Origin of the sequence: Saccharicrinis aurantiacus, from assembly GCF_947489045.1 — a bacterium.
Lineage (GTDB): Bacteria > Bacteroidota > Bacteroidia > Bacteroidales > Marinilabiliaceae > Saccharicrinis > Saccharicrinis aurantiacus.
In genome coordinates this window covers 1-57,671 of the sequence record NZ_CANLCN010000024.1, presented here as the reverse complement: position 1 = coordinate 57,671, position 57,671 = coordinate 1, and the positions used below count along the sequence as shown (strand labels likewise).

Sequence of the window (57,671 nt, the reverse complement as noted above, 5' to 3'; positions counted from 1 at the left end):
TCAATACATCGGCAGGGCCATAACCTTCTCCCCAACCAACTATACCACACTCAGTAGTTAACTTCACCAAGCATATTTTACGCTCGCTGTACGACCATTGCGAAAAATAAAATGGCTTATCTAACTTGTCTGATAAAACGAATGTTTCTATTGACTTAATCTTCATTTCTTATCTGGAATATTGAAGGAAGTGCAAGGATAAACCTCACACCGCCCTTCTTAATTTTATTATATACTTACGAAACTGTGTTTGAATAGCCAATTACTATCATACCTACACAGATTACAGCTACACCAAACATTAACCATGCAAATGGTTTTTTAGCACCTGCCCACTCTTTGTTTAGATAAGCCCAAACGTTACTTACTATAAGTCCGCCTCCCATTAATATTGGCCAACCAACTACAGAACCCATGTTACCCATTAAAGTAGCTCCCTGTCCGTATACACCCAAGGCGCCAAACCAACAAATAGCTGCAATGATAGACCACATATAAGCTTTACCTGAATTAGGTGCTTTAAACGAGTTCCATGATTTATTTTTAAATAAAAGGAATATTGAATATGCTGCATTTAAGATGAAAGCACCCCAAAGTACAACTACCCAAATGGCTAAACTACTATTGCGTGGAATGGCACCTGCCTCTTGAGCAAATTTTCCAATACCTTCGCCCTCGGCATAACCTATATCGAAACCAACACCTAATAGTGCTGATAAAAATCCACTGATAACTGCGATGATGATACCTACTTTTAAATTCACTTTTGAATCACCATCCTCTGTGGCTCTATCGCGAAGGATTCCTGCATAGGCTGCCAATGCAACACCTAGCACCATAATAAATACACCACCTACCACATAAGGTAAAGCGGCCATATTTGGATTATCTTTAATGAAGAATGGAATTAAGCTTCCTGCTGCGGCACATAAACCCAGTACAATACCATAGGTGAGCGACATACCAATATAAGGAACACTTTTACCAAACATGATTCCACCTATTCCCCATAATGCACCAAATAACATAGCCAATATCTTAATGTCCATTGGCGCTTGAGCAATGGCCCCAAATAAATCAGGCACAACAGCACTGGCCCAAATAGTTGGTAAAATTATCATTGCAAATAACGAATGAACCAACCACCAAGCTTCCCACTTTAGTGGAGCCATAAACTTCATCCCTAATCCGAATGAACCTTGAAAGAGAGTGGCAAATAATATTAGTGCTAATGGCAAAAATGCAAATTCCATATTTCTTTAGTTTTATAATTAACTATACAAAGTAATGGAATTGGATACACTAATAATTGGCGGAAATTACCTAAGACTAACACTATTTTACCCGATTTAGGATATGATAAAAATAACAATTGCCTAAATAGCTAAAGGGCGCATCGATAATATGATTACCAATGCGCCCTACCCCAACACTTATAGACAGAATACTCTAATACTTCCAGCTAAATTTATTCACAATCAATCTGCTTTTAATGTATTAATCCACCTAATCTTTTAACGAATACGAAAGGGATCCGCTTTTTTACATCTCCCCTTCGATCCGTCATGAAATATTTAAGACTGATGCTTACTTACAGGGAATTCATCGAATACCTTGCCTATAACCTCAGTTATCTTTTCTTCAACTTTTTTACTTTTACCTTTAAAATCATCTTCTGCTGTACCAATCCACACTACCTCTTCTGTGCGTGTGTCAATAACTGCAATTTGTAATTTCCCAGTACTTGTATCGTATTCTTGTGTATCACTTTGGCTGCTAGCCATTCCATAGCCACCATAACGACCTCTAAATCCGGCACCTCCATGTCGGTAATAATTTGTATTTGTAGAGTAGCTCTTTTGAACATCCACTCCAAACCCCCAAACAATTTGCATACTAGGGTCGTCAGATACAACAAGATCGCGGTCTGCTAATTCATTCTGAATAGCTTTATCAACACGCTGCATATTTATTGGGTTAATGGTTTCACCATTTTTATTAGGCACGTGGCTTATTTTATAGGTTTGATAATCTTTAAACTCAACATTACTCACTTGGTCGCTTGTAACTTTAGTTGAAGAACAACTCGACAATACTAAGATTGCTATTAAAAAATACATTAATTTCTTCATCACTTCAGTTTTTAAAATTAAACAAAGCCTCAGCACTAATAAAAAATAACACTGAGGCTATAAAACACTTAATCTATACAGGTTGAATTCCTTCTGGAATAATAGGATGAGCAGGATTACCTGGCTCTGGAGCAATAGGGTTTGTTGGTTGCTCTGGATTAATAGGTTCTGGAGCATCATCATCTTTGCTACATGATGTGAAACCTAAACCAAATAAAACTAATCCAATAAATAATACTTCTTTTAAACTCTTCATGACTTGAAAATTTTAATGTTTGACTTTGTAATTTTAACTGTTACAAATATGCTAGGTTTTACATCCTTAGAATATCCCATGAAGACATAGCATCATCCCTTTAGGACAACCGCTTTAAATGAGATTATAAAATCAACAACTTATTTAATACAATGCCCGTTAATTAAAATCTGAACATTTTTTTAATTATTTACTTACTTTAGATACCTAGAATAAACATTCAATTACCTAGTTTATAACCTATGAATACTGACGACAAAATAAAAATTCAAATACCTGAGGGAGTAGCAAGAAACTACATTACTGGATTTAAGCAAGCTTTAGGAGGAGAGGAAACTGATAACGGTTTAGAAATAAAAACAGGTCCTGTTAAAATGACCATTCGCTTCTTTTCAATTGAGGGAGTTGAATTTACCTATGCTTCAATATGCTCAAGAAAACCGCTTATTATATCTAGAACTCCAGATAATAATCCTGACCTTTTGCACATTAACATTATTAAAGAAGGGTTATTTGCTCATTTATATGAAGGTATCCAAACCAACATGGAAGGCGGACTTGATGGAAATGTATTTTTATACAACGGACTATTTCCTGTTGAAGGAGAATTCCCTGCTAATACCAATATTAAATGGTTAGGTTTCAAATTCAACATAACTAAATTAGGGCCAATTTACGAAGGCTTACCGGCAGTATTCAAAGAACTATTTAATACTAATGAAGGGCTTGGTTATCACTCAAACCTATCTGTTGAAAATGATAAATTAATAAGTGATTTATTTTCCTTTGATGCTTTAGAGAACGGAAAAGTACCACTAATGTCGGCTCGAGCTCTTGAGGTATTTACCAATATTGCCCTACATTTTAAACATGAAGTTGATAAAGAAGAGTTATCAGGGTTACATATAGATGACTACAAAATGCTAAATGCCATAAAAGCAAAAATAGTTGAGAACCTTGAAACCTCCTTTACTATTGATGAATTGTCGAAAGAATTTGGCATTAGCCCCACTAAACTCAAACAGGATTTTAAGCATTTATTTGGCAAATCTATTTATCAATTTTACACACACGCTAGAATAGAAGAAGCCTATCGTAGATTAAAAACAGGTAACTATTCTGTTTCAGAAATCGGTTATGATTTGGGCTACTCTAACCTATCTAAATTTAGTAGTATGTTTAAGAAAATTAAAGGACTACTGCCTACCGAAGTAGTTAAGGCAAAGTAATCAATTGAATTAATGCTTTGCCCATATCTGACCCCAAACGCTTCTGTCCTTCGCAATTATAATGTACATTATCTTCATGCTTTGGATAATCGCTCCATGTGGTATCCATTGAGGTAGGTATCATGTGGATAAAATCACTAGAATTGGCCACATTAGTCATTGCACTTCTTACAACTTGAACACCTTTCTGATAATCTTTCGTACGTGATGGATTATTGATTTGTCCGAAAACAAAAGGCATATTTTCTATTTTAAATTCAATTTCATAGGCTTGTATTAAACGCTTTAAATTGGATTCATATTCACTAGCAGACAACTCTAAACGAGTATCCTTTTCGCCTTGCATCCATGCCATTCCTATAATATCATATGATTTACCTTCTTGCTCTAACTGAGTTAAGTTAGCATGGATACTTTTAATATGGTCGTGATAAAGCTTCATCTTCTGACGGGCTTCACCTCGCTCTGAAGCAATGGCTTTCTCTTGTGTCCAATCAGGACTCCAAGCCCCATGCAGTGATGTGCCTCCAACTGCAGTCTTGATAAATAAAAAAGTATCATTCGGAAATTGTTCAGCTAGAGTAACGCCAATAAATAACTCTGGACCAAATTCTTTTTTACGTTTATCTGCTTTAGAATAGGATAAAGGAGTTGCCTCTTTGGATTGCGATACCACCAACACTCTACTTTTAACTTGTTCTATGCGTTGTTTATCTTCATTTGATAATTTAGAATATACACCCCTACCTGCCATATTGGATTGACCTCCGAGTAAAACAACCTTTATATTTGATTGTGCTGATATATTTAATAGTTGGAATGTTATTAATATCGATAATAGTACTAGGTTCTTGTTCTTGAGGAAAATCATATTCTAAATGGTTTCAGGATAAAAAACGTTATTAATTTATTGATGCCAAATTTGATAAACCAACGCCGTTAATATGGTTTTACAGGTATATGCAATGTTCTCTGTAATAATTTTGAACTTGTTTCTCCCAAGAATCCCATTTTGATGGAACTAATAGGTACAAAAAAAGGGGCCTATGCCCCTTTTGTATAGTACTATTTATTCATATTATATCATGGCTGTTTTAAAAAAATCAATATAACTCTCTGGATTTTCAACAACTCCTCTTTGAGAAACTAACTTAATATTGATTGATCTTTCTCGGGCTTTTAAACCAAAATCTTCTAATATTTCAATAATATCATTATCTAAATATTTGGTTTTACACACATCTAATTCTAAGAACGAATTTTCTGGAATACTATCTAACTCAACAAGAATAGCACCCTTATTGATAAAGGTTACTTCCTCGGCAAGTGTCATCTTCAGCTTATTATGATTAGGGCCTTTTTCTTCAATATGTAGAAAGTGTGAATTTTGGTAACTTTTTATCAGAATAACAATAATGCCTACTCCTAAGCCAAATCCAATTCCTTTTAATAAATCAACAAACACAATTCCTATAATAGTTATTAAAAAAGGAACAAACTGAATCCAACCCATTTTAAACATTTTAACAAACAATGCTGGTTTAGCCAGTTTATATCCCACTATTAATAATATTGCTGCCAAAACAGATAGAGGAATCATATTTAATAAGCCAGGAATTGCCATTACCGACAATAAAAGAAAGATTCCATGTATTATAGCTGAAGCTTTACTTCGTCCCCCTGACTGAATATTTGCAGAACTTCTTACAATTACTTGTGTAATTGGCAAACCACCAACCATTCCTGAAACAATATTACCAACTCCTTGAGCCAATAGCTCTCTATTTGTAGGAGTAACATTTTTGTGTGGATCTAACCTGTCCGTAGCTTCAACACAAAGTAAAGTCTCTAAACTAGCCACAAGAGCTATTGAAAAAGCAACAATCCATATATCCAGCTGGAATATTGCATTAAAATTAGGGAAGCTAAATTGTCCTAAAAATGAATCTACACTATCTGGGATAGGTACAGAAACCATTTGACTACTCGAAATCTGCAAGTTTAGAATAGAATCTGTATTTAAGTAAAACAATATTCCTACAGCAACAGCCACTAATGGCCCTTGAATAATACGAAATATTTTGGCTTTCTTGGTTAAAACAGTTTCCCACAAAATTAGTATAGCCAAACTAACTAAACCTATAACTAAGGAACCAATATTAATATAATCAAAAGTCTTAAAAATTTCGGAAAAGGTATTTTCTCCATCTAATTGAAAGAAAGCAAAATCTCCTTCAGGATCACCATGATACCCAAAGAAATGAGGAATTTGTTTTAATATTATTATTATACCTATACCCGTTAGCATACCTTTAATTACGGATGATGGGAAGTAATAACCTATAATACCAGCCTTTAAAACACCGAATAACATTTGGATAAGTCCACCCAAAACAACTGCCAACAAAAAATTCTCATAACTACCAAGGGTCCCAATAGCAGTTAATACAATGGCTGCTAAACCTGCCGCAGGCCCACTTACTCCAATTTTAGAGCCACTTAGGCTACCAACAACTATACCACCAACAATACCAGCAATAAGTCCAGAAAAAAGAGGCGCTCCACTTGCTAATGCTATCCCTAAACAAAGAGGCAATGCAACAAAGAAAACTACTATACTTGCAGGTAAATCATTCTTAAAGGTTGAAAAGAAATTATTCTTCATATGATTTAAAAATTAAGGTTTATACAAATCTGTTATATCCAGAATTAAAACAATAACAACAGAGATCACAGATATGTTTATTGTAAAGTAACATTGATGTACACTTGATTAATTAAGAGTATTGACATTTATAAGAATTTGCTACTTGCAAAACACAAATTAGCCCCTCATAGACTCAGGCACGATACATTAATCCCATATTTCATTGCGTTAATCAAACGTAACCATAAGTTAAAACGATACAACATTAATTTTGCATACATTTATATATTTTCGCGTTTTTAATGGCTAATTTATCAACCGAGAGAGTAAATTTCAGCTTAGTATTTTTATTTATTATTAGAACAAATGACTACAAAGATTGCAGCATTAGCACTAAGTATGTGGGCACTTACGATTATTGCAAATGCACAAACAAAAGTATCCAAGTACAACGGACCTCTTAATGAAAAAAATTATTCAATTAACATCCTAAAAAGAAGCAGTGAGGAACGCTCACTTTGTATTTCCTTACCATCAAAAGATATTCATAAAAAGAATGGGGGTATCATTGTTGAAGTTAAGAACTTAGAACAATTTAGGAGCGCTTTAAATAAAGCAAAAAACCAGTATGTAAAACTAAATAATACGTACAACCAAAAACAAATTAAGACTCTAGAAAAAGATCTTAAAATTAAATGTAAGGTAAAAGGTTACTTTATGTATGGGAGTCTTTGGCAATTCCAATCAAAGCTTAACCCTAATTTCCATTACAGCTTTAAGCAAACTGATGAAAGCATTGAATCAACTCTAATTATGAATACAGGTGTATTATCGTCTTCGGATAATTGGTTTGTTAGATCAGAAGGATATAATATCAGCTTTAATTCTCCTGAGGAGTTGGATAATTTCATTGCATTATTCTCGAATGACGAGATTAATAAATTACTACAAGAGAGCTAATTAAACACCAAACCTTAACCCTTCACCTTCTTTTGAGAAATAACCCTAAACCCTTTACTCAATTTGATTTATGGTAAAACTATTACCATTAAACATCAGGATATCTCCACATTTTTTTCCAAACATAGCTTTACCTATTGGTGATGCTAACGAAATAGCATAAAATGATTTTCCGTCCAAATCTATTTTCCCCTGCGCCACAGCAATAAAATAATTACCATTACTTGTGTAAACCACTGAACCAAACTCAACAGTTTCAGATATTCTTAGTGGGTTTATTTTATTAATTTCATTGCCCAACTGTTTAGTAGCATTCAACTGCCGCTCATGTTTATCTATTTCAATATGAGCCATAGCTCGAGACGTTTCATATTTATCTCCCACACTACTCTTCGAATCACTATCTCTTGATTCTTTCAATGAGATAATTTCAGCACTTAATGAAATTACTTTATCATCTAGAGTTTTACCAATTATTGCCTTTAATTCGGCTTTTATATTTTGCATTACTTCTTTAAATCAAATTCAACCAAAGCACAAAACTAATTACTTAAGTATATCTTCCAAAATAGAATTTACACTTGGAAACTGATATGAAAAACCTAGTTTTATTAGTCGATTAGGTTTTACTTTTTGCCCGTTAGTTAGTACAACAGCTCCATCCCCTAATCCAAGTTTTAAAAGACTCTGAGGTATTTTTAATAATACAGGTCGGTGAAGTACCTCGCCTAATTTCTTACTAAAATATTTATTTGAAACAATATCTGGTGCAACCATATTAAATATACCACTTGATTCCTCATTCTGATAAAGAAACCAGATGGCTGATAAAAAATCGCTAATATGAATACATGGAAAAGCTTGCTCTCCACTGCCTATAACAGCACCCATTCCCATTTTAAACGAAGGCAACATCTTAGCAAGAGCACCCCCGCCACTATCTAATACAACGCCAATTCTGAGAATAGCCAACCGAGTAGTTTCTGTTGCTATACTGGCAATAGACGCCTCCCATTGTTTACAAACATCTGCCAAAAAACCTGTTCCAAAATGATCTGAAAATTCATCATGAATTTCATACTCATCATATATACCAACAGCAGACGCGGATAAAACTAGGGAAGGTTTATTTTCGATTTGCTTAAAAGCCTCTAATAATTTAAGCGTAGTTTCAATTCTACTATTTAGTATTTCTTTCTTATATGCAGGTGTCCAGCGCTTATATATAGGAGCACCAGCTAAGTTGATTAACATTTCTGCTCCATCCAGTTTATGCTTCCAACTCTCAACTGAACTCTTTATGTCAGCTCGTGTCACATTTTCAACTATAAAACCCTTATGTTCAAAAAAAGATTTCACCCTTGAACCAATAAACCCAGTACCTCCTGTTAAGCAAATTTTCATAAAAATAGCATTACTAAATATTACCCTTCCAAAATAATTAGAATTACCTAAAATCTATGAAAACAATGAGACTATATTACTTTTATTCTCTAAACTTTATAATTGCTTGTTTTGTTTAAACTAGTAAACATCAGCTTTATTGTCTTATTTTTCCATTTGAGTAGATATTTAAAAATTGAATAATGTTTCATTTCTATTTTTGCATTAATACTCTGTAAGAAGGTTAGCCTAATGAATGTAGAAAAAGAATTTATATGCAATTATAAAGAGATCCCTTTTAAGGTTTCTCTAAGTCTTATTCCTCTCATTGAAGAATTGAGAGAAATAAGCACCAACAAAAATCACCCTTATTGTTTGAATGCTAGCGATGTACTCGAAAGAGTAAATAACATTCCGGAATTATTGGCAGATAGCATTAAACCAGAGCTATTACGAAAGCACGCGCAAATTATTCAACAACTAATGTCGTTTGTAATAATACCTAATAGCGATGACTTTGGACCAGAAGCTATTTATACGCCGTTTGAAAATAATCCTATTTTCGCAAACAGTAGTTATCACGAAAAAATTTCAAACGATAATCTGGAACTCGAGTTTGCCACAAAATTCACTAAAGATCAAGAAAAGCTTGCAATTATATTTCAGGCATTTCTTGTGGTACTAAAAACCTATTATAATTTCGATTTTAGTACCGATGTACCCTTCACATTTAAAGTGTACAACAAAAATACAGGTGAAGAAAGATTTTATATTAAGCATTTTAATTTAAAACATCTTAAAGTAAAAACGAAGAATAAAATTCAGCCTCTAAGCAAAGATGATATTCATGAACTTTTTGATAATGCAACTGACTTCACTGTTTGGAATGAGAAAATCCCTTTAAAGGATTTCGAGTTTTCTGGATTTATCCATTCCAGATATATAAATGTAACGCATGATTATGTGATGTCTGAGCTGAAATCGGATTTAATTGATAAAGACACAATTCTTTCTAACAAAGGGTTTGATAAAATAACGGATAAAGTAAGAGTGCTAATTGATAACCCTCAACTGTTTTTTGGCATTTCAGCCCGTCCGAATTTACAGGCAAACAGTAAGAAAAATAACCTTTGGCGAAACACTATTCTCAAAGCTGATTTTGACAAGCATAAACTTCAAGGAAGTATATATGATAAAGCCATTAAAACTGAAAAAATACAGCTTGTAAGTGATTACAAAAACATTCAAGACGAACACCCTGTAAATAAGCAATTTGTTGAACTAGGAATAAGAACGCATGCCGTTGTACCCTTACTGTTAGATGATGAAGTAATTGGTATGATGGAGTTTGCTTGCCAATCACCGAAAACATTAAGCATGTTTCAAATAATGCGTTTACACGAAGTATTTCCAATATTTGCCTTGGCCTTAAAGCGATCACGCGAAGAATGGGATGATACCTTACAAGCTATAATTCAAAATAATTTTACAGCAATTCACCCAACTGTACTATGGCGCTTCAGAGAAGTTGCAGCTCAAATGCTAAGAGCGAAACAAGCTGATGGCGCAGCAACTAGCGAGCCTATTATTTTCCAAGATGTACTTCCTCTGTATGGAGCATCTGATATTAAAGGCTCATCTTTAGAGCGAAACAAAGCCATTCAGAGTGATTTACAAGAACAACTACAAATGGCTGAGAGCGTGTTAGTTCAGTTTGGAAAATACAAGACTATACCTATTGTTAACGACCTAATTTTCAAAATTGAGCAAAACATAAAACTAGTAGAGTCAGGTTTAAATTCAGGAGATGAAGTAAGTATTGTAGAATTTATGAAGACTGAGATTTCTCCTATTCTTGATATTCTTAAGGTACGCATTAAAGATATGCAGGAACCCATAAAAGCTTATACTGATATTTTAGATCCTGAACTTGGTATACTTTATAAAAAACGAAAAGACTTTGAAGATAGTGTTACTTTAATTAATGATACTGTAAGTGAGATTATTGATACAGAGCAAGCAAAATCGCAGGAAGTTTTCCCTCATTATTTTGAAAAATACCGAACCGACGGCATAGAATACAATGCGTATATTGGTCAATCGCTAGTGCAAGATATTGATTATAACAACATCTATTTATCTAACCTACGATTATGGCAGCTTTTGGTAAAAGTAAAGGTAGCACGCAGCATTAGACAATTGCAACCTAAACTAAAAACAAAACTAGATATTACCCAACTTATTTTATTGCACTCAAACCCATTGAGTATTGAATTTCGCCAAGACGAAAAGAAATTTGATGTGGCAGGCACATATAATATCAGGTATGAGATAACTAAAAAGCGTATAGACAAAGCACTAATTAAAGGCTCTAATGAAAGAATTACCCAAGTTGGTAAAATAGCCATTATTTATTCTCACTCGAGCGAAATTAATGAGTACCAGAAATTCATAGATTACCTAATATCACAAGGCTTTATAACCGATAATATTGAATATTTAGATTTGGAAGATTTAAAAGGAGCAGCTGGTTTACATGCCCTGCGTATTGAAGTAAATTTCAACTGTTCAAAATCTGCTGAGATAGAAGGGTTCGATTTATTACAAACGGGTATCTAACTTCACTTTCATCCCCGACTAATAGACACTAGAACAAACAAACACTTTATACCGTTTCTATATAGAACATGGCATAAGGTGTTTTGAATTATTGAAAAACACCATTCTATATAGAATTCTAACAACTAATTTACAATGAAACTGTATAAAGTAATTTCTATAAATATTGTTTTATCATTTGCTTTAATCGCGTGTTATGCTCAGAATTCTGTTTATAATCTAAACAAACCTGATCAGGTTTTTACACTTGATTCAGAGCTTAACGAAATATCGGGTTTACACTCCAAATCAGAATCAGAACTTATTGCAGTTCAAGATGAAGAAGGAATAATTTATTACATCAACAAAGTTGATGGTGAGATTCTTAAAACAGAAAAATTTGGTAAAAACGGAGATTATGAAGGTATTACCTTATGCAAACAGAAAATATACGTGCTAGAAAGCAATGGAAACATACATATTTATAAAAATAACAAATCAACATCATATCACTTTAAAAAGGAAGGGAAATTCGATTTTGAAGGCTTGTGCCACGACAGTAAAAACAATCAATTATTAGTGGCATGTAAAACTCATGGCAACAAGGATAAAAAAGACCATATTTATATTTATGGTTTTGATATTTCTGAAAACAAATATCACAAATCACCTATCTTCAAAATTAAAAAAGAAAAGAGTTATAAAAAGTTTTGGCCTTCGGGCATAGCCATTCATCCCAATGGTGAAATTTTCGTATTAAGCTCACGCTCAAAAATGCTAATGATTCTATCCCCTAAAGGAGATGTGATAAAAACACAAAACCTAGCGCCTTCCCTTTTTCACCAACCGGAAGGCATCGCATTTAGCAATAATAGCGATCTATATATCAGCAACGAAAAAAGAAAAACAAAACCTACCCTACTAAAATTTAAAGTAGAGTAAAACACTTGTTTTAAATCTGAAATTACATATGCATTACAAAACGCTCACATATATTCTGCTCTTTACTTTGAGCATGGTTGTTAAGGCACAAATTAACGAATTACCCGCTGAAGAACCTATATATACTTTATTTATGATAGGCGATGCAGGCGAAGATACCACGCAATCAATGCCAGTTTTAAACCTTGTGAAAAAGGATTTGCTAAACTATGATGCGCAAAAAAGCGGGGTTATTTTTTTAGGAGATAACATTTATCCCGAAGGATTAAGGAAAAAGAAAAGTAAACATAGAGCTGAAGATGAAAGTAGGTTAAACGCACAACTTAATGTAGTTACTAATTTCGACGGAGATGCTATATTCATACCAGGTAATCACGATTGGGATAGGTATGGCGAAAAGGGCTTAAAAGCAATTAAGCGCCAAGAAAAATATGTAACAGAATATTTAGGTTCTAAAAAGTCATTTCTGCCAAAAAATGGCTGTCCCGGCCCTGAGGTTGTTAAGCTAGCGCCTGGCTTGGTAATGATTGTAATTGATACCCAATGGTGGGTACATCGCTTTGAACGCTCTACTGGATTAGAAGATAATTGCGATTGCCGGAACGAAGAAGAACTTATGGTTCTTTTAAAAGATAAACTCAAAAAATACCGAAATCATCACATTATTGTAGCTGCGCACCATCCTTTATATAGCAATGGAGAACATGGCGGGCACTTTACTGCAAAAGATCATTTATTCCCTTTAACACATGCGGCTCCCAATGCCTATATTCCATTGCCTGTTATTGGTAGTATTTATCCTTATTATCGTAAATATATTGGGCACTCCCAAGATATACCCAACCCTGTTTATCAGGATATGGTGAACCAACTAACAAAAGCCCTGTACGAATATGATAATGTGGTATACATAGCTGGGCACGAGCACAACTTACAATACCATCAGCAACGAACAGTACATCATATTATAAGCGGATCTGGTAGTAAAACATCACATGTAACAAATAACAGCAAGTGTAAATTTGCCTTAGCTGAAAAAGGATATGCCAAACTTCTTTACTACGCAGATGGTAATGTTTGGCTTCAATTTTTAACGGTAAACGATAGCATCAACCCTAGTTATCAAACAATGCTGTATAAAGATGAGGTGAAAATTAATTTGGAACCCATATCTAACAATACTACATCTTATAAAGATGAGTTTAAAACCGTAACACCAAATATTCAATACGATGCATCGGCTTTTAAAAGAATTTGGTTTGGTAATCTAAACAGAGATGTATGGACTACTCCCGTTACGATTCCTTATTTAGATATTAACTATGATAAAGGAGGATTAACTCCAATAAAAAAAGGAGGCGGGCAACAGACTATATCGCTCAGAATGCAAGGTGCAGATGGTTATCAGTACGCCTTAAGAGGAGTAAAAAAGAACTCTATATTTCTTATAGAACGCAATCTTAGAGGCACCATCGCACAAGATGTACTTTATGATGGAATGGCAGGATCGCATCCATATGCAGCAGTTACCATTCCAACCTTATCAGAGGCTGCCAATATATATTACACAAAGCCAAAGCTGGTGTATGTGCCCAAAGACTCGGTTTTAGGAACCTACATGGAGGAGTTTGGTGATATGTTCTGTTTGTTTGAAGAAAGACCCGACAAAGACATGTCGGCATGGGATAATTTTGGCAATTCGGATCATGTGATTAGCTATTCCGATGCAATAGAGGCATTAGAAGGAAAGTACTCTCACGTGGTGGATAAAGAATATATGGTAAGGGCTCGCCTATTTGATATATTAATAGGTGATTGGGATAGGCATGATGACCAGTGGCGATGGGCTACTTTTAAAGAAGGAGATAAAACTATATACAGAGCTATCCCTAGAGACAGAGATCAAGCCTATTTCCAGTACGATGGCGCTCTTTTATCCATCTCAAACAGAAAGTGGTTATTGCGCAAGTTTCAACCCTTCAGAGATGATATACGAGATATAGCAGGTTTAGGGTTTAATGCACGCTACTTCGATAGGGCTTTTTTAACAGAAGCCTCTAAAGAGGATTGGATTAACCAAGCCAAATATATACAAGAGCATGTTAGTGATGAAGTTATTGAAAATGCCATTCGTGAACTCCCTCCTGAGGGCTTTAATGTAAATGGCCAACAAATTATAAATACCCTAAAAGCACGACGTGCAAAACTGAATGAGTTTGCCACCGAGTATTATAATGTACTGGCAAAAACAGTAAGTGTTCACGGCACCTTTAAAGATGATTACATCAGCGTAAATAGAAATAAAGATGGTAGCGTCACCTTAAAAATGTACCCACGAAAAAAAGGGAAGCCCGTGAAAAATAAACTTTACTACAACAGAACTTTCCACTTGAAAGAAACTGATGAAATCAGAATTTACGGACTGGAAGGGAATGACGAGTATCGCATTGAAGGGAGCTGTAAAAAAAGTATAAAAGTTAGAATTATTGCAGGAACAGATAAAGACAAAATTGTTGATAATTCAAAAGTATCTGGCCTAAAAAAGCATACACTCGTTTATGATGACACAGGAAAAAACACCATCACAAAAAGTAAAGAAACAAAGGTAAAGCTTTTGGGCTCCAACAAAGAATACGACTATGATCGTAAAGATTTTAAGTACAATAAAGCAGTGCCTCTTTTATCTACTGGATACAATAAAGACGATGGCTTTTTTATAGGCCCTGGGTTTAAGTATACCCATCAAGGGTTTAAAAAAGAACCTTATAAATATTACCATAGAATACTAGCCAATAGAGCTTTTAGTATTAATGGATACAATATTTATTACGATTTTGATTACAAAGAATTATTAGGCCCATTTGATCTTTATGGATCTGCAGAAATTAACTTACCGGATATTTTTATGAATTTCGATAATGTAAATGAAACTGATATCGATTTTGATGATAAAAAATACAGCGCACTGATGAATAACTATAATTATAACCTAAGCTTAAAACTTGCATCGGATAACGAAGCGCATCGTTTTAAATTCGGACTTAGTTACCAGTATGTTGATTTTGAGAAAATACCTACTAACATTTCGCCAAGTTGGGAAACTGAACAGCAAAATTACATAGCTCCGAAAATCAGTTATGAGTTTACCAATATGGATAATCTTAAAATGCCCCATAGAGGTTTTGGTTTTAACTGTGCTGCTGAATGGAAACAAAGCATCGATAACAATCACGTAAACTTTGTAAACTTAAATTCACAAATTAGTATTTTTAAACCCTTATACATCACTCCAAAACAAACTACATTAGCCCTACGCACAGGTTACCAAGCTAACTTCGGCGATTATGCTTTTTATCAATCAAACTATATTAATCCTTCTGAAAATTTTAGAGGAGTACAGCGAAATCGCTTTACTGCAGAGTCTTTTTTATTCCAGAATGTAGAAATAAGACAAAGTTTGTTTAAAGTACCCAACTATATATCTCCTTTTGACTTTGGTATAATTCTCCATGGCGATTTTATTAAATTGTGGAAACCAGTAATACTTGAAGAAAAATGGAATAGCTCGTATGGTTTTGGTGGCTTCATCAGTATATTAGATTCGTTTATCCTAAATGGAACCTATTCTATTTCAGGGCAAAATAGTTTATTTACTTTTGGTACAAGCTTTTTATTTTAACCTTGATATCGACACATATGAAATACGCACCATTAATAGAAGATTGTCTTAAAATAGTAGCACAAAAACAATTAAGCAATTGTACCGAGCACTTGCAGTACCATAATATTGGGCATACCAATTATGTGTTAGAAATGGCTACCACTATAGCATCTCAAACTGAAGGAGTTGATGATATACATACTGAGGCAATTCAACTAGCTGCCGTTTTTCATGATGCCGTTTATGTATGTGGCGAGCATCAGAACGAAGAGCACAGTGCACAATTTGCTGAGGCAGAACTTAAAAAAGCCAACTATCCTAGCCATCAAATACCATTAATTAAAAAGCTTATACTGGCTACTCGATGGGGATCAGAACCTAATTCTATTTACGAAAAAATAATTATTGATGCTGATTTGGCACACCTTCATAAAGAGACTTATATAGACGAAGAGTTTGAAAATTTATTTAATGAAATTAACCTTCACAAAAAAATATCAAAAAAGAAGTGGATAAAAGAATGTATTAAATTTCTTAATACGCATAAATATCACACACCTTTTGCCCAAGAATCCTTTAGCGAAGGAAAAAACAAAAATTTGAAGAAACTTGAAGAAATGACCATAGAAAATGAAGAGCTTAATGAAGCTAAAAAAATAGCATCAACAAGCAAAAAGAAGAAAAAGAAAAGCAATGGAAAAGCTGCTGATAGAGGGATAGAAACACTTTTTAGAGTAACGCTACGCAACCACACCAACTTAAGTCAGATTGCAGATAATAAAGCCAATACACTCATTAGTGTAAATGCAATTATTGTTTCAATTATATTATCTACATTATTTCCAAAATTCAGTACCAATCCATCGCTCATTATACCCGGAATTGTATTGTTAACACTTTGCATACTAACCGTTGTATTAGCGATGGTAGCTACAGTTCCCAGAACAACCGAAGGTGTAATTACTAGAGAGGATATCTTAAATAAAAAAGGAAACCTAGCATTCTTTGGTAACTTTCATCGCATGCCTATTGAAGATTATGAATGGGGTGTTGGAGAGTTAATGAAAGACAAATCTTATTTATACAAAAGTTTAACCCGCGACTTATACCACCTTGGTAAGGTCCTCAAAAAAAAGTACTTCTACCTGCGAATTGCTTATTTTAGCTTTGGGGCAAACCTCATCACTTCATCTCTAATATTTATACTAAGCATGCATTTAAATGGATAATATTAAATTAAATCACAAAAAAATAAGCGTTGCCATATTATGCATCCTATTAATTGGCACACCATTAGCTGCGCAAAAGAAGGACTCATTGCGTCACGAAAGTGTTTATAAGGTCCATCATAAAATTGAGATAGGAATCTCTGTGGTGGGTCTACTCACCCTGCCTCGACTGTATAGTATTTCCGATAAAAATGCCTCTCTCAACGAGAGTGATGTTTTAAAGCTAAATCAAGGTGATGTGAATGCATTCGACCGCAAAGTATTTAAATATTCTGAAACTGGATATGAGAAAGCACAAAAAATATCTGATAATCTAATGACAGGAACAATACTCGCTACTGCCCTACTGTTTTTAGATAAAGATATTAGGCGCGATTGGTTAGATATACTTGGCATGTTTGGAGAAGCACACTTGGCTGGTACAATGTTACATCAAATATCGGTATTTAGCGTTCGAAGGCCTCGCCCCTTAACCTACAATACCAATTTACCAATGGATATGAGAACAGGCGGCAACATGAGTAATTCGTTTTACAGCGGGCATACTTCATCTACTGCCATTTCTACTTTTTTTATGGCCAAGGTATATTCCGATTACCACAATTTAAATACTTGGCAAAAAGCAGGTATTTACACGCTGGCAACTATACCTCCTGCTGCCATGGGCCATTATCGCATAAAAGCGGGTAAGCACTTTAGAACGGATGTAATTATGGGACTAATAATGGGTGCTGCAACAGGTATATTGGTTCCTGAGTTTCACAAAAGAGATGTACAAAAATTCACGCTTCTACCCGTATATAATGACGGCATAATGGGTGCAAGTTTTGCGCTGAAGTTATAACAACTGATTTCTATCTCTGGTTAGCTAGTAAATCACTCAAGTCATCCGGAGATAGATCATGGTTAATGTTACCACCATAGAAGTAAGATATCTTACCCGTTTCCTCTGATACAACAATAGCAGCCGCATCTGCCGATTCTGTAACTCCTAGAGCCGCTCTGTGACGCAGTCCAAATTTCTTAGGCAAATCCATACTTTGAGAAACAGGCAATATGCAACCTGCCGCCTTAATCTGATTACGAGCAATAATAACTGCACCATCATGTAACGGACTGTTTTTAAAGAATATATTCTCTAATATTCGTGTGGAGATTACTGCATTAACCAACTCTCCTGTTTGCACATAATCTAAAAGTTCGGCCTTTTTAGATACAACAATTAATGCACCTGTTTTAGTTTTAGATAAGGCCTGGCAGGCACGCACGATGGGCTTGTTATAAATATTCATCACACCTGTAGTGTTGGTGCTAAAAAGTTTATCAAAAGAAAAAGTATTGGCCAAATTATAACGCGTTCCTAAAAGCAAAAAGAAACGTCTAATTTCTTGCTGAAACACAACAATTAAAGCTATAACCCCAACATTTACAATATTATCAAGGATAGACCCCGACAGGTGCATGTTTAAAGATTTTATAACTATCCAAACAATAATAAAGGCAAATAATCCGAAAAAAATATTCTGAGCTACAGTTCCCCGTATCAGCTTATAAATTCGATACATAAGATAAGCCACAGCGGCTATATCTATTACATCAATAAATCGGATATCTAAAAACGTCATTATTTATAATTATTTTAATTAATAGTTTGTTAGCTTTTAATCTGAAGTCTGAAGTGACTCTAACACACTGACCATATTTATTTTTACTTAAACATCATTAAGCTAATTACTGATAACTTGTTGCCAAATCCACTACCAACCAATAGCTAAAAACTAGCCCACTAAGTTCATTATCTTAACACATTCAACCGCTTCTTTCACATCATGTACCCTTAATATATTTGCCCCTTTTTGTAAGGCAATGGTATTTAAAATACTTGTTCCATTCAAGGCTTGTTCAGCGGTAATTTGCAAAGGTTTGTATATCATCGATTTTCGCGAAACACCAACTAATAGGGGCAGCTCAAAAATAGCAAACTCCTGCAATCTACTAATTATCTCGTAATTGTGTTCAATAGTTTTCCCAAAACCAAATCCTGGATCAATTATAACATCATGTAAGCCCTTTTCTTTTAGCACAGATACTTTCTCTGCAAAATATTGAATCACTTCTGTTACCACATCATCATACTGCGCCATTTGTTGCATAATCTGAGGATTCCCCTTCATATGCATCATTATGTATGGCACTTGTAACTGAGCCATTACATCAAACATATCCTTATCCAAATCGCCTGCGGCAATATCATTAATGATATCTACATGATAATTTTCAACAACATACTGTGCTATTTCTGCCCTAAATGTATCCACAGAAAGAATAGCGTCAGGATATTTAGAACGTACTATATCCAAGGCCTTATTTAAACGTTCCTTCTCTTCTTTAACAGAAACTTCAGCAGCTCCTGGTCTTGATGAGTAGGCTCCAATATCTATAATATCAGCTCCATCACTAAGCATCTGTGCGGTATGCTTAAGTATTTGATCAGCATGTTTACCGCCATCATAAAATGAATCGGGTGTAACATTAAGAATGCCCATCACTTTAGGTGTGGATAAATCTAATAGCTGACCATTACAGTTTATTAGGTTCTTTTTATTTAATATTTTGCTCATTTATTTTAGCCTTTATGGGGATAAATATTACTCTCCTACTAACCAATCTCCAAATTTACTTAAAGCATCTTGATTTTGGTTTAACCAATGTCTGGCATTTTCATTTTCGCATTGACTTATATAATAACAATAAGCTGCATTATGCTCCGACTCCCCAATTTGATAGAAAAAAGAAACATAAAAATACCAATAGAAACCATCGTTCTCCTCCTTATTTAATTCTCCCAAAACAGAAAAAAACGAGGCTGTATTTTTCACAAACTGCTCTTCTTCGCTGATAAGAGTATCTGATTGTATTGCACTTCCTGTTGCTTCAAGCAAAGATAGCATCATATCTGCCGGAGCAAAGGTACTATCTTCTTGATTTGAATCCACATAAATTGTAACGTGCTTCTTTTTCTTGACCTGCTCCTCTTTTATATTTCCCTTATACTGATCTTTAAGTTTATAATAAGCCGTTTTAGATCTTTCCGTATTGGGCTCAAGCAACAAAAAATAATAAAGCGATAACATACTTTGCACCCTTTGTCCTTTTTCTTCCATGGTGTAGCCCAAATATAAATGACTACTTGCATGATCAGGATTTTGATCAATACCTTTTATAAAAGTCTGCTCGGCATTATCGTAATCTTTAATATTATAATAATTAACTCCCAAATTAAAATATAATAAGTAGTGTTCGCCAAACCGATCGAGTGCTTCATTAAATAAAACAATAGACTCTTCTGTTTTACCTAAATAATCTAAACAAGAACCCTTACTTAAATAGGCATGAAGCTTATAATCTGTACTATCGGCTTCTAGCACAATATCACTATGTTTAATCGACTTTTTATATTCTTTGGAATACATATAGCTCATAGCTAATTCGGCATGAACAGCATAAGCCAAAGAATTAATCTTTAGAGCCTTTTTATAGGCTGCTATAGCCTCATCATATTTAAAACTATCGTGGTATTTAATGCCTACTCGCATTAAACTATCTACTTTAGCTTGTGATAATAATGATAGATTAATCATCATTAAGGCAAAAGGAATAAACAGGTATTTCATAGAAAAGAGAATTATTATTATATAAACTGCAATTTAACAAAAGAACAATAAAAAACCGTACCCTCAATTGAGAGCACGGTTTAATATCTTAGAAAAGTATTTGTACTTCTTCTATTTCATATCTGCAAAGAAATCATTCCCCTTATCATCCACAATAATGAATGCTGGGAAATTCTCTACTTTAATCTTACGAACAGCTTCCATTCCTAGCTCTTCAAAGTCAACTACCTCTACAGATTTAATGCTTGTTTTTGCTAAAATAGCAGCTGGCCCGCCTATTGAACCCACATAAAAACCACCATGCTCTTTACAAGCATCAGTAACTTGTTGCGAACGGTTTCCTTTGGCTACCATAATCATTGACCCACCTTTACTTTGGAAAGCACCTACATAAGGATCCATTCTTCCAGCAGTTGTTGGCCCAAAACTACCTGAAGCCATACCTTTAGGAGTTTTAGCTGGTCCTGCATAATATACTGGGTGATTCTTTAAATACTCAGGCATCTCAGCACCAGAATCTATCATTTCTTTAATTTTAGCATGTGCCATATCGCGTGCTACAATTAAAGTACCTGAAAGATTTAAGCGTGTTTTAATAGGATATTTTGTTAATTCCTTTAATACATCTTCCATTGGTTGATCTAAATCAATATCAACTGCAGGGGCTAATTCAGGAGCTCTTTCTGGAACAAATTTAGAAGGTGTTTTTTCCAGTTGCTCTAAGAAAATACCATCCTCAGTAATTTTAGCCTTTACGTTTCGATCGGCACTACAGCTCACACCTAATCCAACCGGACAAGAAGCAGCGTGGCGTGGCATACGAATTACGCGTACATCATGCACAAAATACTTTCCACCAAACTGAGCACCTATTTCGCTCTCTTGACAAATTTTAAGTACTTTCTCTTCCCAAACTAAATCACGATAAGCTTGTCCGCCATCGTTTCCTTCAGTTGGTAAGTTATCTAAATAACCTGCCGACGCTTTTTTAACAGTTGCTAAAGTTGCCTCCGCTGATGTACCACCAATTACTAATGCTAAATGGTAAGGAGGACATGCTGATGTTCCTAAATCTTTTATCTTAGCTTCAACAAACTTAGTTAAGTTCTCTTCTGTTAAAAGACTTTTGGTTTGTTGGTATAAAAAGGTTTTATTACCAGAACCACCACCTTTAGTCATAAATAAAAACTCATACTTATTACCTTGCTCTGCATAAATATCAATTTGAGCCGGTAGGTTATTTCCTGTATTTTTCTCTTCAAACATTGAGAAAGGAACCACCTGCGAGTAACGTAAGTTACGCTCGTTATAAGTTGTAAAAATTCCTTTTGAAAGAAACTCAGGATCATTTGCTCCTGTATAAACATTCTCTCCTTTTTTACCCACAACAATAGCCGTACCTGTATCCTGACAAGTTGGTAATTCGCCTTCGGCAGAAACCACTTGATTCATTAACATAGTATGTGCTACAAACTTATCATTATCCGATGCCTCTTTATCAGCTAAAATATTAGATAATTTTTGTAAGTGAGCCGGACGAAGGTAAAATGAAACATCAGCCATAGCTTCTTTAGCTAATAACTCAAGCCCCTTAGGATCTACTTTTAGAATTTTTCTACCATCAATTTCAATAGTAGAAACATAATCTTTGCTAATTAATCTGTACTCTGTGTTATCCTCACTTAGAGGAAATGGTTTTTGATAAATAAATTGAGACATCTTATCTAATATATTTAGTTTGTTATACGATATGTTTAGATTTGTACCGACTTTTTAATAAAGTCGCCCAAAGATAAGAAAGAATATAGATAATTATTTTAATCTGAGCCTTTATTTATAGTGTCATACAACAGATTATTAAGCCTCTTTAAAAAGAAAAGAACAAGGCATACCAGAATTAGAATATTTAAAAAATTAGTAGCTTGCAGTTAATGACAAAAAACAAACGCAACACTTTAAAAAGCCACGAAAAACAATGGATATTGGATGTAATTTCGCACCGAAGTCCAGAATACGCAAGCAAACTTGAGATTAATAAAGTTGTTTCTGAAGCTTTTAAAAATGGTTTAGGTTCGTTATGCTATCAATATATCATCGACGATAAAATTGATTGCCCCAATGATTTGCTCAGTGCTCTAAAAAACGGAAGCTTTAATACACTCATTCAGAACACCCGAATTAAACATATTTGGGATGAATTGAGCCAACTTTGTGTTAGCAACAACTTCGCATTTCTGCCACTTAAGGGAATATTTTTATCGCAATATATATACAAAGATATGGCTTTGCGCCCCATGAGTGACATTGATATTTTACTTCACCCCAATGATGCTGAGGATTTATACCTACAATTGATAGAACTCGGTGCCAGCTCTTCTGAACCTGATTATGTGCGAGAATCTGAAACTACCGATCACCACCTGCCTGGATTAACTTATAAAGGTGTTTATATTGAATTACACCGGAGTTTAATGAGCCTGGATGCTACTTATAAAATTAGCCTACAAACCATATGGAATAACACAACAACATTTAATAACACACAAACTATTGCGCCAAATATTAACCTCATCTATTTTTGCTTACACTTGTATTATACTACTCTAAGGGGAGGTATGCGCTTGAGTTGGCTCAATGATATTATTGTATTTTCGAAGCATGAACACTTTTGTAATACAGAAAAGGATTTCATGAATACCTTACAAAGGTTAAACCTTGAAACACCCATTATTGGAATACTTAAAGCAACAGAAGATATCTTTGATTATACCTTTACTTTTATTGAATCACATAAACTGAGTAAAAAGAATAAGAGTATTTATAAACGAATCCTATTCCTGGTAAATAATGAGGACGAAGTTAGCGGAACAAATTACAGTTACGAGGTTGCTTTAGAAAGACTGAAGAATACTGATGGCATTGCAAACAAGTGGCGTTTTATCCAAAAACGTGTTTTTAATAGCGACAGTGGTCTGGATACTTCAAAACGAATACTACTTGTTTCTTCGCGCATGCTGGGCATGATAAAACAAAAAATAAGCAATCTGTTTAGGTTTTAGTTGCAGGTAATACCTGTATTTCATACTATTCACTTATACCATGTAATACACCTATAAGTATAAACTCAACCCCACCTGACCACCAATATTTATAGTTTTAGTCCTTATTATCGGCACATATTCCGACTGAACTCCTGCATTAATAAACAACCTTTTACTCAACTCATAACTTAACATCAGCCCTAGATCTCCAGATAAACTATAAGGCGTATTTTTTCTCAAATCAGTTGTATAACTATTCTCAAAATACTTACCCTCCAAAATACTTAAATGCTTTAATTTATAGGAGCATCCCCAGTGGGTGCTAACAAAAACATTCCATCTAGTAGAGTGATAAAATCGATACTTCGCTCCTAACCTTAAACTTGCAAGACTTACCTCATTAGACATTGAACCATCAATTGAATCGTTCGAATAGTACTTATTCATCATGTTGATTTCTTGATAGCCTAGTGATAAACCTAGATGAAGACTATTAGAAACTTTATAACTACCCATTATTCCAGCTCCCCAAAAAGTCCCACTACTTTCTTCTGTTAAACCTGCGCCTATTTCATTATTCTTTAGTATTAAAGATGCACCTCCATTCACATACGGTGACAATGAAAATCGATAATCTTTATCCGTAAAACGATTTCTTGAAGTATTTGAATTAAATACATCTAGGTTATGATACCTGCTATTGGTTCGTTTCATCGAACTACTAAATTTAATAATCGGTAACGAAAACCAAGCTTTTGACTTTTTACTTGTTGGCAGCTCTTTATCAGCAGTTGAAAGACTGCCCACGAGGTCACCGTCAGGATGTTCAAGTTGTAGCTCTGGTATAACTGACTCTACTGGCAAGTAACTATCTTTAGGCTTTAATTCCTCATTACCTTTATGCGCTAGTGATGCTATTTTAGACACGTCCTTTTTGTTTGTAGGATGACTTATTTCAACTCTTAGTGGATTAGAAGTAACTTCAGATCCTGGGCTTAAAAACGAAGCTTCAATCCCATCTGGCTCCTCAGATAAAGGTTTAGCACTCGCATATTCTTCTGTAGAATTCTCTTCTTTATGAGTAATATTAATTCCCTTCGCATTCGTATTAATAGAAGATAGTTTGTTGCTATTTTGATGGCTATGAGCAAGTGCCTTCTCACTATATATAGTTGTATTCTGAAGTATCAAACTATCTGTTTCACCTAACCTAGCAATGGTATTTATGTGTTCTTTATTATTCTCTATCTCAGAAACTTCACTTACCGTAAAACTTTCTTCAAAAGTACTTGTACCTTTATTGAAATCCGCGTCCGACCCTTCATATAATACGTATCCAATACCGGTAACAAAAAGTACACTTACCATACTCTTAATCAATACTGAACTATAAACCTTCCCCAAAAATGCTTTGACTGCTCCCCCAATTCCACCAGCATTACTCGCCGCAGTTGATGCTTTTATAGCAACAAGCAGATCTGAAGGAACGCCTGGTTTATATGCGGCGGCCTTTTTTCTCAATATGTTTTCAAACTGCGAATTTGTCATATCCTTTTTTTGTTGCTTTTTCTAATAAAATATGCTGAAATGCCTTTTTAGCTTTAAAGTATTGCGATCGTGAACTAGCTTCCTTAATTTGAAGCATTTCACTAATTTCCTTATGAGAATAACCTTCCACTGCGTATAAGTTTAGGATTGTTCTATAGCCATCTGGAAGATCTTGCATTAAAACAATGAGCTCACTAATATCCAATTCAGCCATACTTGACATGACTATTTGCTCCTCTTCATCACTCACATCAAAGTTTATCTGATCAATACTTACCTCTTGCAGTTTCTTAGTATCTCTAATTTGCTTCAACGCCGTATTGATAACGATTCTTTTTCCCCAAGCCTCGAACGAAGAAATATCTTTAAGTTGGTTTAAGTTATGGTATATCTTTATATAAGCCTCTTGCAAAATATCATCCGCTTCAGAAAATGATTGTGCATACCTACGACATACACCTCTAAACACAGATGCGTGCCTATGATACAGTTCATCAAAAAGCTCCTCTCGTGATTTTCTTTTATTACGCCAGGTTTTAAATATCATTCTAAATAAAGTACTTTACCATTATGCTACAATAAGGAGTACATCTTGTTAAATTCGTTGCCCAAAGTTTTAGATTATTTTATTATTTAACAAAATTAACCCAGACTATAAGTTGCATTTATTAATGAAGAGGTCGAAAATTAACGAACAACACCTTTATTTTTTATTCTTAACTATGGATTTTTTCACTGATAATCAATTCGCTTATCTAGAGCTTTCAATAAAAACATAATCACCCTCAATCAAAATTCAAAAAATGAGGCAACGAAAAATAGTAGTTTGGCTCATTACAATAGCAGGTAGATAAATAGGTTTGTCTAACAACTCATTTACCTACCCTATAACTAAAAACGATATGGATAATCACAATGGTACTATCCGTATTATTTAATAACTCTAAAAAAACAATTATGAATTTCTTTAACAGAGCAATAATATTAGTAGGCATTTTATTTTTGTGGGCCTGTCAAAATGATGATGCCATATCACCTATTCTTGATTTAAGCAATAAAGTATCTGAATTAACAGGTACAAGCCTAAGCGATGCGTCTAAAGATGAAGTGAAAGAAATTGAATGGAAATGTACCAATTGGGACACTAAGTTCTATAAGGGAACTGAAGAGGTAGGAACATGGGATGGATACAGCAAAACCATAAGTGATAGCGAAAAAAACCAAGTTTACAGAATCACAGACGATACCTTTAGTGTTGCTAATGCTGAACCACTAAAAACAAGTGGCGACACTATTAATTATCATTGCCAATGGGATGAAGATGGTACAATAACGATTGATAAAGTTGTTTTTCTATTAAAAAAAGAACAAGAACATTTAGTATTATTTTTTGATACCAAAGATGCAATATCGGTTGCTAAAATATTTAATGTATCCATAGACAATACCTTTGGAGGCGATTTGAATAAGCATGAATTGGAGGGCTTGGGCATCATCAAATTTAAAAAGCACGCTTTTATAAATAAACAAATAGAGGAAATTGAAGCCAATTTATTAATTCAAAGTTTCCACGATAAAGATTTACTATTTGAAACAGTATACAAAACGATTAGTATTAATACCAACAGTTCTATTTTCACCCTCGATGATGCTGAAAACAATAGCACTACATTGGTGAGCCTTAGCAACGAGGAAATAAACTTATCATCAGTAAATCCTCAACGAGCGCAAACATTATTTACACACTTTCTAAAAGCATCACCATTTAACTTCGAAGATATTTCAATTAAAATAGATACCATATCGCATAAGGAAAATACAAGCAATGGGTTTATTGTAAAAGGCGCTAGCATAGAGTCAAACGAAAGGCTTAGCTTTTATATGAACACAGCAAGTGAGGAAGAATATTGGATTAACGAGCCAATTAATACAACCCATACAATAAGTGCCCTTGATTTGGTTCAGGGTTTTATAGATAGAACTCCTTTATTAGGATACACCTTTAATTTTTTAAATAATACAGGTACGGCTTTCAAATATAGATTAGAAGGCTCTGAAGAAGATTTAGCCATTAGGGAAGTGAATATTCTTAACGAAAACGTGGATCTATCGCAACTCAGCAACAAAAATGCAATAGCATTATTTAGCGCATTCCTTAAAGCAGAATCATATACATTTAATTCTTACAACTTATCATTGAGCAATATAAGTCATGATGACGACAAGGATGGTGGTTTTATTGTTAATGGTAATATTACTGAAACGTATGAATCCATCTCTTTCTATTATAATATAAACACCCAAGAAGAAAGTTGGATTTTACCTCCGCGTGCTTTCAAAGAAGAAATAAGCGCAAACGATTTATTTAATAACTTCAACAAGCGATTAAGCATTTCTGGTGGTGTATTTGATAATATGGGTTGGAGCGAAAGCAATACCACTTTTACTATAAATAGCAATACAATTACCCAAAGCAGAAGAATTACCGTATCTGATGATGTAATAAATTTATCCAACTTATCGCCAGAACGTGCTAAAACACTCTTTACAGCCTTTGCCAATAGAAGCCACTTTACTTTTGACAACACTTCTATTATTACTGATAGTATTTCGCACAAAGATGAAACTGGCGGGAGTTTAATTGTTTATGGCACCACTCTTACTGAAAACCAAGTGAGTTTTTACTACAACACCAACGATGAAGAGGAATATTGGATAGTTGCTCCTAATTAAAGATATACTTAACCAAAGTAACAATCCTCATTCAACAGAATGATTGATCAAATAAAAAGAGCCATTCAATACTGAATGGCTCTCTTTAAATATTTTAATACAGAAGCTAATTATACATCAATATTTGCATAGGTAGCATTCTCTTCAATAAACTCTCTTCGTGGTGGTACATCATCACCCATAAGCATAGAGAAAACTCTATCTGCTTCAGCAGCACTTTCAATGGTAATCTGACGTAATGTACGCTCCTCTGGATTCATAGTTGTTTCCCAAAGTTGCTCAGCATTCATCTCACCTAAACCTTTATAGCGCTGTATGTGTACCGAATCTTCTTTACCGCCACCATACTCATCAATAAAGGCTCTACGTTGTTGCTCGTTCCAACAATATTGCTCTGTTTTACCCTTCTTCACCAAATACAAAGGAGGTGTTGCAATATATAAGTAACCGTTCTCTACCAACTCACGCATAAAACGGAAGAAGAAAGTCATAATAAGTGTGGTAATGTGACTACCATCTACATCAGCATCCGTCATAATCACAACCTTATGGTAACGTAATTTAGTAAGATTTAATGCCTTACTATCCTCTTCAGTTCCAATTGTAACACCGAGGGCTGTAAATATATTCTTAATCTCATCGTTATCAAAAACCTTATGCTGTAGGGCTTTTTCTACGTTCAATATTTTACCACGTAAAGGTAAAATAGCTTGTGTAAAACGATCACGACCTTGTTTGGCAGTTCCACCCGCCGAGTCACCCTCGACTAGGAATACCTCACACAAAGCAGGATCTTTCTCAGAACAATCGGCCAATTTACCTGGTAAACCACCACCCGACATCACTGTTTTACGTTGCACCATTTCACGTGCTTTACGTGCTGCATGACGTGCTGTTGCTGCCAATATTACTTTACCAACAATGCTCTTTGCATCCTTCGGATTTTCCTCTAAGTAATGACCTAAAGCAGCACTTACTGCCTGATCAACCGATAAGCTCACCTCTGAGTTACCCAACTTCGTTTTAGTTTGACCCTCAAACTGAGGCTCCTGCACCTTAACAGAAATCACAGCCGTTAAACCTTCACGGAAGTCATCACCACTAATATCAAACTTTAACTTGGCCAACATACCCGATTTCTCAGCGTAGTTTTTTAAAGTACGTGTTAATCCTCTACGGAAACCAGTAAGGTGCGTACCACCTTCAATGGTATTGATATTATTTACATACGAATATACATTCTCGCTAAAAGAAGTATTGTACTGAATGGCTAGTTCTACAGGAACTTCACCTTTATCCGTTTCTATGTGAATTACTTTATCAATTAAGTTTTCACGAGTCTCATCAATAAAAGAAACAAATTCTTCTAAGCCTCTTTCTGAAAAATACTTCTCAGTATGAAATTCACCTTCTTCGTTCTTATCGCGCTCATCAGTTAATGTAATTGTAATTCCTGCATTTAGGAATGACAACTCGCGCATACGATTCTGAAGAATTGAAAACTTATACTCTGTAGTAGTAAAAATAGAAGCATCAGGCGTAAAAGTAACAATGGTACCAGTAATATCTGTAGTCCCTAGTTCTTTTAATTCACCTTGCGGGATACCTATTGAATACTCTTGCTCATAACATTTTCCACCACGGTGTACTTCTGCTTTTAAGTGAGTTGACAATGCATTCACACAAGATACACCTACCCCGTGTAATCCACCAGATACTTTATAGGAATCCTTATCAAATTTACCACCAGCGTGCAATACAGTCATTACAACCTCTAGGGCCGACTTGCCTTCTTTCTCGTGATGATCTACAGGAATACCCCTACCATTATCTTTTACAGAGATAGAATTATCCTCATGAATAATTACATCAATGGTATCACAATGACCCGCTAAGGCCTCATCAATAGAGTTATCTACCACCTCATAAACCAGGTGATGCAAACCCTTAACACCAACATCACCAATATACATGGCAGGGCGCTTACGTACCGCTTCTAATCCTTCTAATACGGTAATACTACTGGCTGAATAGCCTTCTTGTTCTTTATTTTCTTCGCTCATCTAAAAAAACAGCTAAAGTGAAAAATATCTTAATAAAAATAAACCTATTTAAAACTTCTGAGACAAGTGGATTATTGGAGCCTGAGCCTCACATCACACCTATAAAAAAAGCCATACAAATATAACAAAAACAGACTATCCTCAATGGTCAAACAGCCCCTTTTTAAAAGTATTTAAAGGGCCTAAATTGGCTAAAAACGGCTTATAAAAGCATATAATTAACAACACTACCAAATAATCCGTATTTCTACGAGGCCACTTTCTAATATAGGCTAAAAAGCACCTTAAAAGCAATATGCCTTTATGGCAATATTCGAAAGCCTTTACTTAAAATAAGGAAAAACAAAGTAATACTGACTTAAAACAGCAAACAAACCCAAATGATTTTCTTTATTTGCAACAAATAAACTATTTTCGCATTTCCATCAAAAGATGGTAACCAATAAGGTTAAAATCCGTACGCTTGTTGGGTTCTGTTTGGTAAATGCTTGGCATACTAGATGCACATTTCAATCACAAACAGAAGCAACCTACAAACCAATCACTTAGACACACACAATGTGACTGAGCGTGGCGAAGCTGTATTTAACTGCTAGCTCTTAGCGCATATCTAAAACATCAAACTCTAGAGCCTAATAGCTAAAAGCAACAACTAAATACCAAGCTGCAAAACAAGAACTAAGACCTAACTACTAAAATCAAATACATGAATAATAAAATTGCAATAATTGGCCTTGGTTATGTAGGTCTTCCTTTGGCTGTTGAATTTGGAAAAAAGAATCAGACCATTGGCTTCGATATTAATCAAGAACGTGTAAACGAATTACAAAAAGGACACGATCATACCCTAGAGGTAGAAGACAAAGACCTGAAATCGGTTTTAAATACCAAAAACGAGAATAGTGGCTTGTCATTTACTTGCAATATTGATGATCTGAAAGGATACAATATATATATAGTAACTGTTCCTACACCCACCGATAAAAACCACCGCCCCATATTAACGCCGCTCATTAAAGCTAGTGAGACTATTGCAAAGGTAATTACTAAGGGTGCCATTGTTATATACGAATCAACAGTATACCCTGGAGTAACTGAAGACGAATGTATCCCTGTTATTGAGAAGTACTCAGGACTAAAGTTTAACGAAGATTTCTTTGCAGGATATTCCCCTGAACGTATCAACCCAGGTGATAAAGTACGCACCCTAACCAAAATATTAAAAATTACCTCAGGCTCTACACCCGAAGTTGCAGATAAAGTAGACGCATTATACAATACAATTATTACCGCAGGTACACATAAAGCACCCAGTATACGTGTGGCTGAGGCTGCTAAAGTAATTGAAAATAGCCAACGCGATGTGAACATAGCCTTTGTAAATGAGCTATCGCAAATATTTAACCGATTAGGGATTGATACACAAGAGGTATTAGAAGCGGCAGGCACAAAATGGAATTTCCTTAAATTCCAACCGGGTTTAGTGGGAGGACACTGTATAGGTGTTGACCCCTATTACTTAGCTCAAAAAGCACAAGAGATGGGTTATACGCCTGACATGATTATGTCGGCACGTAAACTTAATGATGGCATGGGCAATTGGGTAGCTTCTGAAATCATTAAACTGATGATTAAAAAAGGAGCCACAATAAAAGATAGCCGTATACTAAATCTAGGGATTACCTTTAAAGAAAACTGTCCGGATATACGCAACACTAAAGCAATCGATCTCATTGATGAACTTAAGGAGTATGGTTGCCAAGTGGATGTTTACGACCCTTGGGCAGGTAAAGAAGAAGTACAAAAAGAATATGGTATCAACTTAATTGACACCTATAAAAATCAGAAATACGATGCCATCGTACTCACAGTAGCGCACGACGAATTCAAAAAACTGGATATAGAAAGCCTAAAAGCATCAAACATCACAGTAGTATACGATGTAAAAGCCATATGGGATAAAGCAGTTATTGATGGCCGTCTTTAGTTAGGGATTAGGGGTTAGGACGCTGCGCTTTAGGTGGTAGTGGTTAGGTGCTAGGACGCTGCGCTTTAGGGGTTAGCAATTGAGACTTAGTTCTATAGTTACTAGGTGAACTGTAAAATCCGACAACTCATGCAAGCTGCAAAGCCTAACAACTAAGAGCTAAAAACCGACTAACAAAGCTGCAAAGCCTAACAACTAGCAACTAAGAGCTAAAAACCAACTAACCAAGCCGTAGACCCTAATAACTAACACCTAAGAGCTGAATACTAAGAGCTAAAAACTACGAAGTAAAATGAACTCCTCTTTTAAAGACCTACTTGTTTGGCAAAAGTCCTTACAATTTGCAGATAAGGTAATAGCGAGAACTGAAACTTTAGATACTAGCGCGAAACATTATAGGTTAATTGAACAAATTGAAGCTGCCTCGGCCTCTGTACCGCAAAATATTGCAGAAGGCAAGGGACGTTTCCACCCTAAAGAATTTCGTCAATTCTTATTCTATGCAAGAGGTTCATTGTACGAAACCATTACGCTACTCCACTTATTTGCAATGCGCAAGTGGATAACAAACTCTGAATTAGAAACCTTTGAACAAGAAGCAAACGAAATTGGAAAGATGCTAAACGGATTAATCAATTCAATTAAATATTAGATATTAGGACGCTGCGCTTTAGGTGGTAGGGATTAGGTGCTAGGGCGTTACGCTGTAGCTACTAGGCGAACTGTAAAACCTAGGAACTAACTAACCAAGCTGCAAAGCCTAGCAACTAAAAGCTAATAACTAAGAGCTCACCAACAAGAGCTAAAAACCAACACCTAAAAACTAATAGCTAAATCCTAACAACTATTTCAACAAAAAAAAATGACAGAAGAATACCAATATACAGAACCTTTAAAGGAACGCCATGCCGATATTGAAGCACTAAAACAACTGGCGCTAATTGAAGAGCCCTCTGAAGAAAGCAAGCAAGACTTATTGGAGCTCAGTAATCGACTATTCTTAAATGATTATGAAAGTCAAGATATTGAAGTGGCACGCACACAGTTCTTTGATTTCTGGGATATTGAAATGGATAACTCTGGTATAATACCCATTGAATTAAGTGGTACATCAGATAAGACACATCTAGATCGTATAGATGAAATTATTGATGCCCTGGAGTTTGGCGAAGACTTAAAGTCATTCAATCTAAATAAGTTAGCGGATCAACACCCCGAAATACCATTCTACACTTTGATGAATATTGTAGCTATGGAACTTCAGGGTAAAGAGCCTAATAAAATACTCAAGAAGGTTAAAGAGGCGTGTTCGGTATATCCACAGAACATATTATTAGCGCTACTGCAAGACCAATATCTGATTATTCAAGATAAAGAAGCGGTATTGCTTAACGAAGCAACATTAGAGCAAGGCAGCATGAGCAAGCTAATGAACGGACGCCAACATATGCATCCACTAGAGTTATACATAGCACACGCCGCCCTCTTTGAATTTGTAGCCTCAAAGGAGGACCTACTTTCAACAGATACCTTCCTATTTACAAGCATGGAAGTATATCCCGAGGCAGAAGAGGTATTCAAACAAAAAAGTATGCTGTTAGACTTACACAAGCTAAACTACTGCATTGAGAAATATGCGCCTGAATTGGTGTAATTAATGGTTACTGTGAGAGCTTTAGGGGTTAGGACGCTGCGCTTTAGGGGTTAGGGAGTAGCTATTAGGTACTAGGACACTTCGCTTTAGCCACTAGGCAAACTATAAAACATACCTAAGCCCTAATAACTAGAAGCTAATAACTAAGATGAGAATAAGTGTTGAATATAGTAAGCCCCAAAGTCAATTTAGCGAATTAAGGATTAATTCAGCAAAGTATTTAGCAGACTATGTTATTCGAATAAGTTTTAACGATGGCACAAGAAGAGTTGTTGATTTCAAACCTTTTCTAATCAAGGCACTGCACCCATCTATGAAAAAATATTTAGATGAGAGTAACTTTGCTCAGTTTTCAATCTTAGATGGTAATCTAAACTGGAACGATTACGATTTAATATTCCCAATTTCCGATTTATATAATGGAGAAATAATATCGTGAGTAAGCAAAATAGCCAGTATATGAAGACTGATGGCAGTAGTGTTTTCAAATAGTTTATAATTATACATCTATACCACGATATTGCGTCACTGCGACGAAGGAAGCAGTCTAAAGACGACTAATAATTATTAATGAGCTTTACAGCATTTAAGCTACTAAAGCATCAATCTTAAACGATTCCCCCTTGGCGAAGGGGGTTTATATAAAACTTATTCAAGATCAAGGTAAAAATAGGGGGATTGGTTTTTTTAGCCAGAAGAATGAAGGCAGCAGCAATTTACAGCTCGCCTTGAGATTCCTTCGTTCCTACCAATGACAGAAAATTATATTTACCTGTTTAATAGTGCTTTATGAAATTATCATTAACATCTATTAACAAGTGGCTTGATCCCTGTCATCAACTCATTATGGCTAATTTTTATTGGTTGGCGGCTTGGAATGACGAACAGCATTTAAGCTTATAAATAATCAATTGTAAACAATTCCCCCTTGGTGAAGGGGGCTTATATAAAACTTATCCTAGATCAAGGTAAAAATAGGGGGATTGATTTTATTTAGCCAGAAGTGTGAAGAATGAAGGCAGCAGTGTTTTACAGCTCGCCTTGAGATTCCTTCGTTCCTACCAATGACAGAAAATTATATTTACCTGTTTAATAGTGCTTTATGAAATTATCATTAACATCTATTAACAAGTGGCTTGATCCCTGTCATCAACTCATTATGGCTAATTTTTATTGGTTGGCGGCTCGGAATGACGAACAGCATTTAAGCTTATAAATGGTCTATTTTAAACGATTCCCCCTTGGCGAAGGGGGCTTATATAAAACTTATCCTAGATCAAGGTAAATTATAGGGGGATTGGAATTCAATCCTTAATGTAATTACTACCAAATAATAATCAAAAACAAACAATTTCAGCGCCTCCGTGTTCATCAAGTTACTACAAACGAATCACTATAAACCAATCTAACATCTCTTAACCAAACACAAATAACAACACTTGGAGAATTTAAAAAAGAAAACCACCACTGCCTTTATATGGGACTTTATTGGTCGCATAGGTAACCAAGGAGTCGGTTTTATAGTTTCTATATTTTTAGCACGCCTATTGGAGCCAGAAGAATACGGCTTAATGGCGATGATAAACGTTATTATAGGTATGTCGGCTGTATTTGCCGATATGGGACTAGGCGGCAGCTTAATACAACGTAAGCGACTGCATGCCGTACATTACAACAGTGTATTTTGGTTTAACACCTGCATTGCTGCTACCCTAAGCATTAGTCTTTACCTAGCAGCACCATTTGTAGCACGCTTTTACGAGCGTCCCGAGTTACTCAATATAACCAGGGTAATGTCCTTGTCCTTTATTATTAACGGACTAGCCACCATACAAAACACTTATCTCAAAAAACAACTTATATTTAAGTACTTTGTGCAATTCCGCATTATAGGTGCGGTGGCAAGTGGAATATTGGGTATATATTTAGCCTACAGCGGTTATGGTGTATGGGCGCTTGTTGCACAAACCCTCACGGCCAATAGCATTTACCTTATACTAATATGGATAGTAGCCAAATGGAAACCCAACTTTACCTTCTCATTTAAAGCACTTAAGCAACTTTGGTCCTTTGGGTTTAGAATGTTTTTATCTACAGTAATTCATACTTTGTTTTTACAAATAGATGTTTTAATAATCGGTAAAGCCTACTCTCCTAACCAATTAGGATTCTTTCAACGTGCTAAGGGTTTAAATAATATGATCACAAATTATACCTCAGGAAGCTTAATTTCTGTGTTATTCCCAATGCTTTCACTATTACAAAACAATGATAAAGAATATATTAAAACAGTAAAGAATATACATCACATGTTGGTATTCACAACCTTTGCTATTTCGGGTATATTCTTTCTAACTGCTAAAGATATTATTGTTATACTTTTTACTGAAAAATGGTTACCATCTGTTATTTTTTTCAAAATCCTTATTGTAGGCAGAGGCTTTATTAGTCCTATAAACAGTTTACTTTCAAACATTTTAAGTAGCCGTGGAAATTCCAAAGACTATTTAAGAGTGGATATACTAAAAAAAATAATCTTATTATGCGCATTCCCCTTTCTTTTTTATTATAGTCTAAAAGAATACTTATATGTATTTGTGCTTTGCCTATATATTGGTATGATAATTAACTATTATTATGCCGTAAAAGAATTAAAAATATCCATCCATATTTTTCTTAAACCGCTACTAATAACCGCATCTACGAGTTTCTGTTTAATATTCTCACTAAGCAATATATTAGTCTTTACCAATAACTATTTAAACATAGTGGCTAATATAATAGTTTACACCCTATCTTTTATAGGTATTAATTACCTATTAAAAACTGAGGGTTTATTCTTAATAATTGAAAAAGCAAGAAAAACTATGAAATTATGAATGTTATAAAAATTCACAATATTTAATTGTACTTCACCCATCTCTGTGACTTATAGAATAAATTTTCATAAACAATAGAGTCCAATATTACTAGACTATATTGATAGAGTATATGTTGAAATCAATAATTAATAACATCTATGTCAAAAATGGCTTTAGCACTATCACGTTGAATATAGTTATGAAATTAAAATAGTTACATTTCAAAAAGCAAACAAATCATATTATCACATGAATATAACAAGAAAATACTTAGCCCCCCTTATTAAGTATATATTTCACAAACACAAACCCGTTGTTGGCTATGTTACAGGCCCTAACTTTGGTGATGCCTTAAACATACCTCTATTTAAATTATGTTTTGGATGGAATGCAGAAAGCAATCCTTTTTTAAAACGATACTTTTCAAACTATATTTTCATTGGTAGCATTATTGAAAGAGGGAACAATAAAAGCATTATACTAGGAGCTGGAATTATTAAGGAAGATGAAATATTAAATTATAAACCGAAAAAAGTCATATCTGTAAGAGGAAAACTTTCTCGAAATATCTTACTGAAAAATAAAATAGAGTGCCCTGAAGTTTATGGTGATCCCGCTCTATTACTTCCTTTATTCTACTCTACTCCGCGAATTTCTAAATATAAAATAGGTATAATACCACACTTTAAAGATGCTAATCTGCCTTTAATAAAGGAACTATCTATGGTTAGTGATATAAAAATAATTGACATTTTATGCGGTAAAAATTACAAGAAGTTCATAAATGACATTCATGAATGCGACATAATTGTTTCTAGTTCTTTGCATGGAATAATTGTTTCCGATGCCTATAACACACCTAATGTATGGTGCGAATTTTCTGATAATGTAGAAGGTAATGGATTTAAATTTCATGACTACTTTAGTTCTGTCAATATTAAACGTCCTTTACTTAATGCTAAAGATTTAAGCATACATAACTTCTTCAAATCAGTGGATAAGATTACTTCTACTTACGAGCCAATTCAGTTTGATAGTGAGAAATATTTAAACTATCTAATAGAAAACATAAAATAATCCCATAAATGCATATCCTCCTCATAGTTTCCTGGTACAAAACCAAAGAAAACCCTATTTCAGGTACTTTTTTTGAAGAACAAGCACGAGCCTTAGCTAGAATTGGAAATACAGTTACCATATATTGCCCAAGTTTTATACCATATACATCAAAAGAAAAAGAAGTTTTAACCGATTATAACGATAATGGTATACGTACAATAAGCCAAAGTATCAAGGCTTTGATACCACGTTCAAGAAAGTTTAACTATAAGCACTTAGCAAAAAATGCCTATAAAACGCTTCAACATTTGGGTATATTATCCCAAATAGATATTGTACACGCCCATACATTTAGATTTGCAGGTATAGTAGCTTTAAAAATTAAACAGGAAGTAAAGATAAATTATGTAATAACTGAGCACTTCACACAACTCACTGTTGATGATGGCATTACTCATAAAGTTGATTTAAACTATGCAAAGACTGTATATGTTAACGCATTAAAATGCTTTGTTGTATCAAACTACTACAAAAAGCAAATTGTTGCGAAATTACAACTAGCAGAAGATTTATTTGAAGTCCTTTATAATATGGTTAATAAGATTTTTCTTAATGAAAAATTACATTCAAAAAAAAAACTTATAATATTTTCAACTGGATTTTTAATAAAACGCAAAAATCATACCTTACAATTAAACTCATTTAAATTACTACTTAGAAGCAATCCTGCTGCAATATTAAAGATCGCAGGAGACGGACCTGAAATCGAAAGTATTAAAATTAAAATAAAAGAATTGGGCCTTAATGATAATGTTGTACTATTGGGTTCTTTAAATAGAGTTCAATTATTAAAAGAGCTAAAAAAAGCGAGCTTATTCATACACACTAGCTTATACGAAACTTTTGGTGTAGTACTAATCGAAGCTTTGGCAATGGGTATACCTATTGTTGTTCTGGATTCAGGTGGACCAAGAGATATAGTTAATATCAATAATGGAGTATTAGTAAAGGAAAATAATGCTACTTCTTTTTGTAAAGCGATGATAGATGTTATAAACAATATTGATGACTTCAATCCTGAGGAATTACGAAAAGATTGTAAGCAGAATTATTCTGAAGAAGTAATAATATCACAATTAGAGAATACCTACAGTACAACTAAAATTTTTAAAAAAACACACTAGAAGTGATTTACAATTTATACTTAACATATAACGATGAAAAATATTGTTATAAACTAAATAGGGGTAAGGATATAAAAAGCTCTTTGGATGCTAAACAACCCATGTAATGTTTCATATTCTTTCAGTCTCTTTTATTTAACTATTTGTCAAAACATGAAATTATTGTATTCTCAAAGAAAGCTAATATTATTCTGCTATGATACTTATAAAGTAAAAATACTAATAAATACTACGAATATATTAAATATATAAACGCATATGATACCCGTTACAAAGCCCTTTTTACCACCCAAGCACGAATACGATGCACTAATAGAACAAGTGTGGCAACGCAATTGGCTCACCAACAATGGGCCATTGGTAAACGACTTGGAGCTAAAGCTAAAACAACATTTGGGCTTAGAGCATTTATTATTTACCACAAACGGAACTGTGGCGCTACAAATAGCCATTAAGGCATTAAACCTTACAGGGGAAATAATCACCACACCCTTCTCCTATGTGGCAACCAGTAGTTCCATTGTTTGGGAAAATTGCACACCCATATATGCCGATATTGATGCCCACAGACTAACCATTGACCCTTATAAAATTGAAGCTTTAATTACAGATAAAACCACAGCAATATTGGCTACCCATGTTTATGGTATACCTTGCCATATTGAGGAAATTGAAGCCATTGCACAAAAACACCAACTAAAAGTAATATACGATGCTGCACATGCCTTTGGGGTTAATTACAAAGGAAAATCCTTGTTAGCCTATGGCGATATCTGCACACTAAGTACCCATTCTACCAAATTATTCCATACTATTGAAGGTGGAGCAGTAATCACCAAGAGCCCTGAACTTTTAAAACGCTTGGCTTACATGCGAAACTTTGGCCACGATGGTACCGATAAGTTTAATGGTGTGGGTATTAATGGTAAAAACTCCGAATTCCATGCTGCCATGGGATTGGCTAACTTACCACATATCAATACAATTATCGAAAAGAGAAAAGCCGATAGCTTATTATACGATTCTTGGCTACTCGATAAGGGCATAACTAGGCCTAGCATACCAAACGATACAGATTATAACTACAGCTACTACCCTATTGTATTCCAAAACGAGGACGATTGTATAAAAGTATTCAATAAACTAAGTGCAAACGAAATATTTGCCCGCCGTTACTTCTACCCTTCTTTAACTGAATTGGATTACGTGGATAAACAAAGCACCCCAGTTTGTGATAACATAGCACCTAGGGTATTGTGCCTACCTTTGTATTACAGACTATCACAAGCTGAAATTGATATGATTTGTAGGTTAATTATAAGAACCTTGAAGTACTAATTTTTTATTCTTACACCTTACAGGTTTTAAAAACCTGTAAGGTGTAAGAAATAAAAACCAACTAACAACTATGGACAATCTTCAAGCAAATTATTACTATCACATATACAACAGAGGTATAAACAGTTGTAATCTTTTTGAGGATGAAAATAACTACACCTATTTTCTGAAACTATACGAAAAATATATTAATAATATTGCGGATACTTACGCTTGGGTGTTAATGCCAAACCACTTTCATCTTTTGGTGCGCATTAAACACCCGACAGGTTTTCGAAACCTGTCGGGTGTAGAAGAGAAACTAACAAAACCGCCACACCAATATTTTTCAAACTTATTTAACGCTTATACCAAAGCTTTTAATAAATATCATAACAGACATGGAGCACTATTTGAACGTCCGTTTAGGCGCAAGTTAATTGATTCAGAAGATTATTTAAGGCAGCTCATTTTATACATCCATAATAATCCTGTACACCACGGCTTTACCAATCATCCCATCGAATATGGATGGAGCAGCTATCAAACATGTGTATCAGAAAAGGAAACTAAATTAAAACGAAACAAGGTAATAAGCTGTTTTAACGATATAAATAACTTTGAATATTGCCATAATAATTCAATTGATATTGAAGAAATAAATAATTATTTAGGAATATAATACAGGATACAATACACGACACCTGACAGGTTTTAAAAACCTGTCAGGTGTATAAATAATAATTACTTATGCCCTTTTTAACAGAAAAACAATTGTCGCAAATTGGCTTTAAATGCTATGGGGAAAATGTTCTCATCTCCGATAAAGCTTCCATATACAGCCCTGAAACAATTAGCATAGGTAACCATGTGCGTATCGATGACTTTTGCATACTCTCGGGTAATATTACATTAGGTAACTACATCCATATTTCTGCTTACTCTGCACTATATGGTAAAATGGGTATTATAATGGAAGACTATACAGGCCTATCGCCACGTTGTACTATTTTTAGTGCTAGCGACGATTTCTCTGGTGAATACATGATTAGTCCAATGGTACCTACCCAGTATACTAATGTACAAGGCGGAACTATTACCTTACAACAATTTGCGCAAGCAGGTGCAAATACAGTTATATTACCCAATGTTACTTTACATCAGGGGGCCGTTACTGGAGCCTTGAGTCTAGTAAAAAGCAATATACCCGAATGGGAAATACATGGTGGAACACCTTGTAAATTTATAAAAACAAGAAAAAAAGACTTGTTAAAACACCTGACAGGTTATTAAAACCTGTCAGGTGTAATAAAGAATAATATGAACAACACTACAAATACACCTATGGTATCGGTATGTATGATTACCTATAACCACGAAGCCTATATTGGCGAAGCCATTGAAGGAGTGTTAATGCAAAAAGCAAACTTCCCCTTTAAACTAATAATAGGGGAAGATCATAGTACCGATAATACCAGGGCTATTTGCGAAAAATATGCTGCTAAACACCCCGATGTAATAGAATTATTACCAAAAGAAGAAATCAACTTAGGTATGATGCCTAATTTTATAAAAACACTTAAAGTCTGCAAAGGCAAATACATTGCCCTTTGCGAAGGCGATGATTATTGGATAGATGAAAATAAACTGCAAATGCAAGTTGATTTTTTGGAAGAGAATGAAGAATATAGCCTAGTATTCACTAATAGACACATTCTCAATCCTTCTGGGATATTGTCAAACAGCATTGGTACAATAGATACGTATACAAAGGATGATATACTTAAGGGATTTATACCTTGGACGCAAACAATACTCTTACGAAATAATAAGATTATACCCTCATTCTTAAGGAAACATAATCAATGTCCATCAGGAGATAGACTTATTAGTTATATTTGCTCTACCTTAGGGCCTCTAAAAAGATTAGATAACATTACAGCTGTTTATAGAGATAGCGGCTATGGGGTTTGGAGTAGTATTCCTGTAAAGGATAAATTAAAAACTTCAACTGAAAGATATATTGATTTCATCAATATGGTTAAACCAAACAATTCAACCGAACTAATAAATCTTAAAATTAATAAGGCTAAACTAGAGTTTTTACGTAAAAAACCTATATCATATATCATAAATATGATATATGATAATATTTTTACAAAAAGAACGTCATTCACTTTATTTTTATTCAACTCATTTACAAAAAAGTATTTGAAATCATAATAGTAATTAATTTAGACAACGTATTCTTTTCGAAAAAAATAAAGCAACCTTCCCTACCAATGTTCTTAGGCAAGAGTGCAAAAACAAAATTACCGAAGACATAATTGCAAAGGCATAGTCATTAGTGCATCTGCATAGACAAGTATCGTAATGTGTGACGATAAGTTTTACCCTAAAAATAAAGAAACTGACAAATTGAATCCAACTAAAAATAAAGGCATCTACCTCATACAAGAACCAGCCTGCTTAAATCCCACATCAGGTGCTTTTCAGCACATAAAAATGGGTTTAAAACACCTTGGTACAGCATATAACCTAGTACCCTATTTAGGAACAAACACCTTGGATATAGCTGCTATAAAAGCACAAAAATGCACTACTAATAAACAGAGTACCTATGTTACAAAAAAAAGCCATTGGTTAAAAGGAAGTGTAAAAGACCTACTTGCCCTATGTAAAGGCATTTATGCCATAATACCATTAATAAAAGCGCTAAGAAAAAAACAAGCACAATTTATTTACGAGCGCACTTCGTATTTAAATATTGCTGGTTTAGTGGCAGCTAAAGCCCTTGGCATACCCCATTTTTACGAGGCAAATGGTTTGCAGTTTCAAAGTAAAAAAAAGTATTACAACTCCTTGTTCACACATATAGCCCGATATATTGAGAAACTACAATATAAATACAGCACACACACATTCTTTATTGGGAGTTATGGTAATTATTGGCAATTAAAAGCCAATAATTGGACTAATAGCGAAAATGGTATTGAAAAGGATTTAATAAGTGATACTATACCCTCAAAATTAAACGATGGTAAAATACACCTAGTATTTGTAGGTAGCTTAATGCAACACCACAGACCCGATATACTTAAAGCTGCCCTACTCCTTTTAAACCCCAGTAAATACCATTTACACCTTGTTGGAAGCAAGTTAGATAACTTGCATGCGGAGCTTTTAGCCAATAATGTACCTGTAACTCACCACGGTTTTATAAAGCGCACAGAACTAAAAAAGGTAATAGAAAAGTTTCACATTGGCATAATTGCAGGTAGTCCTGAATACCAATCGTGTATGAAGTTATTCGATTACGCATTGGCAAACTGTGCCATTGTTGCACCGAATGTGGATGTACTAAAAACAAGCTTCGATAAAGAACTTTGTTTTTTTAATGGAAGTGCAACCTATATGGCCAATAAAATTGAACTATTAATGGACAATAAAACCCTAATGCAACAGTATGCGAAAGCTATTAACGATACTGTAAAAACTAATTATACTTGGGAAAATATATTTGCGAATAAAAAACAAGTAATTAGCAATTCCCTTCTATGAACATTCTACATCTAAACGATAAGATCACCATATCAGGTGGTGTCGAGGTATATATTGAGCAACTTTTGAAATATATGCCTCAATATAACATACAATCACATTGGCTTGGTATTCATAAAAATAATAAAAGCTATTCCATTTCAGAATATGGCCAAACATCAGTAACCCTTGAGGTATTATCCTTTAATGATACTGTTGCATACCTAAAACAATTTATTGCAAAATATTCCATAGATATCATACACATACATAGTATTAGCAACCCGCAACTAATAGATGCTTGTTTTAAATTGGCTCCTGTTGTACGTAGTATGCACGAACCGCGGATAGTTTGCCCTGGGCATGGTAAACTCTTGCGCAAATCAGAAGAAATATGTACACGTAAGTTTGGCTTACATTGTATATATCATTCTTATAAGGAAGGCTGTTGTAACCGCCATCCAAAGCGATTAATACCTGCTATCAAAAACACCTACTACGAAGTAAATAAGGCTAGTAAAAAATATAAATGTATTATTGCCATGTCAGACTTTATGAAAGGCGAGGCAATTAAGGCAGGTATTCATAAAAATAAGGTAATGTTAAATCCTTATTTTACTGAAAATACACGACAAATAACAAATGTTGTACATACCGAGGATAAGCGCCTATTATATATAGGGCGACTGTCTAGAACAAAAGGCGTACACTATCTTATAAATAGTGCGATATCATTGCTTGACAAAGGCCATAAAATAATTATTGATATTGTGGGTGATGGTCATGATGCTCATTATTTTAAGAGTTTAGTGCCTGATCATTTAAAACAATACTTTGTATTTCATGGCTGGCAAAGTAGAGACCAAATTAATGAACACCTTGCTAATTCCTATTTACTTTTGTTTCCATCAATTTACCCTGAAGCATTTGGCATATCTGGTATTGAGGCCATGATGCATGGCAAACCTGTAGTTGGATTTAATGTTGGCGGTGTAAGCACATGGCTAAAAGAAGGAATAACAGGATATTTGGTTCATGTTAAAGATTCCGACATGTTTAGTGAAAAAATTACTGAACTTATAGTTGACCAAAAGTTATATGCTAAAATGTGTATTAACGCAAGACAATATGCCTTAGAACAGTTTTCTCCTGAAGTCCATATGAAAAAACTAATAAACGTGTATAATTCCATACTTTCACAATAAGGTCATGCACATAATTCAGATTATAAGCAATTTAGAGCTTGGTGGCGCACAACTAATAATGCTAAACCTTTCCAAGTCCTTGCTTACGCAAGGCCATAAGGTTAGCATTATTAGTATTCTAAACACTACCAAACAGCAAATAGAAATACCTAAAGAAATAAGTGTATATACCTTAATTAATCAGGTTTCTTTAAAGCACAATGTATTTAAATGTATTTATAGCTTTTATCGCTTAGCACAACTAATTAAAACGCTGAAAGGCGATATTATACATTCACACCTTCTATTGGCCAAACTTTTTTTACTAAATGTAAAAAACACACCAATAGTAGATACACAACATGATAATTCTCCTTGGTGGTATTCTAATGATATAAAATCTAGAATTAACCTGAGCACCGAAAAGTATTTTGTAAAGAATAAAGCACTGCATAGTATTGCCATTAGTAATTCGGTAAAAGATGGACTCATTAAGCACTGTAAATTAAATCACAATAAAGTATCAACAATATATAATAGTATCTCAATTAAGCAAGATTCTAATACTAACGATAAAAACGCCTCTGCTGAGAGTATTTTATTTGTGGGTAGATTGAGTTTAATTAAGAAAGGTTTAGATACCCTTGTTGAAATAGCCGAACTATTGGCCATAGATTTTCCAACTCTAAAAATTACAATTATTGGTGATGGCGATGACCGCCATAAATTTGAAAACATGATTGCTTCCAAGGGGCTTGAAAAACATTTTTCCCTGTTAGGCATGCAAAAAAACGTTGCAAAATTTTACTCAAAGGCTAGTATACTTATTATGCCATCTCGTTGGGAAGGTTTCGGCTTAACTGCAGCAGAAGCAGCAATAAAAGGAGTGCCCGTTATAGCAAGTAATATTGGTGGTTTAAACGAAGTGGTTTTAAATAATAAAACAGGTTATACTGTAAATCCAGAAAACCCAAAAGAGTTTGTTGATAAAATTAAGATATTAATCAAGGATAATAAATTATTCCATAAGATGTCATTAAATGCAATAAAATCAGCTACAGAGCGCTTTAACCACGATAAGTTTGCTAATAAGCATGTAAGGATATACAATAATTATAAAAAAAAACGCATTTTATAAATAACAAGTATACATTTATATGTAAATACTTATTAGTATTCAATTTCATATTCCCAATCCTATAGTTGTACTAGATCAACTTCACACAGTATTATAACCCTTAAAATAAACCATGCTTTTTAATTCCATAGAATTTACGATTTTCCTACCTATTGTATTTACCTTATACTGGTTGCTTAAGTCGAATATAAAGGCACAAAACACCCTTATTTTACTAGCTAGCTACCTCTTTTACGGATGGTGGGATTGGCGCTTTTTATCACTGATTGCCTTTAGTACCCTTGTTGATTATGTAGCAGGATTGCAAATTCATAAAAGCGAAAAACACAAACATCGCCGTGCATGGTTACAAGTAAGCTTGTTGGTTAATTTGGGTTTCTTGGGCTTTTTTAAATACTATAACTTTTTTGCTGATAACTTAGTAGAGGCTTTTACATTTTTTGGTAGTCCGCTAAACGTAGATTCATTAAACATCATATTACCAGTGGGTATCAGCTTTTATACCTTTCAAACATTAAGTTATTCCATCGATATTTACCGTAAAAAGTTAGAACCTACTATAGATTTTATTGCATTCGCTTCTTACGTTAGTTTTTTTCCACAATTGGTAGCAGGCCCCATAGAACGGGCAGTTCACTTATTACCACAGTTCAGAATAGAAAGACATATTTCTCCAAAGCTATTACAGACTAGTCTTAACTTCATATTAATTGGGATATTTAAAAAAGTGGTAGTGGCAGATCGATTAGCTCCCTATGTGGATCATGTATTTACATCGTATACCGATACATTATGGCTAACTATTATTATTGGTATATTCTTCTTTGCTATTCAAATATACTGCGACTTTTCCGGTTATTCAGATATAGCCATTGGTGTAGCTCGTTTGTTTGGCTTTGATTTAATGCTAAATTTTCACTCTCCGTATTTTGCCAACTCTTTTACTAGTTTCTGGAAGCGTTGGCACATTTCGCTATCTACTTGGTTTAAGGACTACTTATATATTCCATTGGGAGGTAACCGAGTAAGTACTATTCGGCACAAAACAAATCTATTCATCACATTTTTAGTTAGTGGTTTATGGCATGGTGCCAATTGGACATTCATAATATGGGGAGCCACTCATGGTTTTATGCTAGTATTAGAAAATAGTATAACAGAAACCAATTTATCTAAAAAAATAAAACAAAACAGATTATATTCTAAGCTAGCAATTATACCCATATTTTTAATGGTATGCTTAACTTGGGTATTCTTTAGAGCCCCTAATTTGTGTGTAGCAACAGATATTTTACAAAGAGTGTTCTCTCCTAGCCTTATACTAAACATACCACAATTGTGTGCGTATTTGGGTCCTCTGAATCTTGCTCTATCTCTTCTTGTCATAGGCATACTCTTTATATTAGATTTGAAGTATCCACCCATAAAGATTGCACTATCAAATGTGCGTTATCAAAATATATTAACTATTGCCTTATTATTATTAATCATCTTCTTAGGCAAAAATAACGAAGTTGCCTTTATCTATTTTCAATTCTAAATGATGTATAAAAAAATAGTTTTACCATTTATAATTACCTTGTTTCTAGTTTTTATAATAGGCACTATATTTGAGAAATTTTTAGTACTAAATAGTAGTATTTCAGGGGCTGCTAAGGTAAACACAATTCTAAATAAAAATAAAAAGCACGAAATAGCAATAATAGGTTCTTCAAGAGCGAACAGTTCGTATATACCATCAATATTAGGTTCTCAATATCATAACTATGGTATAGATGGAACTTCTATGAATGTACATTTAAAACTACTTAATGCGGAACTACACAAAGATAAAACAACACCCATTATTTTTAACCTTGATTATAATATATGGGGCAATGGCACAGGTGATATAAATAATTATATTCCTTGTGCTACACAAGCTGTCGTAAAAGAATTATTAGGTGATAAATATAAGTTTTACTTTAGTATCCCCAGTATCAAATATTATGGAAATTACGAACATTATATAAGGTACTATCTTAACGAAAGGATGCAGTTAACAAAGATTATTGATAATGGAGCTAGTTTAGAAACAAATAAATTAAGTAAAGCTGAATTCGCCAAACTAATAAACAAAAGACTAAATAGTAAGACCAAATATAATCGCAATGTATATCAATTTAATACACTGAATGCTACAATAAAAGATAACCCTCATAGGCACTTCATTTTTGTTATAGCTCCTTATCATATAAGTGCTATTCAGTCTTTCGAAAACAAAAAAGAATTCTATAACGATGTAAATGAACTTACTAAACATGCAAACAGTACATTGCTCGATTATTCGAACTTCGAATTAGGTGATAGTAAATTTTTAAATACCACGCACCTCAATTACGATGGTGCAATTTTGTTTAGTGAAGCCTTAAAGGATACTTTATGCGGTCTATTACAATAGCTATCCTCTATAGTTACTCTTTCTTTATGCATCCCAATTACCTTGTTACTTGCTAGAAAGCATAACTCTATTGGTGTTAAAAAACGGTCCAAACTATTAATCTTTCAATCTATTTACCTCATAACCCAATTACCTTTTTGCACCCTAAAATCTATATACTACCTTTATCCACCTAAATATAAAAGCCTTCATAATTTGACCGAGATAATAAATTTATTCAAGCAATACAATAATATATGGACTGCGCTATTTGTAATGATAGTGGGTGGTGTTTTTGCCGGTATTGCTGGTGCCTGTATCGTTTTACTATTTTATATAGCAACACAGCAAAGCCAGTATAAAGACGAACTATTGTTGGTACTATTCTTGTGCGTATTTTTTTTAGGAGATAACTTCAGTGGGCGTTTGGGATTTGCCAATAACCTTAGATTTGTGTCATTGGGGCTCAGTTTAGTCTACTTTAGCCATTATAATATATTTGACCAAAACTTGGGTAATAAGATATTACCCTTCACTATTATTGCAGTTGGTATTACTTTATTGTATTCGCCACTTGGAACGTTAGCTGTCTTAAGAGCTGTAGCCTACTGGCTTATGGCCTTGGTTGTATTTAAGGCTGCAAGTGTGAGTTTTAACAAAACAGCTACTCAAATATCCTACATTATACTCTTTTTTATTGCCCTTTATTTTTTAGTAAATATTCTCTTATACTTTGTACCTATTGCATCATTAAAAATATATGTAGCAGGTCGTTTTAGTGGTTTAATGGCCAACCCTAATGGTTTAGGTATATTGGCCACACTATGCTACCCCTTTACTGATTTATTTAGGCGCCGTAAGGAAATAGAAATACATCCAAAACTATTTATAGCCATTAAATTAGGTATTTTATTTATTGCCATATTAACAGGCTCTAGAAATACCCTATTATCCATATTAATTTACGAAACCGCAATGAAGTTTAGTAAGAACAAGGGTATGTTATTTGTTAGTCTAGCTATTTTTTCCTTACTATATTATAGCATTTCAGTAAACGATATTATTGCCCTTATTTATTACCTCGACTTAGGTGAATATTTACGTGTGGATAGTCTATTGGATGGTAGTGGCCGTACCCAAGTATGGGAAGTGGCTTGGGAAGAGGTAAAACGTTCGCCGTGGTTAGGCAATGGTATGATGTACGATAACCATTATATAGCCGAATATAGAAGAGTTGTTATTGGCCCTAATGCTGAACGTGCCTGGTCGGGTATATGGAACTCATACTTAAGCTTATTACTAAATGTGGGAATAGTAGGTGTTGCTACATATGCTTATTTCGTTAAAGAAATGTTTAAAGCTGCTCAGCTAAAAGACTTGGCATTTGCCTTTATTCTAATGACGGCATTTTCTGCCATAACAGAATCGTGGATGGCTGCTTCTATGAACGCTTTTACGCCTATGTTCTTTTTGTATTGGGCGGTGCAGGCTCAGCCGATGGAGGGAGCAATGGGGCAAGAGGTAGATAGGTCAGGAGGTGATTAGATCATTAGGCCGGTAGATATCTAGATCGATAGGTCATTGGGTGGGTAGCTTATTAGGTCAGTAGGTCAAGGAGCTTAGTAGATCAATAGGTGAGGTTAAGAGCTTAATAGGTCATTAGGTCTGTAGATCATTAAGTTTGTAGGTCAATAGATGAAGAGATCGTTAGGTCAATAGGATATTAGACTAACAAGCCAATGATCTAATAATCTAACGACCTAAACTCCTATTGATCTAATTCCCTAACTACCTAATGACCTAAGAACCTAATGTGCTCTAAACTCCTAACAACCTATTGACCTAACTACCTAATGACCTAGGAACCTAATCCCCTTTTATCTAAAAATCCCTACCTTCGTACCATGTATAATAACGAATCAGAGAAACTAGAGTTAAAAGCATCCTTTGGAGAATGGAAAGAAATAATCATTTCATTGGGCGCATTTGCCAATAATAAAGGAGGTAAAGTTATTGTAGGTATTAATGACGATGGTTCCCCTGCTAACATGCAGGTTGGTAAAACTAGTATCGAGGACTTTGTAAATAAACTTAAGAACAATACCGATCCTATTTTATACCCATCAATAAATATTAAAACCTTTGCCTTGGGCGAAGTAGTAGAAATTGAAATTAAGCCTTCGGATTATAAGCCTGTATTCACTTTTGAAAAAGCTTGGATAAGAGTTGGTAAAAGCAATATTAAACTATCTAACGCAAAACTAAGAGAGTTTATGCTTAGGTATGCAAACATTGACTTTGATAGTCAGATAACGAAGAACTTCGCTATTGATTCTGCATGGAAGGAAAAATTTAATATAAATACCGAAAGCTCTGCTGTAACCATAGCGGACTACCTTTGCCTCAGCCTTAAAAACGAACGTTATCCTCAAGCTATTGTTAAAGCAGCTCGATTTAAAGGCAATGAGCCTGTAGTATTTATTGATAACATTAGTTTTAATGGGGGCTTGTTAAGTATAACCGATCAGCTTATTTCATTTATAAAAAAGAATATTAAGTTTCGCTACGAGATTAGTGAAAAGGCAGTACGTAAGGAAATATGGGAGTATCCTCTAGTTGCTCTTCGTGAAGCAATAATAAATGCCTTGGTGCATCGCGACTATAGCGACAGTGGCAATATTCAAGTGCGTATTTATGATGATAGCCTAGAGATTTGGAGTCCTGGATTATTACCCAAAGAGTTAAATATAAACACACTACACAAAAATAGTCGATCAATACCGCGTAATCGAAATATCCTTAATATATTTCATGTAGCAGGTGAAATTGAGAATTGGGGTACTGGTTTTGCTCGAATCAATAGAGCATGTATTGATAATAACAACCAAACGCCGCATTACAGTGAGCAATCCGGAGCTTTTGTAATAAAGTTAAAGCCATCACTTTTAAAGGATAAAAGTTCGGATAAAAGTTCGGATAAAAGTTCGGATAAAAGTTCGGATAAAAGTTCGGATAAAATATTACATTTCATTAAAGCAAATCCTTCCATAACAACCAAAGAGTTAGCCAATCTATTAAATATTTCAACAAGAGGAGTAGAAAAACAATTGGCCAAATTAAAAGAAAACAATATGATTATGCGCAAAGGAGCTAAAAAAGGTGGCACTTGGCAAATCCTCTAACAACCTATAAATCTAAAACCCTAAACACCTAATGACCTAATCCCCTAACAACCTAAACATCTAATGACCTAATAATCTAACTACCTATTAACCCAAACAATCATAAACAAATAAAATGAACATATTAGTACTATACACAAGCTTAACCGATTATTGGGTGGCATGCATGCGATACGATTATAAAATCAATGGTAATAAATACCTTGTTTTTAGACAAACACCCAACCCTAATGCACCTTTTCAGCTAAACTCCGAAGAAGGTATAGAGATAAATAACCAAAGTGATTTTGAGCTGGCTGCATTACAAGTAAAAATAAAAGAATTTAACCCAGATATGATTTATATATCAGGTTGGGTAAACAAAAAATATCTCGCTATTGCCAAAAGCTACAAAAGTAAGGGCATCCCAACTATTACAGGTCTCGATAACCAGTGGAAGGGTAATTTAAGACAACGCATAGGTGCATTATTGGCGCCTTGGAAGGTAAAAAAATACTTTTCGCATATATGGGTGGCAGGTATGCTGCAATATGAATTTGCCCGTCAGTTAAAATTTAAACCACAGCACATATTAAATAACTTATACTGTGCCGACTTGGATAAATTTAATAACCCTACTATTGCATACAACAAGCGTTTCGTTTTTATTGGACGATTAGTACACCACAAAGGTGTAGATCTTTTAATGGAAGCATTTAAAAAATTAAAAGCGCAACACAATAGCGATTGGGAGCTGCATGTAATTGGCAATGGCGACTACATTGATGAGTTAAAGCAAATAGAAGGCGTAGTGCATTACCCTTTTATACAACCACAAGACCTACCTGCCGAATTACACAAAGGCGGTGTTTTTGTGTTACCAAGCCGATACGAGGCCTGGGGCGTTGTGGTTCAGGAAGCAGCAGCAGCAGCCATGCCTATGATATGTAGCGCCTCGGTAGGAGCAGCACGTCATTTATTACAAAATGGCTATAATGGCTATACTATAAACGATAATTCGGTATCCGATTTATGCAAAGCCATGCATAAAATAAGTACATTACCCAAAGATACGCTTACCCAAATGGCCAAAAACAGTGGCAGTATCTCAACAAATATTAACCATGCCATGTGGAGTGCACAACTCAATGAAGTGAAGTGATGCATCTTGTAATTATACTCTTGAATAATCGTTCTACGAGTACTTTGGCATCCAAAAAATCATCAATGATGATACTTTCCGAGAGCAACTCATCCAAAAAGGACTAGAAAACGTAAAACGATTTGATATTAAAGAAATAGCTAGGCAATATGGTGCTATATATAAAGCTCTTTAGACCTGTCAGGTTTATTAGCGCTATGCAATAAACCTGACAGGTCTAAAGTATTTTTTTTACTACTCAATAAAATCGTCGCCATCCGAGAAACTATAATTATCTTGGCAATACTTAAGGTTCTCCTTATCCCCAAATATTTTAATAACAGCCTCACGTTGTAAATTTGTATCCTTCGAACTAATTAATGCAAATTTAATTAGTTCGAAGGAAGCTAATAGCCATGTTTCAAGTTAAACTTTCTGCCAAAACTAGCACGTTTACAGTATTATTTTTTACACGAAGTTTGCCTAGTGTTTTATTGGAACTTTAATTTCCTGGGGTCTTGACGAGAATCAAAAAGTCTAGCGATTTCAATACCTTCAAAAACCTCTCGGTAGTATAAAGTATTTTGTTTTGTTACAACACTTTTCCTGATATGCAATTCTAGATTAATTATTGGAAATATTTTTGGGTCTTCAAGAATCAAACGAACATTATCATCAATCTTATTGATAAATTTAGTAATCACGCGTTGGCTCCATTTATTCTGCAAATAATCAAGTATAGATATTAAATCTTCTTCAGCTGCAGTTGACCAAATGACCTTTCTACTATTTACCATATTGATTTCGAATACTCGTCATTACATCATTATGACTTCTTCCTTCGCCATTATTTAATTGGTCTATACCAAGTCTTATTGCGGCTTGCTGTTCTGATGTTAAATTTTGCCAATCATCAATCTCACTTTTACCATTGATATAATTTATTAGCATTCCGTAAGCTTCTTCTAGGTTATTTCCTTTAAGAGAGTCTAGTTTCCGAAATAAGTCTATTTTAATCTCTGCTGCGTTCATAATTATATACTTTTTATAAAGATAAATATAATTGCATTAGATAGGAAATAACCTTGATTATTTTTGCATTAGGCACAACGTTTTCAATAAAAGCCAAACCTCCAAAACTCAGCCTAGCCAGATTTAAAAATATTTGTCAGGGTGAATCCCCCTATTATAAATATGATAATAATTGCCGGGTAGTAGTTTTTGGGTATAATTGGTCATAGGCATAAATATCTACCTATAAATATAGCTTTTTTTATTTTTTATACCTATCTAGTTTACTGGGCAGAACGCTAATAAACAGGATAGATATATTTAAAAAATAAGTAATAAGTTATATCATTCAACCTCCAAAATTATAATAGGTATCATTAATAAACCTAATCATAATGAAATCTACATTTTGCAATATGTATTTCATCTTCTTTCACTTGATAAATGAGTCTATGTTCTCCATCAATTCTTCTATACCAAAACCCTTGGTAATTATGTCTTAAGGGCTCTGGTTTCCCAATACCAGTATAGGGTTCTCGAGAAATAGATTTTAGCAACTCATTTATTTTATGTACATATTTCTTATTTGTTTTCTGCCAGTACAAATAGTCTTCCCATGATTCATCTACAAAAATATACTTCATCAGTCAAGTAATTCTCTTTCATAGGAATCTTTAGTTTTAAACTTGTCAATTGCTGAGTCAAGTCGTTTTTTATTTGTTTTTGATGACATCTCATGTTGAGTTGCACATAATGAATTATATTCTGCCAGCGACATAACAACTATTCCACTGTCTTTACCGCGATTAATAATCAAGGTTTCAACATTCTCTATAACACTATCCATGTAGTGCTTAATGTCTTTCCTAAAGTCCGATAACGTCGTAGTTAGCATGATTTCTTATTTTTATATGTACATATTGTTGTACAAATATAGATACATTTAACCATAATTCCAAACCTAAGGCTTACATCACATTATTCGATTGGAACAACCTTCCAATCGCTGCTGCAGAAGTCCCCTTCATATTGCTCATCCTAAAAAAACAACTCCCTATACCCCTCCACTAAATCCTTATTCTCTACAAATTGCACTGCTCTTTTTCTTGCTCCATCGCACCAAATATTAAAGGAATCTTGCTCCATATTGAGCAAAGAATTTAAGGCATTTGTATAGGCACTTTTATTATTTAAATCCAAGTCATAACCACACTTCTCCTGCTCTAAATTCCTCCACGGAGTTTGGTCACTGATTAGCACAGGCCTAGCCGTACTTAAACTCTCCAATATTACATGTCCAAAGTTCTCCCCACGTGTTGGCATATATAGCACGTGATATTGCTGTATGGTCTCACCCACTAATGAGGCTTCAACGGTTCCTTTATAAGTCACCTTTATATTTGATGGTAATTGGCTAATTACTTTCTCACATTGTTTCCAATATTCAGCATCATATATTTGACCATATAAATCGAAACTAAGCGTACCAATATCTTGAGGTAACTCTGCCAATCTTTCAATGGCAAATAAAGTATTCTTCTCTGGCGCTATACGGGCCAAGCTAACCAGCTTAAGACTTCCCTTTTCTTTCTCTATATTTTTCTGAACTGGTAACTCCTTCTTAGGTAAGTTATCAGCGATACATACCTTTGTTTTAGTACCAATTGAACGGTATATATCCTGTTCTTCCTTAATATTAGTAGCATGAAAAATAACGTTCCGATATAAACCTGCTAGTTTACACAACCTCAAAAATAGACGTTTCTTCCCTCCTTTTACAGCAATAGCACTTTGTGCCAACATACCTCTTGAAGCAACTATTACCTTTTTAGCATTTAATTTATGCGCAACTAATAAAGGGGTAATAGAAAACTTAAGAGAATATATCCCATTAATATAAATACTGTCAGGATTTATTTCTCTTACTAAGTGCCGATATGTAGTTTTGTTTTGATGCTTAGCATCTGCATAATAAACTTTTACACTATCACTAAATAGCTCCCAACAATTACTTTTCACATCAGCGTAAGGAGTTGTTTCTGTATAATCTGTATTACGAGTAACAATATAAAAATCGTACTCATCCTTTAAGTACTCCACCATATTAGCCATCGATCGAACAGGCCCTCCCGCTTTGTATCCGGGCAAAAACCAATCAATAAAAATGAGGATTTTCTTCTTAGTAGTCATGCAGCAAAGATATTATTTTAGACTAGAGATAGTAAATTATAGAAGTTAGAGTTTTTAAAATAGTATCAAGTATCAAGTATCAAGTATCAAGTATCAAGTATCAAGTATCAAGTATCAAGTATCAAGTATCAAGTATCAAGATAAAAGTTTGAGGTTGAAATAACCAATCACCCACAGTAAAAGGAGATTATTTAGAAATGTAAAGCATTACAGCCTTCAGGCTTCACACTAAAAAAATCAATCCCCCTATCTTTCACCTTGATTTTGAATAAGTTTTATATAAACCCCCTTCGCCAAGGGGGAAGTTGCTTAATGTAATTGATCATTTATAAGCTTAAATGCTGTTCGTCATTCCGAGCCGCCAACCAATAAAAATTAGCCATAATGAGTTGATGACAGGGATCAAGCCACTTGTTAATAGATGTTAATGATAATTTCATAAAGCACTATTAAACAGGTAAATATAATTTTCTGTCATTGGTAGGAACGAAGGAATCTCAAGGTGAGCTGTAAAACACTGCTACCCTCAGCCTTCACACTAAAAAAAATCAATCCCCCTATCTTTCACCTTGATCTTGAATAAGTTTTATATAAGCCCCCTTCACCAAGGGGGAAGTAGTGTAATGTAATTGATCGTTTATAAGCTTAAATGCTGTTCGTCATTCCGAGCCGCCAACCAATAAAAATTAGCCATAATGAGTTGATGACAGGGATCAAGCCACTTGTTAATAGATGTTAATGATAATTTCATAAAGTACTATTAAACAGGTAAATATAATTTTCTGTCATTGGTAGGAATGAAAGAATCTCAAGGCGAGCTGTAAAACATCTTAATACTTTTGTCTTGATACTTGATACTATAAAAAAGCTGTAAAACACAAGTGGCTGTCAACTTCACACATCTGACTAAATAAATTATTTTAGTCTATTTTCTATATCCATACATTGATGCAAGATTCTGACTATCTCTACTACATCATCATCAGCCATTCTATAAAAAATAAGATGAGATTTCATTCTCGACATTCTATAACCAGGACGCACATAATCAATATTTCTACTTAAATTAAAGTGCGCTGCAATAAACTCGATCTCATTAATTATTAGATTGTTATATCTATCAGCTTGCCCTAAATACCACTTTTTTTAAGGTATAAAGCCAAATATTCTCAAGGTCACTTATTGCCAATTCACTAATTCTATATGGATGCATCATTACAAATGCTTCTTATGTAATTTGGCTAAATGAGCTTTGGGGTCAAAATCCTCAACCATACCACTGCTTTCGCCCTCTATCAAGGCAGTCCTTAGTTCTTTTATTTTCAGCTCTTCTGACTCTAACAACCTTAAAGCAGAACGTACCACTTCACTTGCAGAACTATATTTACCAGATTCTACCTCACTAAGTATAAAACTTTCAAAGTGACTCCCTAATGATATCGATGTATTTTTTCCCATAACACTTCTTTTCTTCAAAATTACCAACTGTTGGTAACATATGCAAGTGCACTCTTTCTATAGATAATTGAAATGTAGTGATCAGTCTAAAGTCAGTAGAAAGGAGTTATTCTACTTTAGCAAGAAGCATTCTTATTGTCTTCTCAAACCACAAAAGCACCCGTCATTCCGAGCCACCACCCAAAAAAAATGGACATAATGAATTGATGACAGGGTGAAAATAATTTACCTTAGTTATTCAATCTACACAGTTGTAGCCGACCTCTCGTAT

Annotated in this window: 49 protein-coding genes and 1 pseudogene (1 of these 50 running past the window's edge); 28 read left to right on the top strand and 22 right to left on the bottom strand. The window is 34.3% G+C overall.

The features are described from left to right. From QMO11_RS19610 to QMO11_RS19595, 4 genes are all read right to left on the bottom strand, one after another. A protein-coding gene (locus QMO11_RS19610) for a mandelate racemase/muconate lactonizing enzyme family protein (protein WP_282039472.1) crosses the window boundary here: on the bottom strand, positions 1-166 show its beginning. The gene continues 962 nt to the left of window position 1, outside the view; the window shows 166 of its 1,128 coding nt (coding positions 1-166); its start codon is at positions 164-166; its stop codon lies beyond the left edge, outside the window. Positions 167-236: 70 nt separating this feature from the next. After that, positions 237-1,253: an L-rhamnose/proton symporter RhaT gene (locus tag QMO11_RS19605; RefSeq protein WP_282039470.1), complete on the bottom strand. Its 1,017-nt coding sequence runs from the start codon at positions 1,251-1,253 to the stop codon at positions 237-239. A gap of 321 nt (positions 1,254-1,574) precedes the next feature. Next, on the bottom strand, positions 1,575-2,132 hold the full coding sequence (locus QMO11_RS19600) for a DUF4136 domain-containing protein (protein WP_282039468.1): 558 nt from the start codon (positions 2,130-2,132) through the stop codon (positions 1,575-1,577). Positions 2,133-2,205: 73 nt separating this feature from the next. Then, on the bottom strand, positions 2,206-2,388 hold the full coding sequence (locus QMO11_RS19595; protein ID WP_282039466.1) for a hypothetical protein: 183 nt from the start codon (positions 2,386-2,388) through the stop codon (positions 2,206-2,208). A gap of 242 nt (positions 2,389-2,630) precedes the next feature. On the opposite strand from QMO11_RS19595, the gene QMO11_RS19590 reads away from it, so the two are divergent. Then, entirely contained in the window at positions 2,631-3,617 is a 987-nt protein-coding gene (locus tag QMO11_RS19590; RefSeq protein ID WP_075602767.1) for a helix-turn-helix domain-containing protein, read from the top strand. Here the strand turns inward: QMO11_RS19590 and QMO11_RS19585 are convergent. Further along, on the bottom strand, positions 3,604-4,488 hold the full coding sequence (locus QMO11_RS19585; RefSeq protein WP_282039462.1) for a sialate O-acetylesterase: 885 nt from the start codon (positions 4,486-4,488) through the stop codon (positions 3,604-3,606). The genes QMO11_RS19590 and QMO11_RS19585 overlap by 14 nt on opposite strands. Positions 4,489-4,695: 207 nt before the next feature. Next, positions 4,696-6,282: a SulP family inorganic anion transporter gene (locus tag QMO11_RS19580; RefSeq protein WP_282039460.1), complete on the bottom strand. Its 1,587-nt coding sequence runs from the start codon at positions 6,280-6,282 to the stop codon at positions 4,696-4,698. 348 nt (positions 6,283-6,630) lie between these two features. Here QMO11_RS19580 and QMO11_RS19575 point away from each other — a divergent pair, with 348 nt between their 5' ends. Then, a complete protein-coding gene (locus tag QMO11_RS19575) occupies positions 6,631-7,224 on the top strand; it encodes a hypothetical protein (RefSeq protein ID WP_282039458.1) in 594 nt (197 codons plus the stop codon). A gap of 54 nt (positions 7,225-7,278) precedes the next feature. On the opposite strand, the gene QMO11_RS19570 is transcribed toward QMO11_RS19575, so the two are convergent. Both QMO11_RS19570 and QMO11_RS19565 read right to left on the bottom strand, forming a co-directional pair. After that, positions 7,279-7,731 carry a hypothetical protein gene (locus QMO11_RS19570; RefSeq protein ID WP_282039456.1) on the bottom strand — a complete coding sequence of 151 codons (453 nt, stop codon included), beginning with the start codon at positions 7,729-7,731 and terminating at the stop codon, positions 7,279-7,281. 39 nt (positions 7,732-7,770) lie between these two features. Next, entirely contained in the window at positions 7,771-8,628 is an 858-nt protein-coding gene (locus tag QMO11_RS19565) for a TIGR01777 family oxidoreductase (protein ID WP_282039454.1), read from the bottom strand. A gap of 231 nt (positions 8,629-8,859) precedes the next feature. Here QMO11_RS19565 and QMO11_RS19560 point away from each other — a divergent pair, with 231 nt between their 5' ends. From QMO11_RS19560 to QMO11_RS19540, 5 genes are all read left to right on the top strand, one after another. Then, positions 8,860-11,226: a GAF domain-containing protein gene (locus QMO11_RS19560; RefSeq protein WP_282039452.1), complete on the top strand. Its 2,367-nt coding sequence runs from the start codon at positions 8,860-8,862 to the stop codon at positions 11,224-11,226. Between the two features lie 135 nt (positions 11,227-11,361). Then, positions 11,362-12,147: an SdiA-regulated domain-containing protein gene (locus tag QMO11_RS19555; protein WP_282039450.1), complete on the top strand. Its 786-nt coding sequence runs from the start codon at positions 11,362-11,364 to the stop codon at positions 12,145-12,147. Positions 12,148-12,175: 28 nt separating this feature from the next. Continuing rightward, positions 12,176-15,826: a metallophosphoesterase gene (locus QMO11_RS19550; RefSeq protein WP_282039448.1), complete on the top strand. Its 3,651-nt coding sequence runs from the start codon at positions 12,176-12,178 to the stop codon at positions 15,824-15,826. Between the two features lie 17 nt (positions 15,827-15,843). Continuing rightward, positions 15,844-17,037, top strand: coding sequence for a Pycsar system effector family protein (locus QMO11_RS19545; RefSeq protein ID WP_282039446.1), 1,194 nt, complete (start codon positions 15,844-15,846; stop codon positions 17,035-17,037). Further along, entirely contained in the window at positions 17,030-17,881 is an 852-nt protein-coding gene (locus tag QMO11_RS19540; protein ID WP_282039445.1) for a phosphatase PAP2 family protein, read from the top strand. The genes QMO11_RS19545 and QMO11_RS19540 overlap by 8 nt, the downstream gene beginning before the upstream one ends. 10 nt (positions 17,882-17,891) lie before the next feature. Here the strand turns inward: QMO11_RS19540 and cdaA are convergent, their stop codons facing one another. From cdaA to QMO11_RS19520, 4 genes are all read right to left on the bottom strand, one after another. Continuing rightward, positions 17,892-18,662 carry a diadenylate cyclase CdaA gene (cdaA, locus tag QMO11_RS19535; protein ID WP_075602778.1) on the bottom strand — a complete coding sequence of 257 codons (771 nt, stop codon included), beginning with the start codon at positions 18,660-18,662 and terminating at the stop codon, positions 17,892-17,894. A gap of 153 nt (positions 18,663-18,815) precedes the next feature. Beyond that, positions 18,816-19,658, bottom strand: coding sequence for a dihydropteroate synthase (folP, locus tag QMO11_RS19530; RefSeq protein WP_282039443.1), 843 nt, complete (start codon positions 19,656-19,658; stop codon positions 18,816-18,818). Positions 19,659-19,685: 27 nt separating this feature from the next. Beyond that, positions 19,686-20,711: a tetratricopeptide repeat protein gene (locus QMO11_RS19525; RefSeq protein ID WP_282039441.1), complete on the bottom strand. Its 1,026-nt coding sequence runs from the start codon at positions 20,709-20,711 to the stop codon at positions 19,686-19,688. Between the two features lie 111 nt (positions 20,712-20,822). Then, positions 20,823-22,430, bottom strand: coding sequence for a fumarate hydratase (locus QMO11_RS19520; protein WP_282039439.1), 1,608 nt, complete (start codon positions 22,428-22,430; stop codon positions 20,823-20,825). A gap of 212 nt (positions 22,431-22,642) precedes the next feature. Here QMO11_RS19520 and QMO11_RS19515 point away from each other — a divergent pair, with 212 nt between their 5' ends. Next, a complete protein-coding gene (locus QMO11_RS19515) occupies positions 22,643-23,770 on the top strand; it encodes a nucleotidyltransferase family protein (protein ID WP_282039437.1) in 1,128 nt (375 codons plus the stop codon). Positions 23,771-23,821: 51 nt separating this feature from the next. Here QMO11_RS19515 and QMO11_RS19510 read toward each other — a convergent pair whose 3' ends face one another. Both QMO11_RS19510 and QMO11_RS19505 read right to left on the bottom strand, forming a co-directional pair. Beyond that, complete coding sequence (locus QMO11_RS19510) at positions 23,822-25,300, bottom strand: hypothetical protein (protein ID WP_282039434.1); 1,479 nt, start codon at positions 25,298-25,300, stop codon at positions 23,822-23,824. Further along, complete coding sequence (locus tag QMO11_RS19505) at positions 25,281-25,847, bottom strand: RNA polymerase sigma factor (RefSeq protein ID WP_282039432.1); 567 nt, start codon at positions 25,845-25,847, stop codon at positions 25,281-25,283. The genes QMO11_RS19510 and QMO11_RS19505 overlap by 20 nt, the downstream gene beginning before the upstream one ends. Positions 25,848-26,257: 410 nt before the next feature. On the opposite strand from QMO11_RS19505, the gene QMO11_RS19500 reads away from it, so the two are divergent. Further along, positions 26,258-28,033 (top strand): hypothetical protein, encoded by a 1,776-nt coding sequence (locus QMO11_RS19500; RefSeq protein WP_282039430.1) that lies wholly within the window; start codon positions 26,258-26,260, stop codon positions 28,031-28,033. A 110-nt stretch (positions 28,034-28,143) separates the two neighbouring features. Here the strand turns inward: QMO11_RS19500 and gyrB are convergent, their stop codons facing one another. Continuing rightward, the gene (gene gyrB / locus QMO11_RS19495) at positions 28,144-30,096 is read right to left on the bottom strand and encodes a DNA topoisomerase (ATP-hydrolyzing) subunit B (protein WP_282039428.1); all 1,953 of its coding nucleotides are present in this window, start codon (positions 30,094-30,096) and stop codon (positions 28,144-28,146) included. A gap of 706 nt (positions 30,097-30,802) precedes the next feature. On the opposite strand from gyrB, the gene QMO11_RS19490 reads away from it, so the two are divergent. The 19 genes from QMO11_RS19490 (at position 30,803) to QMO11_RS19400 (ending at position 52,762) form a co-directional block, all read left to right on the top strand. Beyond that, positions 30,803-32,083, top strand: a complete 1,281-nt coding sequence (locus QMO11_RS19490; RefSeq protein WP_282039426.1) for a nucleotide sugar dehydrogenase — start codon at positions 30,803-30,805, stop codon at positions 32,081-32,083. A 292-nt stretch (positions 32,084-32,375) separates the two neighbouring features. Next, positions 32,376-32,735 (top strand): four helix bundle protein, encoded by a 360-nt coding sequence (locus QMO11_RS19485; protein ID WP_282039425.1) that lies wholly within the window; start codon positions 32,376-32,378, stop codon positions 32,733-32,735. A 210-nt stretch (positions 32,736-32,945) separates the two neighbouring features. Then, positions 32,946-33,737: a hypothetical protein gene (locus QMO11_RS19480; RefSeq protein WP_282039423.1), complete on the top strand. Its 792-nt coding sequence runs from the start codon at positions 32,946-32,948 to the stop codon at positions 33,735-33,737. Between the two features lie 148 nt (positions 33,738-33,885). After that, positions 33,886-34,176 (top strand): DUF2442 domain-containing protein, encoded by a 291-nt coding sequence (locus QMO11_RS19475; RefSeq protein WP_282039422.1) that lies wholly within the window; start codon positions 33,886-33,888, stop codon positions 34,174-34,176. 1,000 nt (positions 34,177-35,176) lie between these two features. Beyond that, entirely contained in the window at positions 35,177-36,616 is a 1,440-nt protein-coding gene (locus QMO11_RS19470) for a lipopolysaccharide biosynthesis protein (protein WP_282039420.1), read from the top strand. Positions 36,617-36,847: 231 nt separating this feature from the next. Then, positions 36,848-37,675, top strand: coding sequence for a polysaccharide pyruvyl transferase family protein (locus QMO11_RS19465; protein WP_282039418.1), 828 nt, complete (start codon positions 36,848-36,850; stop codon positions 37,673-37,675). 8 nt (positions 37,676-37,683) lie between these two features. Next, the gene (locus QMO11_RS19460; protein ID WP_282039417.1) at positions 37,684-38,841 is read left to right on the top strand and encodes a glycosyltransferase family 4 protein; all 1,158 of its coding nucleotides are present in this window, start codon (positions 37,684-37,686) and stop codon (positions 38,839-38,841) included. 258 nt (positions 38,842-39,099) lie between these two features. Beyond that, entirely contained in the window at positions 39,100-40,179 is a 1,080-nt protein-coding gene (locus QMO11_RS19455) for a DegT/DnrJ/EryC1/StrS family aminotransferase (protein WP_282039416.1), read from the top strand. A gap of 70 nt (positions 40,180-40,249) precedes the next feature. Continuing rightward, positions 40,250-40,840 (top strand): transposase, encoded by a 591-nt coding sequence (locus QMO11_RS19450; protein ID WP_282039414.1) that lies wholly within the window; start codon positions 40,250-40,252, stop codon positions 40,838-40,840. 68 nt (positions 40,841-40,908) lie between these two features. Next, entirely contained in the window at positions 40,909-41,451 is a 543-nt protein-coding gene (locus QMO11_RS19445; protein ID WP_282039412.1) for an acyltransferase, read from the top strand. Positions 41,452-41,478: 27 nt separating this feature from the next. Further along, complete coding sequence (locus tag QMO11_RS19440) at positions 41,479-42,381, top strand: glycosyltransferase family 2 protein (protein ID WP_282039410.1); 903 nt, start codon at positions 41,479-41,481, stop codon at positions 42,379-42,381. Positions 42,382-42,531: 150 nt separating this feature from the next. Next, positions 42,532-43,719 (top strand): glycosyltransferase family protein, encoded by a 1,188-nt coding sequence (locus QMO11_RS19435; RefSeq protein WP_282039408.1) that lies wholly within the window; start codon positions 42,532-42,534, stop codon positions 43,717-43,719. Then, complete coding sequence (locus tag QMO11_RS19430; protein WP_282039406.1) at positions 43,716-44,903, top strand: glycosyltransferase family 4 protein; 1,188 nt, start codon at positions 43,716-43,718, stop codon at positions 44,901-44,903. The genes QMO11_RS19435 and QMO11_RS19430 overlap by 4 nt, the downstream gene beginning before the upstream one ends. A 4-nt stretch (positions 44,904-44,907) precedes the next feature. Next, complete coding sequence (locus QMO11_RS19425) at positions 44,908-46,020, top strand: glycosyltransferase family 4 protein (protein WP_282039404.1); 1,113 nt, start codon at positions 44,908-44,910, stop codon at positions 46,018-46,020. A 112-nt stretch (positions 46,021-46,132) separates the two neighbouring features. Then, the gene (locus QMO11_RS19420) at positions 46,133-47,560 is read left to right on the top strand and encodes an MBOAT family O-acyltransferase (protein WP_282039402.1); all 1,428 of its coding nucleotides are present in this window, start codon (positions 46,133-46,135) and stop codon (positions 47,558-47,560) included. A gap of 3 nt (positions 47,561-47,563) precedes the next feature. Then, positions 47,564-48,460, top strand: coding sequence for a hypothetical protein (locus QMO11_RS19415; protein ID WP_282039400.1), 897 nt, complete (start codon positions 47,564-47,566; stop codon positions 48,458-48,460). 195 nt (positions 48,461-48,655) lie between these two features. After that, positions 48,656-49,984, top strand: coding sequence for an O-antigen ligase family protein (locus QMO11_RS19410; RefSeq protein WP_282039399.1), 1,329 nt, complete (start codon positions 48,656-48,658; stop codon positions 49,982-49,984). Positions 49,985-50,343: 359 nt separating this feature from the next. Continuing rightward, complete coding sequence (locus QMO11_RS19405) at positions 50,344-51,621, top strand: ATP-binding protein (RefSeq protein WP_282039397.1); 1,278 nt, start codon at positions 50,344-50,346, stop codon at positions 51,619-51,621. A gap of 115 nt (positions 51,622-51,736) precedes the next feature. Then, entirely contained in the window at positions 51,737-52,762 is a 1,026-nt protein-coding gene (locus QMO11_RS19400; RefSeq protein ID WP_282039395.1) for a glycosyltransferase family 4 protein, read from the top strand. Between the two features lie 470 nt (positions 52,763-53,232). Here QMO11_RS19400 and QMO11_RS19395 read toward each other — a convergent pair whose 3' ends face one another. From QMO11_RS19395 to QMO11_RS19370, 7 genes and pseudogenes are all read right to left on the bottom strand, one after another. Beyond that, positions 53,233-53,538 (bottom strand): type II toxin-antitoxin system RelE/ParE family toxin, encoded by a 306-nt coding sequence (locus QMO11_RS19395; RefSeq protein WP_282039393.1) that lies wholly within the window; start codon positions 53,536-53,538, stop codon positions 53,233-53,235. Next, positions 53,528-53,773, bottom strand: a complete 246-nt coding sequence (locus QMO11_RS19390) for a hypothetical protein (protein WP_282039391.1) — start codon at positions 53,771-53,773, stop codon at positions 53,528-53,530. Before QMO11_RS19390 ends, QMO11_RS19395 begins: the two co-directional genes overlap by 11 nt. Before the next feature lie 365 nt (positions 53,774-54,138). Continuing rightward, on the bottom strand, positions 54,139-54,396 hold the full coding sequence (locus QMO11_RS19385) for a Txe/YoeB family addiction module toxin (protein WP_282039389.1): 258 nt from the start codon (positions 54,394-54,396) through the stop codon (positions 54,139-54,141). Beyond that, positions 54,396-54,647 carry a type II toxin-antitoxin system Phd/YefM family antitoxin gene (locus QMO11_RS19380; protein WP_282039386.1) on the bottom strand — a complete coding sequence of 84 codons (252 nt, stop codon included), beginning with the start codon at positions 54,645-54,647 and terminating at the stop codon, positions 54,396-54,398. The genes QMO11_RS19385 and QMO11_RS19380 overlap by 1 nt, the downstream gene beginning before the upstream one ends. A gap of 143 nt (positions 54,648-54,790) precedes the next feature. Then, positions 54,791-55,942 (bottom strand): glycosyltransferase family 4 protein, encoded by a 1,152-nt coding sequence (locus QMO11_RS19375; protein WP_282039384.1) that lies wholly within the window; start codon positions 55,940-55,942, stop codon positions 54,791-54,793. 915 nt (positions 55,943-56,857) lie between these two features. Further along, positions 56,858-57,070: pseudogene (locus tag QMO11_RS22005) on the bottom strand (type II toxin-antitoxin system RelE/ParE family toxin); the annotation flags it as partial. A gap of 87 nt (positions 57,071-57,157) precedes the next feature. After that, positions 57,158-57,400 (bottom strand): type II toxin-antitoxin system ParD family antitoxin, encoded by a 243-nt coding sequence (locus QMO11_RS19370; protein WP_282039382.1) that lies wholly within the window; start codon positions 57,398-57,400, stop codon positions 57,158-57,160. Positions 57,401-57,671: the final 271 nt, after the last annotated feature.

Bases quoted from the DNA above. Each gene is read 5' to 3' on its own strand.
- QMO11_RS19590 (WP_075602767.1), top strand. From the start codon at position 2,631: ATGAATACTGACGACAAAATAAAAATTCAAATACCTGAGGGAGTAGCA.
- QMO11_RS19435 (WP_282039408.1), top strand. From the start codon at position 42,532: ATGTGTGACGATAAGTTTTACCCTAAAAATAAAGAAACTGACAAATTG.
- QMO11_RS19405 (WP_282039397.1), top strand. From the start codon at position 50,344: ATGTATAATAACGAATCAGAGAAACTAGAGTTAAAAGCATCCTTTGGA.
- QMO11_RS19570 (WP_282039456.1), bottom strand. From the start codon at position 7,731: ATGCAAAATATAAAAGCCGAATTAAAGGCAATAATTGGTAAAACTCTA.
- QMO11_RS19425 (WP_282039404.1), top strand. From the start codon at position 44,908: ATGCACATAATTCAGATTATAAGCAATTTAGAGCTTGGTGGCGCACAA.
- QMO11_RS19515 (WP_282039437.1), top strand. From the start codon at position 22,643: ATGACAAAAAACAAACGCAACACTTTAAAAAGCCACGAAAAACAATGG.
- QMO11_RS19380 (WP_282039386.1), bottom strand. From the start codon at position 54,647: ATGCTAACTACGACGTTATCGGACTTTAGGAAAGACATTAAGCACTAC.
- QMO11_RS19550 (WP_282039448.1), top strand. From the start codon at position 12,176: ATGCATTACAAAACGCTCACATATATTCTGCTCTTTACTTTGAGCATG.
- gyrB (WP_282039428.1), bottom strand. From the start codon at position 30,096: ATGAGCGAAGAAAATAAAGAACAAGAAGGCTATTCAGCCAGTAGTATT.
- QMO11_RS19600 (WP_282039468.1), bottom strand. From the start codon at position 2,132: ATGAAGAAATTAATGTATTTTTTAATAGCAATCTTAGTATTGTCGAGT.
- QMO11_RS19450 (WP_282039414.1), top strand. From the start codon at position 40,250: ATGGACAATCTTCAAGCAAATTATTACTATCACATATACAACAGAGGT.
- QMO11_RS19395 (WP_282039393.1), bottom strand. From the start codon at position 53,538: ATGGTAAATAGTAGAAAGGTCATTTGGTCAACTGCAGCTGAAGAAGAT.
- QMO11_RS19500 (WP_282039430.1), top strand. From the start codon at position 26,258: ATGAATTTCTTTAACAGAGCAATAATATTAGTAGGCATTTTATTTTTG.
- QMO11_RS19480 (WP_282039423.1), top strand. From the start codon at position 32,946: ATGACAGAAGAATACCAATATACAGAACCTTTAAAGGAACGCCATGCC.
- QMO11_RS19605 (WP_282039470.1), bottom strand. From the start codon at position 1,253: ATGGAATTTGCATTTTTGCCATTAGCACTAATATTATTTGCCACTCTC.
- QMO11_RS19415 (WP_282039400.1), top strand. From the start codon at position 47,564: ATGTATAAAAAAATAGTTTTACCATTTATAATTACCTTGTTTCTAGTT.
- QMO11_RS19445 (WP_282039412.1), top strand. From the start codon at position 40,909: ATGCCCTTTTTAACAGAAAAACAATTGTCGCAAATTGGCTTTAAATGC.
- QMO11_RS19485 (WP_282039425.1), top strand. From the start codon at position 32,376: ATGAACTCCTCTTTTAAAGACCTACTTGTTTGGCAAAAGTCCTTACAA.
- QMO11_RS19505 (WP_282039432.1), bottom strand. From the start codon at position 25,847: ATGATATTTAAAACCTGGCGTAATAAAAGAAAATCACGAGAGGAGCTT.
- QMO11_RS19440 (WP_282039410.1), top strand. From the start codon at position 41,479: ATGAACAACACTACAAATACACCTATGGTATCGGTATGTATGATTACC.
- QMO11_RS19555 (WP_282039450.1), top strand. From the start codon at position 11,362: ATGAAACTGTATAAAGTAATTTCTATAAATATTGTTTTATCATTTGCT.
- QMO11_RS19575 (WP_282039458.1), top strand. From the start codon at position 6,631: ATGACTACAAAGATTGCAGCATTAGCACTAAGTATGTGGGCACTTACG.
- QMO11_RS19560 (WP_282039452.1), top strand. From the start codon at position 8,860: ATGAATGTAGAAAAAGAATTTATATGCAATTATAAAGAGATCCCTTTT.
- QMO11_RS19510 (WP_282039434.1), bottom strand. From the start codon at position 25,300: ATGACAAATTCGCAGTTTGAAAACATATTGAGAAAAAAGGCCGCCGCA.
- folP (WP_282039443.1), bottom strand. From the start codon at position 19,658: ATGAGCAAAATATTAAATAAAAAGAACCTAATAAACTGTAATGGTCAG.
- QMO11_RS19430 (WP_282039406.1), top strand. From the start codon at position 43,716: ATGAACATTCTACATCTAAACGATAAGATCACCATATCAGGTGGTGTC.
- QMO11_RS19460 (WP_282039417.1), top strand. From the start codon at position 37,684: ATGCATATCCTCCTCATAGTTTCCTGGTACAAAACCAAAGAAAACCCT.
- QMO11_RS19375 (WP_282039384.1), bottom strand. From the start codon at position 55,942: ATGACTACTAAGAAGAAAATCCTCATTTTTATTGATTGGTTTTTGCCC.
- QMO11_RS19525 (WP_282039441.1), bottom strand. From the start codon at position 20,711: ATGAAATACCTGTTTATTCCTTTTGCCTTAATGATGATTAATCTATCA.
- QMO11_RS19475 (WP_282039422.1), top strand. From the start codon at position 33,886: ATGAGAATAAGTGTTGAATATAGTAAGCCCCAAAGTCAATTTAGCGAA.
- QMO11_RS19545 (WP_282039446.1), top strand. From the start codon at position 15,844: ATGAAATACGCACCATTAATAGAAGATTGTCTTAAAATAGTAGCACAA.
- QMO11_RS19540 (WP_282039445.1), top strand. From the start codon at position 17,030: ATGGATAATATTAAATTAAATCACAAAAAAATAAGCGTTGCCATATTA.
- QMO11_RS19400 (WP_282039395.1), top strand. From the start codon at position 51,737: ATGAACATATTAGTACTATACACAAGCTTAACCGATTATTGGGTGGCA.
- QMO11_RS19565 (WP_282039454.1), bottom strand. From the start codon at position 8,628: ATGAAAATTTGCTTAACAGGAGGTACTGGGTTTATTGGTTCAAGGGTG.
- QMO11_RS19465 (WP_282039418.1), top strand. From the start codon at position 36,848: ATGAATATAACAAGAAAATACTTAGCCCCCCTTATTAAGTATATATTT.
- QMO11_RS19390 (WP_282039391.1), bottom strand. From the start codon at position 53,773: ATGAACGCAGCAGAGATTAAAATAGACTTATTTCGGAAACTAGACTCT.
- QMO11_RS19595 (WP_282039466.1), bottom strand. From the start codon at position 2,388: ATGAAGAGTTTAAAAGAAGTATTATTTATTGGATTAGTTTTATTTGGT.
- QMO11_RS19370 (WP_282039382.1), bottom strand. From the start codon at position 57,400: ATGGGAAAAAATACATCGATATCATTAGGGAGTCACTTTGAAAGTTTT.
- QMO11_RS19580 (WP_282039460.1), bottom strand. From the start codon at position 6,282: ATGAAGAATAATTTCTTTTCAACCTTTAAGAATGATTTACCTGCAAGT.
- QMO11_RS19455 (WP_282039416.1), top strand. From the start codon at position 39,100: ATGATACCCGTTACAAAGCCCTTTTTACCACCCAAGCACGAATACGAT.
- QMO11_RS19385 (WP_282039389.1), bottom strand. From the start codon at position 54,396: ATGAAGTATATTTTTGTAGATGAATCATGGGAAGACTATTTGTACTGG.
- QMO11_RS19420 (WP_282039402.1), top strand. From the start codon at position 46,133: ATGCTTTTTAATTCCATAGAATTTACGATTTTCCTACCTATTGTATTT.
- QMO11_RS19520 (WP_282039439.1), bottom strand. From the start codon at position 22,430: ATGTCTCAATTTATTTATCAAAAACCATTTCCTCTAAGTGAGGATAAC.
- QMO11_RS19585 (WP_282039462.1), bottom strand. From the start codon at position 4,488: ATGATTTTCCTCAAGAACAAGAACCTAGTACTATTATCGATATTAATA.
- QMO11_RS19490 (WP_282039426.1), top strand. From the start codon at position 30,803: ATGAATAATAAAATTGCAATAATTGGCCTTGGTTATGTAGGTCTTCCT.
- cdaA (WP_075602778.1), bottom strand. From the start codon at position 18,662: ATGACGTTTTTAGATATCCGATTTATTGATGTAATAGATATAGCCGCT.